Consider the following 55361-nt stretch of genomic DNA (forward strand, 5'->3'; position numbering starts at 1 on the left):
ACGCCAACAGGCAACGATCAGGAAACAAAAGGTGTTTCAGGAAGATTCTCGGAGCGAACGTGGAAGGCCAGGGCGGGACTTGTTCACGAAAGGCGCGCCGGTGCGCCAGGCTCCTCCGCCGTGAGTAGCCCATCGGTATTCATGCAATCTTCAGCCGGCAGGATCAATTGCAAACAATTGATTCTTGGTGAATCGGACAGACAAAGGAAAAGGCCCGCGGGCACCGAAGTGCCGGCGGGCCATGCGTGCGCAGGCGACGCGATCAGCGGTTGTAGGCGGTCTCGCCGTGCGAGGTGATGTCCAGGCCCTCGCGCTCTTCCTCTTCCGTGACGCGCAGGCCGACCGTGTACTGCGCGATCTTGTAGGCGATGAAGGCCACGACGCCGGACCACACGATGGTGAACAGCACGCTCTTGACCTGGATCCAGACCTGCGCGCCCATCGAGAAGGCGGCCGGGTCGGCCCCGCCGGTGCCGCCCAGGCCGGGCGCGGCGAACACGCCGGTGAGGATGGCGCCGACGATGCCGCCCACGCCGTGCACGCCGAACACGTCGAACGCGTCGTCGGCGCCGAGCATGCGCTTGAGGCCGCCCACGCCCCACAGGCAGACGAAGCCAGCGACCGCGCCCAGCACGATGGAGCCCATCGGCCCGACGAAGCCGGCCGCCGGGGTGACGGCCACCAGGCCGGCCACGGCGCCGGAGGCGGCGCCCAGCATCGATGCCTTGCCCTTGTGCAGCGCCTCGCCCAGGCACCAGGCCAGGGTGGCGGCGGCGGTGGCGAGCACGGTGTTGACGAAGGCCAGGCCGGCGGAGGCGTTGGCCGCGCCGGCGGAACCGGCGTTGAAGCCGAACCAGCCCACCCACAGCAGCGAGGCGCCGACCATCGTGAGCGTGAGCGAGTGCGGGGTGAAGGCTTCCTTGCCGAAGCCCAGGCGCTTGCCGATCACGTAGGCGCCCACCAGGCCGGCGACGCCGGCGTTGATGTGCACCACGGTGCCGCCGGCGAAGTCCAGCGCACCGTCCTGGCCGAGCAGGCCGCCGCCCCACACGATGTGGGCCATCGGCACGTAGCTGAAGGTGAACCAGATCACCGAGAACACCAGCACGCCGGCGAACTTGGCGCGCTCGGCGAAGGCGCCCACGATCAGCGCCACAGTGATGGCGGCGAAGGTGCCCTGGAAGGCCAGGAACACGTATTCGGGGATGGTGGCGAGCGCGCCGAAGGTCTCCTGCGTCACGCCGCTGAGGAAGACTTTCTCGAACGTGCCGATGAAGCTGCCGTCGCCGGTGAAGGCGAGGCTGTAGCCGTACAGGGCCCACAGCACGCTGATGAGCGAGAAGATGACGAACACCTGCATCAGCACGCTCAGCATGTTCTTGCTGCGGCCCAGGCCGCCGTAGAACAGGGCGAGGCCGGGGATCGTCATCAGGATGACCAGCAGGGTGGAGGTCAGCATCCAGGCGGTGTCGCCGGAGTCGACCTTGTTGGGCGCCGGCGCGGCCTCGGGGGCGGCGGCGGGCGCTGCGGCGGCAGGCGCCGCGGCGGGTGCCTCGGCGGCGGGAGCGGCGGGCGCCTGGGCCTGTGCGATGCCGGGCACGCCGGCGACGAGCACGCTCAGCCCGAGCGCGAGGGAAACGAGCAGTTTTTTCATTTGGTTTGTTCTCTTTCGGTGCCTGGCCGTGCTCAGAGTGCGTCGCGCCCGGTCTCTCCCGTGCGGATGCGAACGACCTGTTCGACGTCGTAGACGAAGATCTTTCCGTCGCCGATCTTCCCGGTGCGGGCGGCGCTCTCGACCGCCTCGATCACGCGCTCCACCAGCTCGTCGGCGATGGCCGCCTCGATCTTGACCTTGGGCAGGAAGTCGACGACGTACTCCGCGCCGCGGTACAGCTCGGTGTGGCCCTTCTGGCGGCCGAAGCCCTTGACCTCGGTGACGGTGATGCCCTGCACGCCGATGGCCGAGAGCGCCTCGCGCACCTCGTCGAGCTTGAAGGGCTTGATGATGGCTGTGATCAGCTTCATGGTGACTTCTCCTTAGGAGTGGATGGGCCGGCGCGGCTCGCGCCGCAGCCGGGCGCTCGCGCGATCAGAAGGTCTTGCTCAGCGTGACGATGAAGCGGGCCTTGTTGACCGACTGCTGGCCGCCGCCGTAGATGAAGGAGCCGTCGCCGAGCAGGTCGATGCCGTCCCAGGTGGTCAGCATGTAGTTGCTCTTCTTGTTGGCGCCCTGCACCGAGCCGGTGAGCGACAGGCCGCCGCCGAAGTCGTAGGTGGCGCCCACGTTGTAGTCCACGTAGTTGCGGTAGCCGGCGGCGCGGATGTCGCTGCTCATGCGCGTGTAGCCGATGGCGGCCTTGAGCGTCAGGCTGGGGATGATTTCCTTGCTGTAGGCGATGTTCAGGTAGCCGGTGCCGCGGCCCTTGGGGCGCTTGGTGAAGCTCAGCGGGTCCCAGGCGTCGTAGCCGGCATAGCCGAAGTAGTCCTTCGAGACGGTGTGCGAGTACTTCACGGTGAGCGAGCCGAAGACGTCGTCCGACCAGGTGCCGCCGCCGTAGATCTCGGTCGTGTTGCCGACGTGGTTGCCCGGGTAGATGTAGGTGATCACGCCCACGTCCCAGTCGATCGGGCCGGCCTTGAACTTGTAGCCGCCGTACAGGTCGCTCTCGATGCTGTTGCCCGAAAGCCAGTTGACGCTGGAGTTCCAGTTGCCCACGTAGAAGCCGCTCTCGTGCGCGTAGTCGAAGCCGCCCTGCAGGGCCGGCTTGATGCCGCGGGTCTTGTAGTAGCCGTTGTGGCCGATCTGATCCTGGTCCTGGCCTCGGAACTTGTAGTTCGAGGTCAGCGACACGTTGGCGCTGATCGGCGAGGCAGGCGCGGCCTCCTCGGCCAGCACGGTGCCGGGCGCGGCCAGCGCGGCGGTCAGGGCCACCAGCGTCACGGTGGCGGCATGGCGATGCATCATCAGGGGTTCTCCTCGCAGTCGGAACAAATGAAGGAATGGATCTGGTGCTCCCTGCACGATGCGAGCCAAAGCAGGGAGCGTGCCAAAGGCCCGGATCGCCCGGCGCGCGGGGAGGACAGAATCGCGGGGCGCCCGCATGGAGTCATGAGGGCGCCATGAAGAACAGCGCGCACCGGCCCTTGCGGCCGGATGCGCGCACCAAATCAGGGAGAGCGATCGGGATGAGTCTGTCTTTGGTGCAAAGCCGCGCCCTGGTGGGTCTTCGCGCGGAGCCGGTCACCGTCGAGGTGCATCTGGCCAACGGCCTGCCGAGCTTCACGCTGGTCGGGCTGGCCGACGTGGAGGTGAAGGAGGCGCGCGAGCGGGTGCGCTCGGCGCTGCAGAACGCGGGGCTGGCCTTCCCGCACGACCGCCGGATCACCGTCAACCTGGCGCCGGCCGACCTGCCCAAGGACTCCGGCCGCTTCGACCTGCCGATCGCGCTGGGCATCCTGGCCGCCAGCGGGCAGGTCGACCCGGCCCGGCTGGCGGGCCACGAGTTCGCCGGCGAGCTGTCGCTCTCGGGCGAGCTGCGCCCCGTGCGCGGCGCGCTGGCGATGGCGCTGGCCCTGCGCACCGGCGGCGTGGACACCCGGCTGGTGCTGCCGATGGACAGCGCCCGCGAGGCGGCGCTGGTGCCCGGCACGCAGGTCTGCGGCGCGGGCCACCTGCTCGACGTGGTGCAGGCCTTCCTGCCGGCCGACGCCGGGGCGCCGGCCGCGCAGGCGGCCGGCCTGGTGCGCGTGGCCGCTGCGCCGGCAGCCGCGGCGCCGCCCGGCCCCGACCTGGCCGACGTCAAGGGCCAGGCCGCCGCCCGGCGCGCCGTGGAGATCGCCGCCGCGGGCGGCCACAGCCTGCTGATGGTCGGCCCGCCGGGTGCCGGCAAGTCGATGCTGGCCCAGCGCTTCGCCGGGCTGCTGCCCGGCATGGCGGTGGACGAGGCGCTGGAGACGGCAGCGATCCACAGCCTGGCCGGGCGGCTGGACCCGGCGCGCATCTTCCAGCGGCCGCTGAGATCGCCGCACCACGGCGCCAGCGCGGTGGCGCTGGTGGGCGGCGGCTCGCCGCCGCGGCCGGGCGAGATCTCGCTGGCGCACCACGGCGTGCTCTTCCTCGACGAGCTGCCCGAGTTCCCGCGCGCCGCGCTGGAGGCGCTGCGCGAGCCGCTGGAGACGGGCCGCATCCACATCGCGCGGGCGGCGCGGCAGGCCGAATTCCCGGCGCGCTTCCAGCTCGTGGCGGCGATGAACCCCTGCCCCTGCGGCTTGCGCGGCGCGCGCGGGCGGCCCTGCCGCTGCACGCCGGACCAGGTGGCGCGCTACCAGGGGCGCCTGTCCGGCCCGCTGCTGGACCGCATCGACCTGCACATCGAGGTGCCGGCCGTGCCGCCGGAAGAACTGCTCTCGGCACCGCCCGGCGAAGGCAGCGCGGCGGTGCGCGAGCGCGTGGCCGCGGCCCGCGGCCGGGCGCTGGCGCGCCAGGGCCTGCCCAACCACGCGCTCGCCGGCCGCGCGCTCGACGCGCATGCGCAGGCCGAGCCGGACGCCCTGGCCTTCCTGCAGTCGGCCGCCGCGCGCCTGGGCTGGAGCGCCCGCGCCACGCACCGCGCGCTGCGGGTGGCGCGCACCATCGCAGACTTGGCGGGTGCGGACGGGATCGGCAAGGCGCACGTGGCCGAGGCGATGCAGTACCGGCGCACGCTGGCGTCCGACGCCTGATGACGAATTGCGTTTGATCGACGGGAACCGTTCAGGCTGAGCTTGGCCTGTCCTGAGCCTGTCGAAGGACCGACGCCCGGGACGGCACTTCGACAGGCTCAGTGCGAACGGTTGTTCGGAAGGAGTCCGTTTGCTGCCGCGCCCGAAGGCCGGCCTCAATCGCGAGTCAGGTGCCCCGCCTGCCTGAACTCGCTCGGGCTCATGCCCGTGTGCTCACGGAACAGGCGCGAGAAGTGCGACAGGTTGCCGAAGCCGCAGGACAGCGCGATCTCGGTGATCGAGCGCGCGTCGCCCGCACCCTGGCGCAGTTGCCGGATGCAGGCCTGCAGGCGCTGCTGCTGGATGTAGCTGGCCAGCGTCAGGTCGCCGTGCGCGAAGGCGTTGTGCAGGTGGCGCTTGCTGCAGTTGAGCGCGCGGGCGATGTGGTCGATGGACAGCTGCGGGTCGGCCAGGTGGCGCGCCACGTGGTCGCGGATGCGGTCCTGCAGCGCGGTCTTCTGCGTGGCCGCGGTCTCGTGCCCGGCCAGCTCCAGCAGCGACAGGCGCACCAGTTGCATGATCAGTTCGCCGGCGCCGCGGGCGGCGGTCTCGCTCATCGCGGGCAGCTCGCGGTAGGTGTGGCGCATGGTCTCCAGCGCCACGCGCGAGATGCCGGCCGAGCCGCCGACGCGGCGCGCCATCAGCGGCGCCAGGTGCACGCCGCGCTCGGCCATCTGCGCCTTCGGCAGCATCACGATCAGGTGCTCCGTGTGCTCCGGGTTGTCGATCTCGTAGCCCTCGGTGGTGTCGTAGATGATCCAGCCGCCCTCGCGCGCGCTGCCGGCGCGGCCCGGCTGGTGCACCGTGGCGCTGCCCTGCCAGGGCGCGACGATCTTGAGGTAGGCCGCCTCGTCGCGGCGCGCCATCTGCGGCGTGCGCAGCACGCGGTGGCGGCCGCCCTCCAGCCGGGTGAGGATCACGTCGCCGGCGCGCGAGGCCGACAGGTGGCCGTCGAAATCGGTGTCGCCGTACAGGTCGGAATCGAGCCCGCCGAAGTGGCGCCACACCCACTCGCGCCACTGCGGCGCGCGCTCGCGCGGGGCCACGGCATCGGTGCTCAGCAGCAGGGACGGGGTCACGGCGCGCTCCGTTGAGGGAAGGGGTGCGCGGGATTATGGGCAGCGCCCGCCGCGCCGGGCCGGCGACCGCGGGGAAACCCCGAGGCCGGTGCGCGCTGGCGCAAGCGGACAGTGCGCGCCCTGCACAGCGGCCGGTGCGGCGCCTTCCTACGATGCGGCGCAGGACAAGCGCAAGGAGACACGCCATGGCCGCAGACCGACTCACCCCTCCCACCCGCCGCCGCTGGATGCAGGGCACCGCCGCCGTGCTGGGCAGCGCGGCCTTCGCGCCGGCGCTGCGCGCGCAGACCGCGTCCGGCGGCCCCGTGCGCATCGGCTACGCGATGTCGCGCACCGGCCCCTGGACGCCCGGCGCCCAGGTGAGCCAGGAGCCCAACTACCTGCTGTGGGCCGAGCAGGTGAACGCCGCCGGCGGGCTGGACGTCAAGGGCGTGAAGCGCCCGGTCGAGCTGGTCAGCTCCGACGACCGCAGCGACATCGAGACCTGCGTGCGCAGCTACCAGAAGCTGATGGGCAGCGACAAGGTGGACCTGATCCTGCCGCCCTGGGGCAGCAACGCCAACTTCGCGATCGCGCCGCTGGCGCAGCGCTTCGGCTACCCGATGCTGGCGCCCACCGCGCTGTCGCGCAAGCTGATCGACATGAACCTCTCGTACTTCTTCTCGCTGCTGCAGCAGCCCGACCGCATGATGGGCGCGCTGGTGGACATGCTGGCCGCCAACGGCGCGAAGAGCGTGGCCATCGTCTACATGGACGACCTGTTCGGCCTGGAGAACTTCGCGGCGCTGAACAACGCGCTGAAGAGGACGTCCATCCAGGTGGTGGAGCGCAAGAGCTATCCGCTGGGCGTGAAGGACCTCTCGCCCGTGCTGCGCGGCATCAAGGACCAGAACCCGGACGCCTTCATCGGCATCACCTACCCGCCCGACACCATCCTGGCGAGCAAGCAGGCCAAGGAGATCGGCTTCAACCCGAAGTTCTTCTACGCCTCGGTGGGCACGGCCTTCCAGCTCTACCGCAACGTCATCACCGCGCCGGGCGCGGAAGGCGTGCTGGGCATGGGCTCGTGGAACGCGAAGACCAGCCCGGGCGCCAAGGCCTACTTCGACGCGCACACCAAGCGCTTCGAGGGCAAGGAGCCCGACCGCTGGGCCAGCGGCCACTGCTGGGCGGGGCTGGAGATCCTGCAGGCCGCGGTGGCGAAGGTCGGGCTCGACCGCAAGGCGATCCGCGAATACGTCGCGGGCACCACGCACAAGACCATCATCGGCGACGTCCGATTCACCGGCAGCGAGAACACGGCCACGCCGGGCACGGTGGGCCAGTGGCAGAACGGCGAGTTCGAGGTCGTGTGGCCCGCCTCGGTGGCGACGGCGAAGCTCGTCCCCGCCAAGCCGGCCTGGAAGTAGGCGCGACGTGTCCGCCACGGCCTGGTTCGAGCTGATCGCCAGCGGGCTGATCACCGGCGGCATCTATGCGCTGGTGGGCCTGGGCCTGAACCTGCAGTATGGCCTGATGCGCATCCTGAACATCGCGCACGGCGAGTTCCTGATGCTGGGCGCCTACGTCACGTGGATGGGGGCCACGCTGCTGGGCTGGCCGCCGCTGGCGATGCTGCCGGCGGTGTTCGTGCTGCTGCTGGGGCTGGGGCTGGTGATCCACCGCCTCACCTTCCGCAAGCTGGCGGCCGACGCACCGAACGTGGACGTGTTCGAGGCGCGCGGCCTGATGGTCGCCTTCGGCCTGATGTTCCTGGTGCAGAACCTCGCCTCCTGGGCCTGGGGCGGCGACCTGCGCGGCTACGACTACCTGACGCAGCCGGTGCACGTCGGCGGCACGCAGTTCGCGGCCAACAAGCTGCTGGTGTTCGGCCTGGCGCTGCTGTTCTCGCTGGCGCTGATGGCGCTGCTGCGCTTCACGCTGCTGGGCAAGGGCGTGCGCGCGCTGATGCAGTCGCCCATCGGCGCGCAGCTGGTGGGCATCGACACCAGGCGCCTGCACCCGCTGATGTTCGGCGTCGGCCTGGGCCTGTCGGGCGTGGCGGGCTGCCTGCTGTCGATGGCCTACACCATCACGCCGGCGATGGGCGAGCCCTACACGGTGACGGCGCTGATCGTCATCACGCTCGGCGGCTTCGGCAGCATGGGCGGCACGCTGGCCGGCGGGCTGCTGCTGGGCGTGATCGAGGCGCTGGGCATGCACTTCACCAATCCTTCGCTCAAGTCGCTGCTCTCGTACGGCGTGTTCATCGCCGTATTGCTGTGGCGGCCCAACGGCCTGTTCTCGAGACGATGAAGCGCGACGCGATCCTTCTGGCGCTGCTCGCCGCCGGCGCCGCGCTGCTGCCGGCCCTGGTGGGCGAGTTCGCGCTCTCGCTGGCGATGGCCTGCCTGATGTACGTGGCGCTGGCGTCGAGCTGGAGCGTGTTCTGCGGCAGCACGCGCTACCTGTCGCTGGCGACCTCGGCCTTCTTCGGCATCGGCGCCTACGCCAGCGCGCTGACGCTGGAGCAGCTGCCCTGGCCGCTGGTCATCATGCTCGGCGCCGCCGTCGCCGCGGCCGTCGCGCTGGTCATGGGCGCCGCGGTGCTGCACCTGCGCGGCACGTACTTCGCGGTGCTGACCTTCGGCATGACGGAGCTGATCCGCCACGCCGTCACCTACTTCGAGAAGCAGGTCACCGGCACCGTCGGCCGCGTGCTCGCGGTGGTGCCCGACGACCGCACGGTCTACTTCACGCTGCTGGCGATCGCGGCGGGCGCCGTGGCCACCGCGATGGCCGTGCGGCGCAGCCGCTTCGGCCTGGCGCTGGCGGGCATCGGCGCCGACGAGCAGCGCGCGCAGACGCTGGGCGTGCCGACGCGCTGGGTGAAGACGCTCGGCTTCGCCCTCACCGCCGCCTTCGCCGGCGCGGCGGGCGCGGCGATGGCGGTGCGCTGGACCTACATCGACCCGGTGACGGTGTTCAACCCCTTCATCGGCTTCCAGACCGTGCTGATCGCGCTGATCGGCGGCGCCGCCACGCTGTGGGGCCCGGTCGCGGCCGCCGTGATGTTCAGCGTGCTGGCCGAGACGCTGCGGCTGCAGTTGCCGCAGGCCTACATGATGGCGCTGGGGCTGCTGCTGATCCTGTCGGTGATGTACCTGCCCGACGGCCTGGGCAGCCTGCGCCGCGAGACGCTGCGCGGCTGGTTCGCGGCGCGCGGAGGCCGCGATGGCTGAGCGCCTGCTGGACGCCCGCGAGGTGACGGTGCGCTTCGGCGGCCTGACCGCCGTGGACGCGGTGAGCGCCACTTTCGACACTGGCGAGCTGGTCGGCATCATCGGCCCCAACGGCGCCGGCAAGACCACCTTCTTCAACGCGATCTCGGGCGTGATCGCGCCGACCGCCGGCGCGCTGCGGATGGACGGGCGCGACCTGGCCGGCCAGGGCCCGCACCGCTTCGCCGCGCAGGGCGTGGCGCGCACCTTCCAGACGCCGCGGGTGTTCGCCGCCATGCGCGTGCGCGACAACGTGGACTTCGGCCTGCAGTTCGCCGGCCGGCACCGCGCCGCCGCGGCGCCGGCGCTCGCCGATGCCGGCACCATCCTCGCGCTGATCGGCCTGGAACGCCATGCCGCGCTGCCGGCGGCCGCGATCACACCCGCGCAGCAGCGGCTGCTGGAGATCGGCATGGCGCTGGCCACCCGTCCGCGCCTGCTGCTGCTGGACGAGGTGGCCGCCGGCCTGACCGAGGCCGAGGTGGAGGCGATGGCGCGGCTGATCGGCCGCCTGCGCGGCGAGCTGGGCCTGGCGGTGGTGTGGATCGAGCATGCCGTGGCCACGCTGCTGCGCCACGTCGAGCGCGTGCTGGTGCTGCACCAGGGCCGCAAGATCGCCGACGGCACGCCGGCCGAAGTGGTGCGCAACCCCGAAGTGATCGACGCCTACCTGGGTGACGAGGTGCTGGCATGACGGCTCGCCTGCGCATCGAAGGGCTGGGCGCCGGCTACGGCGGCTTCGGCGTGCTGCGTTCGATCGACCTCGCCGTCGGCCCCGGCCTGACCGTGATCCTCGGCCCCAACGGCGCCGGCAAGACCACGCTGCTCAAGGCCCTGGCCGGCCTGATCCCGCGCACCGGCACCGTGCTGCTCGACGACACGCTGCTGCCGGTGAAGCAGCCCGGCGTGGCGGTGCGCCGCGGCATGGCGCTGGTGGCCGAGGGGCGGCAGCTCTTCCCGCAGATGACGGTGACCGAGAACCTGGAGCTGGGCGGCTGGCTGGCCGGCAAGGCCGAGCGCGCCGCGCGGCTGCGCCAGGCTTTCGAGGACTTCCCGCGCCTGGCCGAGCGCGCCCACCAGCTCGCCGGCACCATGAGCGGCGGCGAGCAGCAGATGGTGGCCGTGGCCCGCGCCCTGATGAGCGGCCCGCGCCTGCTGATGCTGGACGAGCCCTCGCTCGGCCTGGCGCCGCGCATGGTGGACGAGCTGCTCGCCATCGCCCGGCGCATCGCCGACGCCGGCACCACCGTGCTGCTGGTGGAGCAGAACGTGCGCAAGGCGCTGGCCGTGGCCGACCACGCGCATGTGCTGGAGCGCGGCGCGCTGGTCGCCGGCGGCCCGGCCGCCGAACTGGCGCGCTCCGACGTCATCCGCCAGGCCTACCTCGGCACCGCCGCCGCAGCCCCTTGAAGGAGAACCCGTCCCCATGTCCGACCTGTCCATGCTCATCAACGGCCTCGCCGCCGACGCCGAAAACGGCGCCACCTTCGAGCGGCGCAACCCGCTGGACGGCAGCCCGGCCTCGCGCGCGCCCGCGGCCACGCCGGCCGATGCGCTGCGTGCCGTCGACGCCGCGGCCGAGGCCTTCAAGACCTGGCGCCACACCGGCCCCAACGAACGCCGCGCCCTGCTGCTCAAGGCAGCCGATGCGCTGGAGGCCAAGGCGCCCGAGTTCGTCGCCGCGCTGCCGCGCGAGACCGGCGCCACCGCGCTGTGGGCCGGCTTCAACGTGCACCTGGCGGCCGGCATGCTGCGCGAGGCGGCGGCGCTGACCACGCAGGTGGCCGGCGAGGTGATCCCCTCCGACGTGCCCGGCACCCTGGCGATGGGCCTGCGCCAGCCGGCCGGCGTGGTGCTGGGCATCGCGCCGTGGAACGCGCCGGTCATCCTCGGCGTGCGCGCCCTCGCCACGCCGCTGGCCTGCGGCAACACGGTCGTGTTCAAGGGCTCGGAGCTGTGCCCGCACACGCACCGGCTGATCGCGCAGGCCTTCGTCGACGCGGGTTTCCCGGCCGGGGTGGTGAACTACGTGACCAACGCGCCGGCGGATGCCGAGGCCGTGGTCAACGCCATGATCGCGCACCCCGCGGTGCGCCGCGTCAACTTCACCGGCTCCACGCGCGTGGGCAGGCTCATCGCGGTGCAGTGCGCGCTGCACCTCAAGCCGGTGGTGCTGGAGCTGGGCGGCAAGGCGCCCCTGCTGGTGCTGGACGACGCCGACCTCGACGCCGCGGTGGATGCCGCCGCCTTCGGCTGCTTCATGAACTCGGGCCAGATCTGCATGAGCACCGAGCGGCTGGTGGTCGATGCCGCGGTCGCCGATGCTTTCGTGCAGAAGTTCGCCGCCAAGGCCGCCGCCCTGCCCCTGGGCGACCCGCGCGGGCCCGACCCGGTGGTGCTGGGCAGTGTGGTCGGCATGAGCACGGTGGAGCACTGCAATGCGCTGATCGACGACGCGCTCGCCAAGGGCGCCACGCTGCTGTGCGGCGGCCGGGCCGACAGCACGCTGATGCCCGCCACGCTGCTGGACCACGTCACGCCGGCCATGCGCATCTACGCCGAGGAGACCTTCGGCCCGGTGAAGGCCATCGTGCGCGTCGACGGCGTGGAAGAAGCCGTCGCCTGCGCCAACGACAACCCCTACGGCCTCTCGGCCGCGGTGTTCGGCCGCGACGCGGCGCGGGCCCTGCAGGTGGCGCAGCGCATCGAGTCCGGCATCTGCCACGTCAACGGGCCGACGGTGCACGACGAGGCGCAGATGCCCTTCGGCGGCGTCAAGGGCAGCGGCTGGGGCCGCTTCGGCGGCAAGGCCGGCATCTCGGAGTTCACCGACCTGCGCTGGGTGACGGTGCAGGCGGGCGAGCGGCACTACCCGTTCTGACGCGCCCGCGCCGGGTTGCGTAAGCTCGGGGGATGCCCCCTGCCGCCCCCGCCTACGACCGCCGCCTCGTCGCCTGGCTGTCGGTGGGGCAGCTCATCAGTTGGGGCAGCGTGTTCTACGGCTTCGGCGTGCTGCTGGAGCCGGTGGAGCAATCGCTCGGCCTGACGCGCGCCGAATCCTCGCTGGCCTTCAGCCTGGCGCTGCTGATGGAGGGCGTGATGGCCTGGCCGGTGGGCCGCTGGATCGACCGCGGCCACGAGCGCGCGGTGATGACCGGCGGCTCGCTGCTGCTGGCCGCCGGCCTGCTGCTGCACAGCGTGGTGGCGACGCGCTGGGGCTTCTACGCGGCCTGGACGCTGCTGGGCTGCGGCCTGGCGGGCACGCTCTACAACCCGGCCTTCGCGGCGGTGACGCGGCGCTTCCCGCTGGACTTCCGGCGCGCCATCATCACGCTGACCTTCCTGGGCGGGCTGGCCAGCACGGTGTTCATCCCGCTGGTGGCCTGGGGCATCGGGCATGCGGGCTGGCGCGGCACGCTGGTCGGCCTGGCCGCGCTGCACCTGGCGGTGTGCGCGCCGCTGCACTGGCACTGGCTGCGCGGCGCGCCGCGCGCGGCCCTGGCGGCACCGGCGGCCGGCGCGGGCCGCGCCGCCGACCCGGGCTTCAGGGCCCACCTGCGCAGCGCGCCCTTCCTGCTCATCGGCGTGTTCGTGGTGCTGATGATGGCCGTGACCGCCGCGCTGCCGCCGCACATGGTGAGCCTGCTGCGCGGCGCCGGCCTGTCGGAGGCCTGGGCCATCGCGATGCCGGCCAGCATCGGCGCGATGCAGGTGCTGGGCCGCGCGCTGCTGTACTTCTTCGAGCACCGCTTCGACCTGCACCTGGCGAACCGGCTGATCCCCTGCCTGATCCCGATCGGCCTGGCCGCCCTGCTGGCCGCCGGCGGCCACGTCGGCCTGGCGCTGCTGTTCGTCGCCTTCTACGGCATGGGCAACGGCATGCTCACCATCGTCAAGGGCACCGCCATCGCGCAGTACGTGAGCCGCGCGCACGTGGCGACGCTGAACGGCGCGCTCGGCCTGCCGACCGCCGTGGCGCGCGCCCTGGCGCCCTGGCTGCTGGGCGTGCTGTGGCAGCCGCAGGCCGGCTACACGGCGGGGCTGTGGGTCCTGCTGGCGGGAAGCGTGGTGGCGGTGCTGGCGCTGGCCGCTGCGCAGCGGATGAGCCGACAGAAGGCGTCCTAGCGCGAGAACGCGAACATCACGCTGAACATCACCATCGCGGCGATGAAGGTGAGCAGCCGCACGACCCAGGGCATCACCAGCCAGGCGCCGAGGACGGTGGCCAGCTTGCCGAGCAGGCCGCCGGTGATCACCGGCTCGCTGGTGCGCGCACCGGGCGGCGGCGCGCCGCACTGCGGGCAGGCCTTCGCCAGCGTGGACACCTGGTGGCCGCATTCAGGACAGGCGACGAGTGCCATGCACACCTCCATTCATGATGTCTTGCCGGGCGTGGAAGGCAGCGCCTCGATCACGATCTCCACGCGCCGGTTGCGCTGGCGCCCCTCGGGGTCGTCGCTGCCGTCCGGGCGGACGTTGGGCGCGACGGGCTCGCGCTCGCCCAGGCCCTGCGCGCTGATGCGCTCGCGCCCCGCCGACCGGGCCAGCGCCGCCGCCACCGCCTCGGCGCGCCGGATCGACAGCGCCTCGTTGTAGGCGTCCGAGCCCTTGGCGTCGGTGTGGCCGCGCACCCGCACCGGCGCGGTGGGGTAGCTGTGCAGCAGCTCCGCGGCGCGCGCCAGCGAGGGCTGTGCGTCGGGGCGCAGGTCGGCCTTGTCGAAGTCGAACAGCACGTCGGCCGGCAGGTCGATCACGATGGACTGCCGCTCGTCCTGGCGTGCCTGCAGCTCGCCGAGCAGCGCCTGCGTGCGCTCCAGCCGCTCGGGCGGCACCTCGGCCGTGCGGAACACGGTGGAAGGCCCGCCGGCCGGGCCGAACTGCGTCTGCGGGCCGCCGGTGGACAGCTGCGTGCCGCTGCCGGCCCGCTCCCAGCGCGTCTGCGGCGCGTCCTCGACGCGGACGAAGCGGCTGTCGGCATCCTTCAGGCTCTGCGCCACGCGCCGTACCGTGTAGCCGTGCGCCGCCGCGGCCAGCAGCGCCGCCGCCGACACGCCGGCCGCCAGCCGGGCGAGGAAGGTGGCCATGCCGGGTCGGTTCACAGCCTGCTCAGGAGCCTCCGGCCGGCTTCAGCGGCAGCGCGATGGCCAGGCCCGGCCCCGCGGTGCTGTCGGGCGGCATACCGTCGTTGATCACCAGGCGCAGCTGCGTCTCCGAAGGCGGCACGCTGCCCAGGAACACCAGGCGCCCCTGCATCGTGTCGCCCGACATGATGCGCAGGTAGCGGTTGTCCGGCGGGCGCTTGAGCATCAGCCGGTTGCCCGCGGAGTCGGCGAGGTAGGTCTCGCTCTCGGCGAGGTTGGTGAAGTTGGTGCGCCGGTTCTCGAAGGAGGCGCTGATGTCCAGGATGGTGGCGTCCTCGCCCATCTCGACGGACTTGACGCGCACCGTCAGGCCCGCGCTGGCGGTGCCCTGCACGCTCATCGGCACCTGGCGCGGCGCGGCCGGTGCTGCCGCGGGCGCCGGAGCGGCGACCACGGGCGGCGGCGCGGCAGGCGCAGGCGCCCCGGCGGCGGGGGCCGGCGCGGGAGGAGCGGCCGCCGGGGCCGGCGGCTGCGCGCTCTCGCCGCAGGCGGCCAGCGCCAGCGCGCAGGCGGCCAGCACGGCGGCGCTTCGCACGGATCGTTCCTCGCTCATTGGATGGTGATGCTGTTGACGTTGGCGCCCGCCGGCCGCTGGCCCTTCTTGTCGGCGCAATCCTTGCCGTCGACGTGCACGTCGCGCACGTTGCGGCCCTGCACGATGATGGTGCGGCCCTTCAGGCTCTGGCCGTCGATGTTGACGCTGTTCACGTTCGCCACGCCGTCGGTGCAGCCGGTCTGCACGCTGCGCACGCTGTTGCCGGTGACCTCGATGCGGTTGGTGCCGCCGCCGGGGTTGTCGATGACCGTGGTGGTGGTGTCGCCCTGGCCGCCACCGCTGCCGGCGGCCATCGCGGCCACGGGCGCCAGGCCGCATGCCGCCAGCAGGCACAGCGGCCACAGGCGGTGCATCGGCCGCGGATGCTTCATCGGGAAGTCGAACATGGCTGTGGCCTCACTCTCTCACTGCGGGGTTCGGGGAAGCTGCGCCGCCCCTCCACTGCCGGGCAGGCCGGGCGGCGGCGCCGGCACGGGGCGCGGCGGCTGGTCGGAAGGCGCAGCGGCCTCCTGCTGCGCCTGCGCCGCGCCCAGGCCGGGCAGGCGGCTGGTCAGCGGCGTGCTCGCCTGCGGCGGCGGCGCGGCGGGTGCGCCGGCCGCGGCCTCGGCGCCCGGCGCCGTCGAGCGGCGCAGGTTCTGCTCCAGCTCGCCGGCGAAGCGGTCGGCCAGGGCGCGCTCTTCCTGCGCCATGTGGCTGCCCAGCGAGGCGATGGTCTCGGAGGCCTGCTTCGCCTCGGTGCTGCCGGGGATGGCCAGCCGCTGCGCCAGCCGGGCGTAGCCCAGCGCCTTCACGTTGTCGTTGGGCGCGCCCTGGCCCGAGCGGTACATGTCGCTCAGGCGCTGCATCGCGCGCGGGTCGCCGCGCACCGCCGCCAGCAGGTACCAGCGGTAGGCCTGCCCGATGTCGGAAATGCCGGTGCGGTTGCTCTGGTAGGCGTCGCCCAGCAGCGTCAGCAGGTTGGGGTTGTTGGTGCGCAGCGCGTCTTCCTTGAGGCGCGCCAGCTCGTTGGCGTACAGCGGCCCCTGGCAGCCGGGCTGCGCCACGCCGCGCTCCAGCGCCTGCCGGCACGACTCGACGTAGCGCGCGCCGGTGTCGGCGCTGGGCGAAGCGGTGGCGCCGGCGGGGCCCACGGGCGCGGCGGCGGTCGAGCGCGCCGCGGCCGACGAGGCGGTGCCGGCGGCCGAGGTCTGCGCCAGGGCCGCGGGCGCCGCCGCGAGCCAGGCGGCGGCCCACAGCGCCCCGCTCAGGGCGGCAGCGGCGGCATGCAAGCGCGGCAGGCGCATCTCAACCACCCGTCGTTCCTGCCGGCGCCGCCGGCGGCTCGGTGGCCGGCATCGCGGCCGGCGCCGCGACGATGGGCGGCGTGCCCGGCACCGGCACGCCGAAGAACAGCGGCTCGAAGGCCTGCCAGGTGGTCACGTCCACCGTCTCGCCCAGTTGCGGGAAGCGCTGCGAATAGACCGCACGGATCGCCTCGCGCGTCGGGTCGTCCAGCTTCTGCGTCACGGTGACCTGCTGGCCGTACTTCTGCAGCATCACCTGCACCAGGCCGATCTTCAGCTCGGGCGACAGCCGCTCGAAGGCGGCGCGCATGTTCTCCAGCACCACCGGGTCCTGCCCGCCGGCGGGAATGCAGCGCCAGTAGGGCGTGTTGGTGGCCTTGCCCATCAGCTCCAGCACGCTCAGGTCGACCAGCGTGCGGATGGCCGAGTGCCGGCCCTGCAGGTACTTGCCCTCCAGCTTGAAGCCGAAGGAGTCGCCGTAGAAGCCGAGGCTGGCGTTGTCCTCGGTGCTCAGGTTCAGCACGCGGATGACGTTGGCCGACTGCACGCGCGGCACCATCTGCTGCGTGCTGAAGCTCACCAGGTTCAGGTCCAGCGCGAGCGAGGACAGGATGGCGGTGCGCTTGAAGTCGGCGCCGATGTTGGTCTCGCCCTTGCCGTTGCCGAACTCGACGCTGGCCGAGTTGGAACGCCCCGCGCCGGACAGCGCGCGGTCGAACTCGGTGAGCGCGCCGGTGATGAGGAAGTCCGGCATCGTCACCCCGAAGCGCGCGCCCAGCTGCGCCTGCGAGATCAGGTAGTCCGGGTGGTAGGGCACGTAGACCACGCGCGCGCCGATGCGGTTGACGGCGGTGCGCACCATCTCCGTGATGTCGCCCGGGATCTCGGCGCCCACCAGCGGGTGCGACAGGTTGGTCGCGTCGGCGATGTTGCGGGTCTGGATGTAGACCACCGGATCGCCGTCCTTGTAGATGTCGAGCATGTGGCCGAAGCAGCCCAGCGCGTTGGCGTAGGCGCTGAGGTTGGCCGAGGGCAGCTCCTTGGCCGCCTCGCGCTCGGCCATGAGCTTGTTGGCGTCGCTGATCGCGTTGTCGGTGGTCGCGCAGCCGGCGAGCACGAGCAGCGACAGGCAGAGCGTCCCGAGGCGAAGGCGGGTCCTTGTGCGGGGTGTCATTCGATGCGAGGAAGTGTTGTCGTTGTTCGTTGCCGCGCGGCCGGCCGGTGCGGCGCGCGGGCTGCGGCCGCCCTCAGCGGCCGTTGTTCAGCACGGTGATGTTCTCGACGCCCTGCCCGTCCACGTACAGCGTCACGTTGCCGTTGACGTTGCCCTGGATGGACGGGCTGGCCACGCGGACCGTGCCGTCGGCGCCCTGGGTCACGTTGCTGTAGTCGGTGCGGATCACCAGGTTGGTCTGGTTCGACGGCAGCTTGAGCGTGCCGTCGGGCTGCACCAGCGCGGCCTGCTCGACGATCTTGTCCTTGGCGATGGCGCGCGCGACGCTGGCGCGGGCGGACACCGCCGGCGTCACGCCGTCGACGAGCTTGACGCCGCCGTCGCGCAGGTCGCGGTAGGCCGAGAGCGACTCGTTGTAGTTGACCAGCTGCGCGCTGGCGCAGCAGGCGGCCGACGCTGCGGCGGCGGCCATGGCGATGCGAGCAAGGGTGCGCATGCGGTTCTCCTTCCCGGCCCCGGCGCCGGTCACATGTTCAGCACCGTCACGGCCGGGCCGACGGTGACGGAGCGGTTGATGACGCCGGTGGACGGTGCCGTGACCGTGTAGCCGACGTTGGCGGCCCAGGGCGTGTTGCCGGTGACGCCGGCCGCGCCGGCCATCACGCCGCCGGTGGTGCGGACGGTGCCGGTGGTCATGCCCACGCCCGCCGTCGACTGGTTGCCCACGATGGTGACGACGCCGGCGATGGCGCCGCGGTTGATGACCGAGTTGGACACGCCGCCGGCCATGGCCGTTCCCCGGTTGCCCGCGATCACCACGGCGCCGGTCATCACGCCGCGGTTGACCAGCGAGTTGACCGTGCCGCCCTGCACCGCCGTGCCCTGGTTGCCTGCGATGGTCACGCTGCCGGTCATCAGCCCGCGGTTGTCCACGCTGTTGACGGTGCCGCCGCCGTTGGTGGTGCCGCGGTTGCCGACGATCGCGATGTTGCTGGCGACGATGTTGCCGGTGCGGCTGTTGCGCACGCTGTTGACCGTGCCGCCGCGGGCCGTGCCGCTGTTGCCGGCGATCACGATGTTGCTGCCGCCGATGCGGCCCTCGTTGTGCACCGAGTTGGCCACGCCGCCGCTGTCGGCGCTGCCCTGGTTGCCCAGGATGGTGATCTGCCCGCCGGCGATGGTGCCGCCGTTGACCACGCTGTTGATCGTGCCGCCGCCGCGCGCGCTGCCGCGGTTGCCGACGATGGCGATGCGGCTGCCGCCGATCGAGCCGCCGTTGTCCACCCCGTTGGCCGTGCCCTTGCCCGACACGCTGCCCTGGTTGCCGGTGATGGCGATCTGCGAGCCGGCGATGTGGCCGCTCTTGCGGTTGCGCACGCTTGCCGCGGCGGCATCGCCGTCGTCGGCCTGCGCGCCGCTGCGGTTGGCCGCGATCGAGAGCTGCGAGCCGTCGATGCGCCCCTCGTCGAGCACGCTGTTGGCCAGCGCCGTCTTGCCGTCGCGGGTGCGCACCTCGTCCGCGCTGTTGCCGGCGATGGTGGCGTGCACGCCCTGCGCCGAGCCGTCGTTGTCGACCATGAAGCTGTTGGCCAGCGCCACGCCCTTCTCGGCCGTGACGCGCAAGGCCGTGTTGCCCATCAGTTGCAGGCTGCCGGCGCGCAGCGCACCCATCACCTGCACCGCGTTGGCGCTGGCGTAGCCCACGCCGCGGTCGATGACGGCGTGGCCGGCGAAGGTGCCTTCCTTGCCTTCGCTGGTCACGTTCTCGGCGCGGTTGTCCGACAGCGTGATGGGCGTGCCCTGCACCTCGCCCCGCCCGTTGATGGCCAGGGCGTTGGCGTTGACGCGGCCGCCGTCGGCGTTGAGCGACTGCGCCGTGTTCTCGCGGATGGCGACCGGCGAGCCCGAGAGCCGCACGCCGTTCTCGCCCTCGAGGTAGACGCCGTTGGCCACCAGGATGCCGTTCTTGGCCGAGCCGATGCCGGCCACCTGGCCGTACACGCCGCCGGTACGCACGTCGTCGGCCCGGTTGCCGCTGAGGGTGATGGGGCTGCCGCTGATGCCCGCATCGCGGTAGGCGCCCAGCGCGTTGACCAGCGCCGTGCCGCCGATGGCCGCGACCTGCGTGGCGCGGTTGTCGCTGACGTTCAGCGGCGAGCCGCTGTCGACGCGGCTGTTCTCGTACAGCACCACCGCGTTGGTCGCGGCGCGGGCGACGCTCTCTTCGCTGAAGGCCTTGCCGGGGCCGGCCATCGAGCTGGCGCCGGTGGACACCTGCGAGGCGGTGTTGCCCGCCACGCGCGTGGCGGCCGACAGCGTCGAGCCCGCCCCTTCGCCGCGTTCCACGCTCACGCTGTTGGCGACCAGCCTGCCGCCCTGCGCCGACAGGTCGGTGGCGGTGTTGTCGGCGAGCGAGACCGAGGAGGCGTCTACCGTGGAGCCGAACACGCCGAGGCTGTTGGCCAGCGCCATCGCGTTCTGCTTCGACGAGAACAGCAGCCCGCCGGCGGCGCTGCCCTCGAAGCCGTTCGACTGGACGTTGCGCGCGGTGTTGCCGGTGATGGAGATGCGCCCGTTGCGCATCGTGGCGCTGCTCAGCAACGCGCTGTTCGCCGCCGCCAGGCCGCCGGAGCCGCGCACGCCGTGCGCCTCGTTGTCGCTCAGCGTGGCGGGCGTGCCCTCCAGCGTGGAGCGCGCATCCAGCACCAGGCTGTTGGCCAGCGAGCGGCCGTTGCGCTCGAACTGGCCGACGGCGCCGCCGACCAGGCTGGCGCTGCCGCCGGAGGTGCTGACGTCGCTCGCCACGTTGCGCGAGAGCGTGGCGTTGCTGTTGCGCGCGGTCGAGTCCTGCAGCCAGATGCTGTTGGCGGCCGCGGCGCCGCCCACGGCGTGCACCCGCTGCGCGCGGTTGTCGGCGAGCGTGTGGCGCGCGCCGCTCGCCACCTCGCTGCCCTGGATCGAGACGCTGTTGGCCAGTGCCGCCGCGCTGGCCTTCACGTCCGCCAGCGCGCCCATCAGCAGCGAGCCCTCGCCGCCATTGGCCGTCACGTCCTGCGCGCGGTTGCCGGTGAAGCGGGCGCGGTACTGCTGCAGCCCGCCGCCCTGCACGTCACCCACGTTGAGGCTGTTGGCCAGCGCGGTGCCGCCGAGCGACTGCAGGCCGTCGGCCTCGTTGCGCTGGTGATCGACGCGCGCGCCCTGCAGGCGGCTGTTGGACAGCAGCACCGCGTTGGCGGCGGAGGTGCCCGTGAGGTCCGCCTGGGCCAGCACGCCCGCGCCGAGCGCGCCGGAGCCGCCGCCGGAGCGCACGTTGCGCCCGGTGTTGTCGGTCTGCGCGATGCGGCTGTCCTCCACCGTGCTGCGCGAGGCGGTGACCGCATTGGCCAGCGCCGATCCGCCGATGGACTGCAGGCCCTGCGCCGTGTTGCGCGTGCTGAGGAATTCGAGCTGCCGCAGGTCGGTCTGGTCGGCCAGCAAGCTGTTGCCCGAGGCCCGGCCCGGCAGCTGCGCCGAGACGATCGCGCCCGCGGCCAGCGAACCCTGGCCGCCGTAGGCGTCGATGTCGCGCGCCGTGTTGTCGGTGATGCGGATGCGGCTGGAAGAGAGTTCGCGCCGGCCGTCGCCGCCCGAGATCAGGGCGCTGTTGGCGCTGGCCACGCCGCCGACGGCGTTGACGAAGCCCTGGACCTGGTTGTTCAGCACGTCGACGCGCGTGCTGTCGATGTTCAGTGCGGACAGGCCGATGGTGTTGGCCTGCGCCGTGGAGACGACGGACAGCGAGCCCGCCATGCCGGCCAGCGCCGACACCTTGCCGCCCGAGGCGGTGATGCGCGCCGGCGCGCGGTTGCCGGCCGAGGTGGCGCGCGTGTCGCCCTTGACGTCGCTGCCGGGGCTGCTCTTGCCCCAGTCCGGACCGTGCAGCACGATCTCCTGGGCCACCGACGTGACGGTCGTCGCCGAGGCGAAGCCGATCACGATCAGCGACGCCAGCGTCTTTTTCCTGAGTTCCATGGGCAGCAAGGCGATCTCCCGCGCGTCGGTGTCTGGGTTCGACCCCGGTGCGCCCGCGGCGCACCGGGAGGAAGCGCTGCCGCGGCCGGCCCGGCGGGCCCCGCGGCGGTCATCGGGCTTACTCGATGTTGACGCTGTTCACGTTGGCGACGGCGCCGCCCGAGGTGATGATGTTGTCGGCCGTGTTGTCGGTCAGGGTGATGCGGCTGTTCTTCACCGTCGAGCCCTTGATGTTCACGCTGTTCACGTTGGCCAGGGCGCTGGCCTCGATGTTCACGCCCTTGGCTGCCACCGAGCCGGAGCCGCCGCTGGTGATGACGTTGCTGGCCTTGTTGCCCGACAGCGTGATGCGGGTGTTTTCCACCGTCGAGCCCATCGAGCCCTTGCCGATGCCGGGGATGGCGACGGTCTGGGCGAAGACCGAGGCGCTGAAGGTGGCGACGAACGCGACGGCGCCGGCTGCGATGAGTTTCTTCATGTGTTCACTCCTTGAGGGATGCGAGGAAAGGGATTGAGAAACGCAGTCCGGTGCGGACCACGGGACGCAATCTAGCCAGCCCTCATGACAGTTCGCCACCAAGATGTAAACCGGTGTTCGATAGACATTCACTTACATCTTGCTGTCGTCAACACCGAATCGCGTGACGAAAGTCACTTCGGTTTTCATGGTGGGTGAGCGGCCACCCTCACGCGCGGCCTCCTCATCCGGTGGGACGAGTCGCCAGAAAACCAATACTTAAGTATCTTTTTTGCGCACACATGCGGCCCGAATCCGGGCTTTTTGCCGGTTCGATCCTGACTATCTCTGTCAACCGCCGGCGGACCCGATGCAACGAAAGTCCGCGCTCAGGAGTTCCTTTTTGAAAACAAAATCCAACAATTAAGACAGTTCGCGTGTGCGCCATGCAGGACGCGTCCGACAGGATTCGGCCTCTCGCCGGCCGACACTCGGGGCCGTTCCGACTGTCCCGTCCGCATCCCATGCCTTGTTTTCGCTTCCCGTCTCTCCCCCATTTCCGCTTCCCCCGCCGCCTGGCCGCCGTCGCATCGACGGGCGCCGCGCTGCTGCTGGCCGCCTGCGGTGCGGACATCCGCTTTCCCGACGACGCAGACATCGCCAAGGCCCTGTCCGCCGACTTCGCGCAGGACGCGGACAACGCCCGGGCGCGCGAGCTGGTGCGCACGCTGGGCGGCGAGACGGGCGCGCTGGACTACCGCATCCGGCAGGTGATCTGGCGCCAGGGCGCCTTCGAGGCCCGCTACGAGGTGAACCTGAAGATGGGCCAGGCCGGCAGCGCCAGCCTGCAGCAGCTCTACGCCACCATGGTCCCGAAGGACGAGGCGGCCAAGCTGCCGCAGCAGACGCTGCCGGCCTACGAGGAGTGGCTGAAGCAGCATGCGGCCACGCTGGAGAAGAGCGACGCGCAGCAGGCCGCGGCCCTGCGCGCCAGCCTGGACAACCTGGGCAAGTGCTACCGCGACGCCAAGGCCGGCGACAGCGTCGCGCTGATGACCGGGCTGGCCGCGCTGATCTCGCCGGCGCGCGACGGCTGGTTCGCGGAGCGGCTGCAGTCGCCCGCCGTGCGGCTGCACTGCCTGCCGCTGTAGGGTCGGTTCAGCCCAGCAGCCCGCGCCCGGCCAGGTTGCGCATCAGCGCGCCGATGCCGAACGCCCAGCGCGGCGCCTGGTCGGCGTGCACCACGCGGTTGACCAGCGCGCCCAGCTCCGGCGCCGAGATGGCGACGCGGTCGCCCACCACGTGGGTGAAGCCCTGGCCGGGGCCGTGGCGGTCCTGCGTGGGCGCGAACATGGTGCCCAGGAAGAGCATGAAGCCGTCGGGGTAGGCGTGGTGCGGGCCGATGGCCTGCGCCACCAGGTCGAGCGGGTCGCGGCTGATCTTCGCCAGCGAGCTGCTGCCCTCGAGCACGAAGCCTTCCGGCCCCTCGACCTTCAGGCCCACGGTGATGCGGCGCACCGCGTCGATGCCGAAGTGCGCGTCGAACAGGCGGATGAAGGGCCCGATGGCGCAGGAGGCATTGTTGTCCTTGGCCTTGCCCAGCAGCAGCGCGCTGCGGCCTTCCACGTCGCGCAGGTTCACGTCGTTGCCGAGCGCCGCGCCTTTGACGCGGCCACGGCTGTCCACGGCCAGCACGACCTCGGGCTCCGGGTTGTTCCAGGCCGACACGGGATGGATGCCGACGTCGGCGCCGGTGCCCACCGCGGCCAGCACCGGGGCCTTGGTGAAAATCTCGGCGTCGGGGCCGATGCCCACTTCCAGGTACTGCGACCAGGCGCCCTGCGCGATCAGCAGTTCCTTGACCTGCGCGGCCTGCGCCGAGCCGGGCACGATGCCGGCCAGGTTGTCGCCCAGCACGCCGGCCAGGCCCGCACGGATGGCCTCGGCCCGGGAGGCGTCGCCGCGCGCCTGCTCCTCGATCACGCGCTCCAGCAGGCTGGCGACGAAGGTGACGCCGCTGGCCTTGACGGCCTGCAGGTCGCACGGCGCCAGCAGCCAGGGGCGGGAAGCGTCCTGTGCGGCGGCCTCGCTGTTGCGCAGCGCGTCGGCCAGGCCGGCGATGCGCGGCGCCGTGCCGTCGTCCAGCGCGCGGCGCACCGCGTCGGCGGGCGCTTCGGCCTCCAGCAGCTCGCTCGCGGTGGGCGCGAGGCGCGAGAGGTCGTGCAGCGCGTCGCCGCGCACGGCGACCGGCACCGGCCCCACGCCGGGCTGCCACAGGCGCCCGACCAGCATCGCGCGGGCGGCGTCCTGCGGCAGGTGGGCGGCGGGGTCGGTGAAGGCGGGGGCGGCGGGCATGCGGTGTCTCCTTGTTGGATGAAAAGCGCGATGTGGGAGTGTCGCTAGAACACCGACAGCCCGGTACGCGCGGCGAACATCTCCAGTGCCTTCATGCCCAGCAGCGAGTTACCCGTCGCGTCGAGCGCGGGCGACCACACGGCCAGCGTCAGCCGGTCGGGCACCACGGCGACGATGCCGCCGCCCACGCCGCTCTTGCAGGGCAGGCCGATGCGGAAGGCGAAGTCGCCCGCCGCGTCGTAGGTGCCGCAGGTGAGCATCAGCGCGTTGATGCGGCGCGCCTGGCGCTCTGTCACCACGTTCTCGCCGACGTCGAAGGGATGCACGCCGTCGCGGCACAGGTAGCCGGCGGCGCGGGCGAGCTGCAGGCAGCTCATCGACAGCGCGCACTGGTGGAAGTACAGGTCCAGCACGGCGCCCACGTCGTGGTCGAGCTTGCCGAAGCTCTTCATGAAGTTGGCCAGCGCGACGTTGCGGAAACCCGTGGACGCTTCCGAGGCCGCGACCTCGCGGTCGAAGTCCACCGGCTCGCCGGCCAGGTGGCTCATGAAGCCGGCCAGCGAGCCCTTCGCGTCGCCGCCGTAGAGGCTCACGATGCGGTCGGCCACGGCGATGGCGCCGGCATTGATGAAGGGGTTGCGCGGCTTGCCGTGCTCGCTCTCGAGCTGCACCAGCGAGTTGAACGGGTTGCCCGAGGGCTCGCGGCCGATGCGCTCCCACAGCGCCGCCTCGGGCAGGTGGCGCATCGCCAGCGTCAGCGTGAAGAGCTTGGAGATGCTCTGGATCGAGAAGGGCGTACGGCCGTCGCCGGCGGCCGCCTCCTCGCCCTCGCGGGTGCGCAGCGCGATGCCGAAGCGCCGCGCGTCGACCCGTGCCAGCGCGGGGATGTAGCGGGCCACCTCGCCCTCGCGGCCCGCCTCGGGCGCCAGGGCTTCGGCGATGTCGTCGAGCACGGTCTGGAAGTTCATGCGGCGGCCTCCCGATTCGCGGCCACCCGCCGGTTCACCAGCACGATGCCCAGCGCCACGCCGGCCAGCGCCACGGCCAGCCGCAGCGTCAGCGGCTCGCCCAGCAGCGCCACGCCGAACACCAGCGCGAACAGCGGCGTGAGGAAGGTGAAGGAGGAGATGCGCGTGGCCGGGTAGTGGCGCAGCATCCAGACCCAGGCCAGGTAGCTGGCGAAGGCGCCGACCAGGGTCTGCAGCGCGATGGAGAACCAGGCGTAGGCGGAATAGTCCAGGCGCCACGCCTCGCCGCGCGCGACGGACGCGAAGGGAACGAGCACCGCCGTGACCGCCAGTTGGTAGAACAGCGTCTTCTCGGCGCTGGCCGTGGCCAGCCGGCTGGCGCGGATCACCAGCGTCGTCAGCCCCCACAGCACGCCGGCCGCCAGGGCCAGGGCATCGCCGTAGAGCTGCCCTTCCACCGGGTGGCCGAAGCTTTCGCTGAACGCGAGGAACACGGCCGCGAAGGCCACCGCCAGGCCGGCCCACTGCACGCCGCGCAGCCGCTCGACGGGCACCAGCCGCGGCAGCAGCAGCGCCACCCAGAACGGCGAGCTGTAGAGGAACACCGTCAGCCGCGAGGCGGTGGTGTGCTGCAGGCCCAGGTAGATGCACACGAACTCGCCGGTGAACAGCAGCCCGGCCAGCAGGCCGCCGGGCAGCGTGCCGTCGCGCTCGAACAGCGGCACGCCGCGCCACAGGCACCACAGCCACAGCAGCAGCGTCGCGCCGCCCATGCGCAGCGCGGCCTGCCACATGGGCGGCACCTCGCCGACGGTGGTCTTGATAAGGATCTGCTGCAGGCCCCAGAAGGCGCAGCAGGCCACGAGCAGGGTGACGGCGCGGCCGTCGAGATGGTCTTTGCGGTCGGTCATGCGGACGCGGGGCGCGGGCCCCGCCGGTCGTTGTTCTTCGGCGTTGTCGTCGTGGCGTGCCGGCCGTGCTCAGGGCGCGGCCACCGGATAGGGCGGGCGGCCGCGCGTGCCGGGCATGAGGTCGGTCACCACCTTCTCCACCTCGGGCAGGCCGCGGGCGGCGCGCTCCAGGCGACGTGCGAGGGTACGCGAAGGCACGCAACCTTGCAGGTAGACCCAGCGCCGCTGCACCGTCACCCACACGCTGGCGCGCCGCACGCCGGGCACGGCCGCCAGCGCCGGCCGCACCGCCTCGGCGATGCGGCGGTCGTAGGCATAGGCGTTGGGCTCGGCGCAGCGGCCTGCCAGCCAGCAGCTTGTGCCGCGCTCCAGGCGCGAGTGCATCTGCTCGCGGCGCTCGGCCTCGGTGTAGACGGGACCCTCGGGCACGGGGCAGGCGGGCAGGCCGCGGCTGAGCTGGAAGAAGGGATCGTCGAACCAGTTCCGCTTCGGCTCGCCGGCCGCCTGCGCGGCGCCCGCGCCCAGCGCGGCGGCCAGCAGCATGGCGGCGAGGCGGACAGGCATGCGGCCATCGTAGCCGCCGGGCGGCCTCAGCGCCCTGCGGCAGGCGCGTGCTGCGCGCGGTGCGCGTCCGACACCGGGTGCACCCGTTGGAGGGGGGCGCGCGCCACGTCGCGGCGCGCCACCCCGGCCACCTCGCGCATCAGCGCGCGGGCGTCCCAGTCCACCGGCCAGCCCTGCCACAGGCGCAGCGCGCCGTTCACGAACACGGCGTCGATCTGGTCGCGGTTCGCCAGCCGCACCAGTTCCCAGCCCAGGTCCCAACTCGGCAGCAACTCGGGCACGTCCAGGTCCACGAGCAGGAAGTCGGCGGCGAGCCCGGCATCGATGCGGCCGGTGAGCGCGCCCAGGCCGGCCGCCTCGGCGCCGCGGTGGGTGCCGTGGTCCAGCCAGGTCCAGCCGGCGCCGCAGGAGGAGTCGCCGTTGGACAGGCCATGCGTCAGGCGCTGCGTGGTCTCGGCCGCGTCCATCAGGCGGAAGGCGTCGGCGCGCGTGCCGTCGGTGCCCAGGCCGAAGGGCACGCCCAGAAGCTGCAGCATGCCGGCGTCGAGCACCGCATTGCCCTTCCACGCGCTGGCGACGGGGTTGTAGGCGACGGCGGCGCCGCTGCCCTGCAGCAGGCCCAGTTCGCGGTGGGTGAGCAGCGTGGCGTGCGCCAGCAGGGCGCTGTCGTTGAGGGCGCCGACGGCGTGCAGCAGCTCCAGCGGGCGCAGGCCGCGCGCCACCAGCGAGCGCTCCACGGCGGCCAGGTGCTCGTTGACGTGGGTCTGGAAGCGGCGGCCGGCCTCCTTCGCCAGCGCCGCGACGTCGTGCAGCATGCGGTCGCTCGCCGCCTCGGGGATGGAGATGGCGAGCGAGGGGTGCACGAGCGGGTCGTGCTCGAAGTCGCGCAGGAAGGCCGCGGCGCGGTCGAGGATGCGCCGCACGCCGGCCTCGCCTTCGGTGTTGCCGGCGTCGTTGCAGATCAGCCCCAGCACGCAGCGGATGCCCGCCTCGCGCGCCGCCTGCGCCACGCCGCCCAGCCCCTCCTCGGAGCGCGTGCCGGCGTCGACCACGGTGGTGAAGCCGCCGCGCAGCGACTCCAGCGCCGCCAGCTTGGCCGAGAGGTACGCGGCGCGCTCGTCCAGCACGCCTTCCATCGGCACCCAGATGCGCTTGAAGATCTCCGAGGGCTCGCCGAAGGCCAGCGCCTTGCCGAAGCTCTGCGTGAGGTGCGTGTGGGTGTCGACCAGGCCCGGCATCAGCAGGTGCTGCGGCAGCTCGAGCAGCGGCGCGCCTGGGCAGGCCGCCCGCAGCTCGGCGGCGGGCGCGACCTGCGCGAAGCGTCCGTCCTGCACCGCCACGGCCCAGCCTTCGTGCACGCCGTCGGGACGCAGCAGGCGGCCAGGGGCGATCAGCAGCGGGGCACCCGCGGCGGGCTGGAGTCGTTCGGGGGTCAGCATGGGAAGAAGTCCTCGCAATGTCTCGTGTTCAGCGCGCCAGGAGCAGCCAGACGAACCAGGCGCCGGTGACCAGCAGCAGCACGGCCACGCCGCGCTGCAGCCGGTGCACCGGCAGCCGCCGCGCCGCGCGCTGCCCCGCCAGCGAGCCGGCCAGCAGCAGCACGCCGCACAGCGCGGCCAGCGTCCAGTCGAGCCGCCCGGCCAGCGCGTGCACCGCGCCGGACGACAGCGCGACGGGCAACTGCACCGCCTGCGCCGCCACCACCGAGAACAGCAGCGGCTGGCGCAGCAGCATCAGCGCCGGCAGCAGCAGCACCGGCCCGCCGGTGCCGGTGAGCGCCGAGCCCACGCCCACCGCCAGCCCCAGCGCCGCCAGCGCGGCCGGGCCCAGCGTGACGTCGCCCGGGGCGGCGTGCTGCGGCGCCGCGCGCAGCCCGCGCCAGCCGGCCAGCAGCACCAGCGCCGTCACGCCGGTCATCAGCGCCTTGGCCGGCAGCCAGCGCACCAGCCATGCGCCCACCACCGCGCCAGCCAGCGCCCCCGCCAGCACCGGCCAGCAGCGCAGGGCCAGCGACGGCTGGCGCCGCAGCGGCCCCAGCGCCACCAGCGCGGGCAGCAGGAAGGCCAGCGACGAGGCCGCGATCGCCTGCGGCGCCGGCACCTGCCCCAGCGTGGTGAGCACCGGCACCACCAGCACCCCGCCGATGCCCGTGGCACCGATCAGCGCGCCGGCCAGCAGCACGACGGGCGCGATGATCCAGGCGTGGGCGAGCAGTGTCACGAAAGGGGCGCTCCTTATTCCGCCTTGATGTTGGCCTTGGTCACCACGTCCTGCACGGTGCGGCGCTCCTTCGCCAGATAGTCGCCGAAGGCCGGGCCGGCGAGCACCAGCGGACGCACCGCGATCTCGGCGAGGCGGCGCACCACGTCCGGGTCCTTCATCGTCGTTTCCACCGCCTGCGCGAGCTTCGCGGCCTGCGGCGCCGGCACGCCGGCGGGCGCCAGGATACCCAGCCACGAATCGACCTCCAGGTCCTTCAGCGCCGGCGTCTCGGCCAGCGCCGGCACCTTGGGCGCGATGGCGGCGCGCGCCTTCGAGGTCACGCCCAGGCCCCGGACCTTGCCGTCCTGGATGAAGGGCAGTGCCAGCGACAGCGGCAGCACCGCCAGGTCGAGCTGGCCGCCGGCCACGTCGGTCAGCACCTGCGGGCCGGACTTGTAGGGCACGTGGACGATGTCGATGCCGGCACGCTGCTTGATCAGCTCGGCCGTCACGTGCAGCGAGGTGCCCACGCCGTCGGTACCGAAGTTCAGCGTGCCGGGGTGGGCCCTGGCGTACTCGATGAGCCCCGACGCGTCGGCCGCCGGCAGGTTGGCGCGGCCGACCAGCACGAAGGGCGAGACGCCCACCGTGGCGATGGGCGTGAAGTCCTTGAAGGTGTCGTAGCGCACCGCGGAGGGGTTGACCAGCGGCGCCACGTTCAGCGGGCTGGCGACCGCGAACAGCAGCGTCAGCCCGTCGGGCGCGGAGCGCGCCGCCTTCTGCGTGCCGATGGTGCCGGCCGCGCCGGCCACGTTCTCGATCAGCACCGGCTGGCCCAGCACCTCGCCGAGCTTCGTGTTGACCAGGCGCGCCGTCGCATCGACGCCGCCGCCGGCAGCGAACGGCACAATCAGCGTGATCGGCTTGCCCTGCGCGAACGCAGCGCCCGGCAGCGCGGCGGCCAGGCAGCCGGCGAGTGCGGCGCCCAGCAGTGCGCGGCGGGCAGGGGCGGAAGAAGAGGCGGGAGCGGTGCAGGTCGGCATGGTCGTTTCCTCGATCGGTTGTGAAGACGGACGGACGAAAGAAAGCACCCTGGAGGTGCCAGAATCTACTTGTTATGACAAGTTATAACAAGCCATGCAAACAGCATGCCAACCAGGAAAGGGCCCGCCATGGCTGACATTCCGCAGCCGCTGCACGCCCGCCTGCGCGACACCCTGAAGGCCGCCATCCTCGACGGGCGTCTGGCGCCGGGCGCCAAGCTGCCTTCCGAGTCCGAGCTGCAGGCCGCGCACGGCGTCAGCCGCATCACGGTGCGGCAGGCGCTGGGCACGCTGCAGGCCGAGGGGCTGATCGTCAAGCTGCACGGAAAGGGGGCGTTCGTCTCGCACCCGAAGGCGGCACAGAGCCTGAAGCGCCTGCAGGGCCTGCAGGAGGCCATGGCCGGCGACGCCCATGCCGTGAGCAACCGGCGCCTGGCCTGGCGCGAGATCCGCGCGCCGGCCGAGGTGGCGCGCAAGCTGGGCCTGCCGGTCGGCAGCGCCGTGTACCACCTGCAGACGCTGCGCTACCTGAACCGCGAGCCGCTGTCGGTCAATCACTCCTGGCTGCTCGCCGCCCTGGGCGCGCGCCTCGCGCGGGTGGACTTCGCGCAGCGCGACCTGATCGACGTCTTCGAGCACGAAGGCGGGCTGGCCATCGGCCGGGCCGACCTGGAGATCGGCGCCGGCACCGCCCGGGCGGCCGACGCGAAGCTGCTGCGCATCGCCGCCGGCGCGCCCGTGCTGGAGGTGGAACGGATCGTGCACGACGCGGCCGCCACGCCGGTGCAGGTGGAGCACGCCGTCTACCGCGCCGATGCCTTCCGCTACCGGCTGAGCCTGCAACGTTGAACGAGCGAACGAACCATGACGACCCCCCTGCCCCTGATCGACATCGCCGACCTGGCCTCGCCCGACCCCGCCGCGCGGCGGCGCGTGGCGGCCGAGGTGGGCGCCGCCTGCCGCGGCATCGGCTTCTTCGCCGTCACCGGCCACGGCGTGCCGCAGGCCGTGGTGGACGGCGCCTTCGCCGCCAGCCGCCGCTTCTTCGCGCAGCCGGCGGCCGACAAGGCGGCGCTGGCGTATGCCTCGCTCAGCCACAACCGCGGCTACGTGGGCATGGGCGTGGAGGCGCTGGACGAGACGCAGGGCGGCGACCGCAAGGAAGCCTTCAACCTCATCTGGACCGACGAGGCCACGCGCCCGCCCAACGCCTGGCCGTCCGGGCTGCCCGGCTGGCGCGAGGCGGTGCAGGCGTACTTCGACGCGGTGTACGCAGCCGCCTGCCGGCTGCACGCGGCCTTCGCGATCGACCTCGGCCTGCCGGAGGACTTCTTCGCCGACAAGATCGACCGGCCACTGGCCACGCTGCGGCTGCTGCACTACCCCGCCGGCGGCGGTGCGCCGGAAGGCGTGGGCGCCGGCGCGCACACCGACTACGGCAACGTCACGCTGCTGGCCACCGACGGCGTGTCGGGCCTGCAGGTGCAGGGCCGCTCGCGCGACGAGTGGATCGACGTGCCGCCGCTGCCCGGCGCCTTCGTCTGCAACATCGGCGACTGCCTGATGCGCTGGACCCACGACGTGTACCTCTCGACGCCGCACCGCGTGCTGCGGCCGGCGGCCGAGCGCTACTCGATCGCCTTCTTCCTCGATCCGAACCCGGATGCGGTGGTCAGCGCGATTCCCTCGTGCGTCCCGGCCGGCGCGCAGCCGCGCTACGCGCCGATCACGGCCCAGGCGTACCTGCAGTCGCGCTTCGACGCGACCTACGGCAAGGGCTGATCAGAGCGGGTGCTCGGTATAGAAGCGGCCGCCGTGGAACAGCAGCGGCGGCACGCCCGGGCGATGGGTGCAGCGCTCCACCTCGCCGACGAAGATGACGTGGTCGCCCTCCTCGTAGCGGCTGCGGTTGAAGCACTCGAAGACCGCGACGCAGCCCTCGAGCACCGGCGCGCCGCCCAGGCCCTCGTGCCAGGCCACGCCCTCCCAGCGGTCCACGCCGCGGGTGGCGAAGCGCTCGGCCAGCGCCTTCTGCTCGGCCGCGAGGATGTTGATGGCGTAGTGCGAGCCGGTGGCGAGGTGCGGCATCGAGCCGGCCGCGCGCGCCAGGCTCCACAGCACCAGCGGCGGCGTGAGCGACACCGAATTGAAGGAGTTGGCCGTCAGCCCCACGCGCCGGCCGCTGGCGGTGCGCGCCGTCACGATGGTCACGCCCGTGGCGAACATGCCCAGCGCCGCGCGGAACTCGTCCGGGGAGAAGGTGGGCGGCTGGGCTTGGGTGGGAAGGATCACGGAGAAAGCGGGAAGGCGCCCGTCATTCTGACCGATGGGCCTTCGCCCTGCCGCCGCCCCGGACTCAGCCGAAGAAGGCGTAGCTGACCGCGATGGCCGCCACCACCCCCGCGAACTCCGCCAGCAGCGCGCAGCCCACCGCGTGCCGCGCACGCTGGATGCCCACCGCGCCGAAGTACACGGCCAGCACGTAGAAGGTGGTCTCGGTGCTGCCCTGGATGGTCGCGGCGGCCAGCGCCGGGAAGCTGTCCACGCCGTGGCTGTTCATGGTCTCGATCAGCATCGCCCGCGCCGCGCTGCCCGAGAAGGGCTTGACCAGCGCGGTGGGCAGCGCATCGACGAAGCGCGCGTCCCAGCCCGTCTGCCCGACCAGCCAGCGGATGCCATCGAGCGCCGCGTCCAGCGCGCCCGAGGCGCGCAGCACGCCGATGGCGCACAGCATCGCCACCAGGTAGGGCAGCAGGTTCTTCGCCACGTCGAAGCCCTCCTTCGCGCCCTCGACGAAGGCCTCGTACACCGGCACGCGGCGGATCGCGCCGGCCACCAGGAAGGCGATGACGATGGAGAACAGCACCAGGCTGCCCAGCAGCGACGACAACGCCGCCAGCGCCGCCGCCGACAGCGAGGCCAGCAGCCACATGAAGGCCCCCAGCGCCCCGGCCGCCGGCAGCAGCCAGGCGAGCACCACCGGGTCCCACAGCTTCAGGCGCTGCACCGCCGCCACCGTCAGCAGCGCCACCAGCGTCGAGACCGAGGTGGCGATCAGGATCGGCAGGAACACCAGCGTCGGGTCGGCCGCGCCCTGCTGCGCGCGGTACATGAAGATGCTCACCGGCAGCAGCGTGAGCGAGGAGGCGTTGAGCACCAGGAACAGGACCTGCGCGTTCGTCGCCTCCTCCGGCCTCGGGTTCAGCGACTGCAGCTCGCGCATCGCCTTCAGGCCGATCGGCGTGGCCGCGTTGTCCAGCCCCAGCGCGTTGGCCGCGAAGTTCATGGTGATGAGCCCCAGCGCCGGATGCCCGCGCGGCACGCCCGGCATCAGCCGCGCGAACAGCGGCCCCAGCAGCCGCGCCAGCGCCGCCACCAGCCCGGCCCGCTCGGCGATGCGCAGCAGGCCCAGCCACAGCGTCAGCGTGCCGAACAGCAGCAGCATCACCTCGACCGACAGTTTGGCCATGGCGAACAGCGCCTCGACCATCGCGCCGAAGGCCGCGCTGTCGCCGCCGAGCAGCCAGCGGCCGAAGCCGGTCAGCGCGGCGATCAGGAAGAAGGACAGCCACAGGGCGTTGAGCACGGCGTTCGGCTTTCGGTGGGTTGCAAGGCGGCCCAAACCGGTGGCATCCATGCAAAGGCAAGCAGAATCAGTACTTTATCTGAGGGCATGATGGGCTCGGGCTACAAGCACTTCCTGACATGCCTGCATCTCAATCCAGGACCCCATGGGCATCATCGTCACCGCAAAACAAACCATCCGCGTTGGCAATTCCAGCCACGTCCAAGGCAACGCTCCTGAAGGCAGCTATTCGGCGGTCTTCGAGGATGACGGTGACACAGGCTATTTCTACGCCCTCGACTATGGCCCGGGTGGCCAGCCTATCCAAAACGCTCTTCATATCTACAACGTCGCCAGCATCAGCGATAAGAATCTTCCTTCAGAGGTGAAGATAGGCTGGTCAGTAGATAGCGAGAAGGTCGTTCTTCTTATCAATGGCTATCCGCACGCCGTGTTTGACTTTGCTTCCAAGCGGGGCTACTGCCGCACCGGATTCCCGGCTCCTGCGCTCAACTCCGGTTGGATAGGACATGGGTGGACGGATGACGCTCTTGAACTGTTCGCAGAAGAGTCCTGACAATTCATTCGAGTCGACGCCACTCCGCAGCACGGCTTAATTCAATATGCTATCCCTCTCAAAGGATTTTCATGATCTTTCAGCGCAGTCTGACTTTGCTACCAGTGGCATTCATTCTTGCGTCATGTGCTTCTGTTCAGATCCAGGATGAATTTGGGACATCTGCTGAGGTCAAACCCGATTCTTACGCGCGGTACAAAGACAGGTTGGGCGTTGTTTTACTTGATGCTCGGTGGGGCAGACAGTGGAAATGCGGAAAATATGAAAACGCTCAACTAGTCAGTTTTTCCTTTGACAAACTCCCGCTTTCACCAAACAAGCCGGATGAGGCGCCATCTGACCTTACGATTGGCACAACGAGCCACCTCGCTGCCAGCCAGAAATTTGAAAGCTACGCTCTGCTTATCCCACCGGGCGAGTATGCACTCAGCAATTTCAAAATCAAGTTGGCTCGATCTGTTTCAAGCATAGATTACTGGGTCGCCAACCGCTCCCATCTCATCAAAGACGGCAAACCGCTCGGAGGAAAATTTGTTGTTGCGCCAGGCGAGGTTGTTTATGTAGGAAATTTCGCGCTGGATTGCTATGAGAACCCTACCTTATGGCGTTACTACGCAAACGGACGGGACGGATTTAGACAGCAACTATCGGACTATCAATCCAAGTATCCGTTTCTTGATTTGGCCAACGTGAAGTTTCGTCTTTTTGAAACGACCACGATCGGCCGGTCCTACGCTCTGCCTTGATTGCTGGAACCGCCCAGTCATTGCACCGAATCAAGCGCGGCACTGGCGGCGGCGATGCCTGACATTTCTTTGCACGGGGCGCTTCTCTCGAGGCGCGCAACAGCGTCGCGCCCAGTCGAGCGACCCGCCACGGCGTGCAGGCTTCATTTGACTTGAATGAGCAACTCCGGCCGGAAGCCCTCCTGCTCGCCCTTGCTGCGATAGCCCATCGGGTTGGCGACGACGCGGCAGCCGTCCTTCACGTAGTCGAAGGCGCAGTGCAAGTGGCCGTGCAGCCACAGGTCGGCCTGCGGCAGCAGCTCGTCCAGCGCGTTGCAGAAGCCGGCGGTGCCGGGCGTGAGGCCGTAGCGCGGGTCGGCGCTGGCCAGCGTGGGGGCGAAGTGGGTGACGGCGACGGTGGTGCCGTCGAAGGGCACGGCCAGCGCCTCGCGCAGCCAGGCCTGGCACAACAGCGCCTGTTCGCGCACCTGCTCGGCCAGGAAGGGCTGCCCGCCGCGCGTGGTGCGCATGGTCTCCAGGTAGAAGTTGGCGGCACGGAAGGCCTTGCCGCGCTTCTTCAGCGCCAGTTCCAGCGGATCCCCGGGCTCGACCAGCGCGTCGAAGTCGGCCCACAGCGTGGTGCCGACGAAGCGCACACCCTGATGCACGACGACCTCGCGCTCCAGCCAGGTCATGCCGAGCGATTCGCACAGATCGCGGAGGCGCAGGTGCAGTTCGTCGAAGTCGCCGTTGTCGTACTCGTGGTTGCCGGGCAGGAAGAACACCGGCGTCGGCCAGCCGTGGCGAGGCGAGAAGCGGGTGAGGCCGAAGTCCGGCTCGGTCAGCTTCGAGCCCTCCTGGTAGGAGCCGATGTCGCCTGCGAGCAACAGAAGGTCGGCGCCCGGTGCCGGCACCGCCTGGAACCCGGGGTAGTTTTCGAGGTGCAGGTCCGACAGGAGCTGGAGCTTCATGGTCGGGGCAGTCTAAGGCGGCCGGCAGGGAGCCGCCGGCGCGTGCGGAACCGCACGGCCCATGTCCCGCCGGCGCGCTGCCCATGCACGTTCCGCATGGATTGGGGGCTGTAAAAACTAGGGATAACCCTTAATCTATGGTCCATCGATAACGACGGCGTGGCCTGGGTGCCATGCAAGATCATGTTCAGTCTGCTTTCGCTGATGTTCCGTTTCCCGCGCACCCTGGCCGGTGCCGCCCCCGCCAACCCGGCGGCGGCCCTGCTCGAAAGCGCCGAATCGCGCGCGGGCCTGGACCCGTACCACGCGCACGAGCTGCGCGAAGCCGCGGCCGCCTGGCTGCGCGTCGTGCGCTGAATCGCGCCGGACGAGTTTCCCTTTTCGTTCAATCCCGCCCGGTCCCGTCTGCGGGATCGAGTGAGCGCGCGAAGGCGTCGCCCGCCACGCGCAGCAGCATGCGGCGCAGCCACACATGCGCCGGCGCGCCGTGCAGCCGCCGGTGCCATAGCGCATCCACGTGCACTTGCGGCACAGTGAGCGGCAACTCACGGACGATCAGGTCGGTGCTCATGCCCGGCGTGTCGACGAAGTGCCGGGGCAGCACGGTCAGCAGGTCCGAGGTCGCCACCACCCGCCCGGCGGTGAAGAACTGGTTGGCGGTGAGCACGATGAGCCGCTGGCGCCCGATGGCGGCCAGCGCCTCGTCGACGAAGCCCCAGGGCCGCCCGGAGAAGCTCACCAGCAGGTGGCGCGCGGCGCAGTAGTCGTCCAGCGTCAGCGGCCCGTCGGCCAGCGGGTGGCCGCGCCGCATCACGCACACGTAGCTTCCCACGTACATCCGGTGGGTCTCGAAGGCCACCGCCTCGCCGGCCTGGGCGCGGGCGGTCAGGTCGGTCATCACCGCCGGGAAGTAGCCCACCGCCAGGTCCACCTCCTCTTCCGCCAACAGGCGCCGCGGGTCGCGGGTGGTCAGCGGCACCACGCGCAGCGACACGCCCGGCGCCTCGCCGGCCAGCAGCCGCGCCGCGCCCGGCAGCAGCTCGGCGGCGGTGGCGTCGGCCATCGCCAGGGTGAAGGCGTTGTCGGCCAGCGCCGGCTCGAAGGCGGCCGGCACCAGCGAGTGCTCCAGCTGGCGCAGCGCGTCGCGCACCACCGGCCACAGCGCGGTCGCCCGGGGCGTGGGCTCGACGCCGGCGCCGGCGCGGCGCACCAGTTCGTCGCCCAGCGCCTCGCGCAGGCGCCGCAGGGCGTTGCTCACGGCCGGCTGGGTGATCGACAGGTTGCGCGCCGCGCGCGTCAGGCTGCGCTCGGCCATCACCTCGTCGAACACCCGTAGCAGGTTCAGGTCGAGCGTGCGGAAGTTGACATCCATAACCAGAATAAATGAACTACATCATGAATATAAATTTGGAAAACACTAGGGTAAACACTAATATCTGGTCATCGCGTTTCCACACTGTCCTACTGGAGGGCACCATGACTTCTTATTTCGTCTCCGTCGATCAACCGCTCCAACACCCCGGCGTCGAGCGCGCCGAGAAGGTCATCGCCTATGTCGGCGAGGCCCGCCGCAAGACCAGCGGCACCCGTGCCCTGGCCGCCGCCCTGCTGGCGGCGCTGGTGGCTGCCCTGGTCGCCGTGGCCGACACCTTCGTGTCGAACTGGGCCGACGGCAGCCTGCTGGCCGGCTGGATGGTCCTGTGGGCCGTGGGCTTCCTGGCCCTGGCGCTGTTCGCCAGCGCTGCCGGCTCGGCCGCCGCCCGCGTGGTCGGCGGCTGGCGTGCGCTGGAGCGCCGCGCCGCGGCCGCCCGTGCCGACGCGCAGTTCCTGGCCGCCGCCCGGCGCGACCCGCGCGTGATGAACGACCTGCAGGCCGCCATCACCCGCGCCCAGCCGGCGGACGACCTGGCCGCGCCGGCAGCCCCGGCCCAGCCGGCGGCCCGCATCGAGGCGGCGCCCATGCCGACGCTCTACGAGGCGATGCAGCGCCTGAACAGCGGCCGCTACTACTGATCGGTACCGCGCCCCATGAAAAAAGCCGCCCATCCGGGCGGCTTTTTCTTTGCCTGCGCGCCGGATCAGGCGGCGAGCCGCTGCTCGATGGCGGCCTTGGTGGCGGGCAGCTCGCTGGGCAGGCGATGCGCCAGCTGCTCGAACAGCTCGGCGTGCAGCTTCAGCTCGGCCTGCCAGGCGGCCTTGTCGATGCTGGTCACCTTGTCGAACTGGGTGCGGGTGAAGTCCAGGCCGGTCCAGTTCAGGTCCTCGTAGCGCGGGCTCACGCCGAACACGTGCTCGGCGCCCTGGCCCTGCCCCTCGACGCGGTCGATCATCCACTTGAGCACACGCATGTTCTCGCCGTAGCCGGGCCAGACGAACTTGCCGTCCTCGCCCTTGCGGAACCAGTTGGTGGTGTAGATCTTCGGCAGCTTCGCGCCCGCGGCCTGGAGCTTGTCGCCCAGCGTGAGCCAGTGCTGGAAGTAGTCGCTCATGTTGTAGCCCATGAAGGGCAGCATGGCGAAGGGGTCGCGCCGCACCACGCCCTGCGCGCCGGCGGCGGCGGCGGTGGTCTCGCTGCCCATGGTGGCGGCCATGTACACGCCCTCGATCCAGTTGCGCGCCTCGGTCACCAGCGGCACGGTGGTGGAGCGGCGGCCGCCGAAGATGAAGGCGTCGATCTTCACGCCCTTGGGGTCGTCCCAGGCATCGTCCAGCGCCGGGTTGTTGGTGGCGGCCACGGTGAAGCGGGCGTTGGGGTGCGCGGCCTTGGCGCCGGTCTCGCGGGCGATCTGCGGCGTCCAGTCCTTGCCCTGCCAGTCGGTCAGGTGCGCGGGCAGTTCCTTGCCGGGGGCGTCGGCCTCCATGCCTTCCCACCACACGTCGCCATCGTCGGTCAGCGCGACGTTGGTGAAGATGACGTCCTTGTCCAGGCTCGCCATGCAGTTGGGGTTGGTCTTGTAGTTGGTGCCGGGCGCGACGCCGAAATAGCCGGCCTCGGGGTTGATGGCGCGCAGCGTGCCGTCGGGCTGCGGCTTGATCCAGGCGATGTCGTCGCCGATGGTGGTGACCTTCCAGCCCTCGAAGCCCTTGGGCGGCACCAGCATCGAGAAGTTGGTCTTGCCGCAGGCGCTGGGGAAGGCGGCGGCCACGTGGTACTTGCGGCCCTCGGGATTGGTCACGCCCAGGATGAGCATGTGCTCGGCCAGCCAGCCCTCGTCGCGGCCCATGTTGGAGGCGATGCGCAGCGCGAAGCACTTCTTGCCCAGCAGGGCATTGCCGCCGTAGCCGGAGCCGTAGCTCCAGATCTCGCGCGTCTCGGGGTAGTGGACGATGTACTTGGTCTTGTTGCAGGGCCAGGCGACGTCCTTCTGGCCGGGCTCCAGCGGCGCGCCGACGGTGTGCACGCAGGGCACGAACTCGCCCTCGGCGCCCAGTACGTCGTACACGGCCTTGCCCATGCGGGTCATGATCTTCATGTTGACCGCGACGTACGGGCTGTCGGACAGCTCGACGCCGATGTGGGCGATGGGCGAGCCCAGCGGGCCCATGCTGAAGGGCACCACGTACATGGTGCGGCCCTTCATGCAGCCGTCGAACAGCGGCTGCAGGGTGGCGCGCATCTCGGCCGGGGCCATCCAGTTGTTGGTGGGGCCGGCGTCTTCCTTCTTCGCGGAGCAGATGAAGGTGCGGTCTTCCACACGGGCGACGTCGCTCGGGTCGGACCAGGCGAGGTAGGAGTTGGGGCGCTTGGCGGGGTTGAGCCGGCGGAAGGTGCCGGCGTCGACCAGTTGCTGGCAGAGCCGGTCGTATTCCTCCTGGCTGCCGTCGCACCACTCGATGCGCTCGGGCTTGCACAGGGCGGCCATCTCGGCCACCCAGGCGATCAGCTTGGGGTTCTTGACGTCAACGGGCGCCTGGACGGCCAGCCCCTTCACGGCTGCGTTCATCGAAATCTCCTGGAGATGAAAAATACGTCGTCTTTTCGAACGACGCTCACGCCGCGCCGGACGGGCGGGCAAGCGCCGTTGGAGAAAACGTCTTCAGCTCGGAGAAATGGCCGGGGGCGGGGCCGATGAAGCGCCCCGCCGGTGTCCGTCAGGCCAGATAGACGGCGATCGACGCCAGCAGCAGCATCATCACGGCGCCGACCAGGGGCAGCACGATGGGGATCAACGGCACGACGGCCTCGACGGCGTCCTGCTCGACCTGGGCGTCATGGCCCGGCTCGACGGGGGTGGGGTGGGACATCTTCCTGAACCTCGGTTCTTCTCGAAACTGCATCAATTTTACAAGCCGGGGTCCGGCGGACCCTGTCAGCGTTTTTCCCCTGCCTCGAATCCCGCATGGTGCAACGCATCGATCACCGTCGCGAGGTGCTCGCGGCCGCGGGTCTGGAGCACCAGTTCGATGTCGACGTTCTGCGCCGCCTGCAGGGTGAAGGCGCGCTGGTGGTGCACCTCGTCGATGTTGGCGCCCGCTTCGGCCACGGTGGCCGTGATGCGGGCCAGCGAGCCCGGCACGTCGCGCGCGCTGACCTGCAGGCGCGCCAGCCGGCCGGCGCGCACCATGCCGCGCTCGATGATCGCGGCCAGCAGCAGCGGGTCGATGTTGCCGCCCGAGAGCACCAGGCCGACCTTCCGGCCCCGGAAGCGCTCGGGATGCCGGATCAGCGCCGCCAGCCCGGCCGCGCCGGCGCCTTCCACCAGCGTCTTCTCGATCTCCAGCAGCATCAGCACCGCCTGCTCGATGTCGCCCTCGTCGACCAGCACGAGGTCGTCCACCAGCCGGGTGATGAGTTCGCGCGTGCGCTCGCCAGGCGCACCCACGGCGATGCCCTCGGCGATGGTGCTGGTGCCGCCCTCGTGGTGCGTGCCCTTGACGGCATTGACCATGGCCGGGAAGCGCGCCGTCTGCACGCCGACGATCTCGATGCCCGGCTTGCGCGCGCGCGCCGCCACCGCCATGCCAGCGATCAGCCCGCCGCCGCCGACCGAGACCACCAGCGTTTCGAGGTCAGGCACCTCGTCGAGCATCTCCAGCGCCACGGTGCCCTGGCCGGCGATGATGTCGTCGTCGTCGTAGGGATGGACGAAGGCCAGTCCCTCGCGCGCCGCCAGTTCGTCGGCGTGGGCGCGCGCCGCCTCCAGCGAGTCGCCGTGCAGCACCACGCGCGCGCCGAAGCCGCGCGTGCGCTCGATCTTCACGCCCGGCGTGAAGCGCGGCATGACGATGGTGGCGGGGATGCCCAGGCGCTGCGCGTGGTAGGCCACGCCCTGCGCATGGTTGCCGGCCGACATGGCGATCACGCCCTGCCCGGCGCCGGCCTGCGCCACCTGGGCCATCTTGTTGCAGGCGCCGCGCTCCTTGAAGGAGGCGGTGAACTGCAGGTTCTCGAACTTCAGGAACACCTGCGCGCCGACGATCTGCGAGAGCGTGCGCGACTCCACGCAGGGCGTACGCAGCACCTGCCCTTCGAGCCGCCGGGCAGCGCGTTCAACGTCGTCGATGTCCACCATGCGCGACATTGTGAGGCTTGCGACACACTCAGGGTTATTCCTCTGGTCCCGGCTTCCACAAGCCTATGGGTTGCGCTATGGTGGCGCACGGCTGGTCCCCACGGCCGCACAGTTTCCTGGAGGGTTCCGAATGGGCAAACGTTCCGGTGTCGATGGTCTCAGCGCACTGTCCCGCGGGCAGGCCCTGCCCTCGCCCGGTCTGCGCGAGGCGCCCGTGCTGGAACTGATGTGCTCGCACTTCGTGCTGACGCTGGCGGCCAAGCAGGGCCCCAAGTTCAACGTGCGGCGCGACCTGAACGGCCTGCTCTCGCTCACCGGACGCCACATGGTCTGGCCGGGCTCGGTGCTGGAACGGCTGCGCGAGTTCCTGGTGCGCCGCTGTGCCGGCAACGAGGTGTGGAAGGGCGTCGAGTCGCTGGACAACCGCACACTGCTGGAGCGCCACGGCGTGTGGCGCGGGCCCTACGAGGAAGGCACGATCTTCTTCTACCTGGACGAGTACGCGAAGGACCAGCCCAAGGACCTGCTGCTGGTGCTCTCGGTCACGCGCGACTGGCTGACGCAGATGCTGCGCAAGCAGAGCACGCTGGTCGAGAAGAACATCGACGCGCTGGCGGGCCTGCTGCAACTGAACAAGGCCGAGCGCGCACTGCTGCTGTACGGCACGCTGGCGCGCTACCAGCGCGACCTGCGCTCGCTGCTGGTGGAGTTCAAGGTCAACAACGCACCCGAGGCGTACGCCGCCATCGCCGAGGTGGCGGGCGTGAGCGCCAGCGAGGTGGGCGAGGCGCTGCGCGCCGGCTCGCGGCTGGAGCGCATCGGGCTGGTCGAGAACCTGATCTCCGAGCACAACATCACCGACCTGGCCGACCTGATGAAGGTCAGCGAGAAGCTGCCGCCGGTGCTGATGCGCGAGTACCGCGACGAGAGCGAGCTGATGGCGGTGTTCACGCGGCCGTCGAGCAAGAGCGCGCTGACCGAGCAGGACTTCGCCTTCGTCGCCGACGATGCGCAGATGCTGGTGACGCTGCTGCGCGCCGCCGTGGCGCGCAAGGAGCCGGGCGTGAACGTGCTGCTCTACGGCCCGCCCGGCACCGGCAAGACCGAGCTGGCCAAGGTGGTGGCGCAGGCCGCCGGGCTGGAGCTGTACGAGGTGGAGTACGCCGACCGCGACGGCAACTCGCTGTCGGGGCGCGACCGCTACCGCTCGCTGCAGATCGCGCAGGTCTTCCTCAAGGGCAGCGCGCAGGCGGCGCTGCTGTTCGACGAGGTGGAGGACGTGTTCCCGCCGATCAGCACCGAGGCGGCGCAGTTCATGGCGCGCGCCGAGCAGATCGCGGCGCCCTCGGGCGGCATGTCGGGCAGCGTGAGCGGCAAGGCCTGGGTCAACCAGATCCTCGAATCCAACCCGGTCCCCACGCTGTGGGTGACCAACCGCATCGAGCAGATCGACCCGGCCTTCCGCCGTCGCTTCGCCTACCACCTGGAGCTGAAGTCGCCGCCGCCCGGCGCGCGCGAGCAGATCGTGCGCAAGGCGCTGGAAGGCGTGCCCGTCACGGAGGCCTTCGCCGCGCAACTGGCCGAGCGCAAGGGCCTGACGCCGGCGCAGATCCGCACCGCGGTGCGCTTCGCCGGGCTGGCCGGCGGCGAGGGCGCCTCGGCCGAGTCGCTGATCGAGCGCCAGCTGCGCAACGCCGACCTGGCGCTGGGCAACACGGCCGGCCGCACGCGCGGCGAGCGGCTGCAGGTCACGACCTGGGACCTGGACATGCTGCACGTCGAGACGCGCTTCCCGATCCCGCGCATCGTCGAGGCGCTGAAGGCGCGCGGCCACGGCACGCTGTGCTTCTACGGCGCGCCCGGCACCGGCAAGACGGCGCTGGCCGAGCACATCGCGCGCGCCATCGGCCGGCCGCTGATCATCAAGCAGGCCAGCGACCTGATGAGCAAGTACGTCGGCGAGACCGAGCAGGCGATGGCCGCGATGTTCCGCGAGGCCGAGGCCGAGCAGGCCGTGCTGCTGCTGGACGAGGCCGACTCCTTCCTGCAGGACCGGCGCGGCGCGCAGCGCACCTACGAGGTCACCGAGGTCAACGAGATGCTGCAGGGCATGGAGCGCTACCGCGGCGTGTTCGTCTGCACCACCAACCTGATGGAACGGCTGGACCAGGCCGCGCTGCGCCGCTTCACCTTCAAGATCAGGTTCATGCCGCTCACGGCCGAACAGCGCGAGCGCATGTTCGTCACCGAGGCGCTGGGCGGCGACGCGACTGCCCTCACGCCGGCGCTGCGCGCGCGGCTGGCGCGGCTGGACCAGCTCGCGCCCGGCGACTTCGCGGCGGTGAAGCGGCAGGCCGACATCCTGGCGGCGGACTTCTCGGCCGACGAGTTCATCGAGCAACTCGAATCGGAGCACCGCATCAAGCCCGAGGTGCGCGAGGCGCGCGGCATGGGCTTCGTGCATTGAACTGAACCACCCCGTTTGGGCTTCCTCACTGCGTGTGGAAGCCCCATCCCCCTCAAGGGGCGCACCCAGCGGTCCGGCCACAAGCCGGTCCCGCGGGTGCACTGGCATGGCCTGCTCCGCGGCCGCTTGATGTGGTGTCCGCGATGCCGTTTACGGATGACCGATACCGGGCGTATGCGCGTCCGGGGCCGCCATGCCTGCCATCGCCACCACCGGCTTGGCCCAGTCGGGCACGCGCTGCAGGGCGGCGACGTCGTCCATCGCCGGCCAGGCCAGCCGCCCGCGCTCGATCACGGCCACGCGCAGCGGGTCGGGCACGGGCTGGCCCGGCGCCACGGTGATGCTGTTGTCGTAGAGCTGCGCCCGGGCCAGGTGCGGCAGCAGGGCGATCAGGTTGGCCACCGCGGCGGGCCAGCGCTCGCGGATCTTGGCCTCGGGGATGTCGTGGCCGCCCCGGGCCACGCGGGCCCGGACGCGCGCGATGTGCAGTTCGGGCGAGGCCAGGCCGCAGAACCACACCAGGATGTCGTGCGTGCGCGAGGCGGCGAGCAGCCGCGCCGGCACGCTGTGGCCGGCCAGGGTGGTTTCGAAGGCGTGGCTGCGGCCCTGCGCAACGGCCTCGTCCAGCCGCCGCATGCCTTCCTGCCAGGCGGCGGCATTGGCCGCCGTCGGATCCATGGGGGTGAGGGCGCGCAGTTCGCGGGCGAAGCTGTCAGGGTTGAACCACGCCAGGCCGGCGCGCGTGAGCAGGTGGCCGCCGATCGAGCTCTTGCCGGCGCCGTTGACGCCGGCCAGCACGTAGATGACGGGACGGCCGCTCAACGGCTCAGTGGGTGTCGCCGGCCCGCACCTGTCCGTTCAGCGCGGCGGGCTGTCCGAACACGTCGCGCAGGCGCTCGCCCGCGTCGGCGGCCACCAGTGCCGCCAGGCGCTCGTCGAAGCGGCGACGCAGGGTGTCGAGCGCATCGTCCGGCTGCGCCTGGGCCGCCTGCGCGGCCTGCATCAGGCGCTGGTATTCGTCGGTGGACAGGATCACGGCCTCGGGCTGGTCGTGGTTGGTGACCAGGACCCTGCCTTCGCGGCCGACGGTGCGCATCACGCCGCGCCAGCCGAGCTTTTTCACGTCGGACGCCGGGGTCCGGGTCAGTTGCGCGAATCGGCTGTCCAGTTGTCGCAGTGCATGGGCCACGAGAGCACTCCTGTGGGAAAGAACGAGGTTATTTTACCCATTTAGGCCATTTTGGGCGCACACCTCCAGCACCTGCGCGCCGTACTTCTCCAGCTTGCTGGCGCCGATGCCGCTGATGCCCTGCAGGTCGCCCAGCGAAGCCGGCGCGCGCTGCGCGATGGCGGCGAGCGTGGCGTCGTGGAAGATGACGTAGGCCGGCAGGTTGTTCGCCTTGGCGACCTCGGCGCGCCAGGTCTTCAGCGCGGCGAAGCGGGCCTGGCCGGCGGCGTCCAGCGGCGCCGCGGCGGCGGCCACCGCAGGCGCCTTGCCCTCGCCGCGGCTGCGCCGGCTGCGGGTGGAGGGCGTGGGCGCCGAGATGGATTCGCGCAGGCGCACCGGCACCTCGCCCTTGAGCACGGCGCGCGAGCCGTCGGTGAGCTGCAGGGTGTTGAACTTCTCCGCGTTCACCGCGATGGCGCCGATGGCGATGAGCTGGCGCAGCACGCCGCGCAGTTGCGGCTCGCTGAACTCGGCGCCGAGGCCGAAGGTGCTGACGCGCTCGTGGCCGAACTGCTTGACCTTCTCCGTGGCCTTGCCGCGCAGGATGTCCATGATGTGCCCGGCGCCGAAGCTGATGCCGCTTTGCTGCTGCACGCGGTAGACGGTGGACAGCAGCTTGCGCGCCGCGTCCGTGCCGTCCCACACCGCCGGCGGCATCAGGCAGTTGTCGCAGTTGCCGCAGGGCTGGCTCTCTTCGCCGAAATAGCGCAGCAGCCGCACGCGCCGGCAGTCGGTGGCCTCGGCCAGCGCCAGCAGCGCGTCGAGCTTGCCGCGCATGACCTGCTTGAACTCCTCGGGCCCGGGGCTCTCGTCGATCATGCGGCGCTGGTTCACCACGTCCTGCAGGCCGTAGGCCATCCACGCCTCGGCGGGCAGGCCGTCGCGGCCGGCGCGGCCGGTCTCCTGGTAGTAGCCCTCGATGTTCTTGGGCATGTCCAGGTGGGCGACGAAGCGCACGTCGGGCTTGTCGATGCCCATGCCGAAGGCGATGGTCGCCACCATCACGACGGCCTCCTCGCGCAGGAAGCGGTCCTGGTGGCGCTGGCGCACGGCGGCGTCCAGGCCGGCGTGGTAGGGCAGCGCGTCGATGCCGGCCTCCACCAATGCCTGCGCCACTTCCTCCACCCGCTTGCGCGACTGACAGTAGACGACGCCGGCCTCGCCCGCGTGCTCGCGCTCGATGAAGCGCAGCAACTGCGTGGTGGCGTCCTTCTTCTCGACGATGCCGTAGCGGATGTTGGGCCGGTCGAAGCTGCTGACGAACTGCCCGGCCTCCTGCAGCTGCAGCCGCTCGACGATGTCGGCGCGCGTCAGCGCATCGGCGGTGGCCGTGAGCGCGATGCGCGGCACCTGCGGGTAGCGCTCGTGCAGCAGCGCGAGCTGGCGGTACTCGGGGCGGAAGTCGTGGCCCCACTGGCTCACGCAGTGCGCCTCGTCGATGGCGAACAGCGCGAGCTGCCCGCGCGCGGCCAGGCCGTCGAGCAGTTCGAGAAAGCGCGGCGTGGTCACCCGCTCGGGCGCGGCGTACAGCAGCGTGATATCGGCGCGCGCCAGGCGGCCCTCGATCTCCTGCGTCTCGCGCCAGTCGAGCGTGGAGTTGAGGAAGGCGGCATCGACGCCCGCCTCGTGCAGCGCGCCGACCTGGTCGTGCATCAGCGCGATCAGCGGCGAGACCACCACCGTCACGCCCCTGCCCGCCCGATGCCTCGCGATCGCGGGAATCTGGTAGCACAGCGACTTGCCGCCGCCGGTGGGCATCAGCACCAGCGCGTCGCCGCCGGCGGTGACGTGATGCACGATGTCCCGCTGCGCGCCGCGGAACTGCGCATAGCCGAAGACGTCCTGGAGGATCTGCTCCGGCGTGGCGGCAAGGGTTTCGGACGGCTGGGCTGACAAGGCTTCGGTGCTTTTTGTGGCGGCGTGAACGGCCCGCGCACCTCCCCAGCACGCGGGCCGCCATTGTCTCCGAAGCGGTCGCGGCGCGGTCTCCCCGGCAGCGTGAACGAAGCGGAGGCACGGATCTCGCTTTCATCGCCGATCGTCGCCAGGCACCCTTGTCTAGACAGCTTTCGGTGCACGGAACCGCTTTCTCGCACCAGGGCGGGGCAAGCCGGTCTCTTGATTCAGTCTGTCTTCTCGGGTTAACCTGTATATACAGGTTCACGGCGGCGACTAAAACTCGGCGCGTTGCTGGAATCCGGTCCTTCGGCGTCCAGCCGGCCGAACCCCTTTGAAACGCAACAGGAGAACCTTGATGGTCAAGTCGGTGGGAAAAATCGCTTCGCTGATCGCAGCAGTTGCATGGGCCGCAGGCATGGCGGCGAGTGCCAATGCGCAGGAAACCAAGATCGCCCTCGGCATGTCGGGCTGGACCGGCTTCGCGCCGCTCACGCTCGCGGACAAGGCGGGCATCTTCAAGAAGAACGGCCTCGACGTCGAACTGCGCATGATTCCGCAGAAGGACCGCCACCTCGCGCTGGCCTCGCCGTGCGCAACGACGTGAAGAGCTTCGCCGACCTCAAGGGCAAGGCGATCGGCGTGAGCGCGCCCGGCACCGCGCCGTACTTCGGCCTCGCGTGGATGCTCAACAAGAACGGCATGAGCATGAAGGACGTGAAGCTGGTCTCGCTCGAGCCGCAGCCCGCCGCGCAGGCCTTCGTCTCGGGCCAGAACGACGCCGCCATGACCTACGAGCCGTATCTGTCGACCGTGCGCGCCAACCCGGCCGCCGGCAAGATCCTCGCGACCACGCTGGACTACCCGATGGTGATGGACACCGTCGGCTGCGCGCCGAAGTGGCTCAAGGCCAATCCGAAGGCGGCGAAGGCGCTGGCCGACTCGTACTTCGAGGCGGTGGAAATGATCAAGGCCGACCCCGCCAAGTCCCACGAGATCATGGGCACGGCCGTGAAGCAGTCGGGCGAGCAGTTCGCGAAGTCGGCGGCCTACCTGCGCTGGTCCGACAAGGCCGCCAACCAGCAGTTCTTCGCGAAGGACCTCGTGCCTTTCATGAAGGACGCGCAGGCGATCCTGCTCGAGGCCGGCGTGATCCGCAAGGTGCCCGAAGACCTCAACGCCACCTTCGACACCAGCTTCATCAAGTGATGAACGGCACCACCATGAGCGCCACGCCCGCCATGAACTCATCCGAGCCGGTGATCGCCGCCGGGCCCGCCGCTGTTGCCGCGGCGCCCCGCCGGCGCCGCGCCTTCGTTCCGCTGGAGCCCGTCGGCGCACAGGCGCGCTGGATGCTCGGCCTGGGCTTCTTCGTGGTCTTCGTGGTCGTGTGGGGCTTCTTCACGCTCGGCGGCTTCGTGTCGCCGACCTTCCTCGCCAGCCCGGTCACGATGGTCAAGGAAGGCATCAGCCTCTTCACCGAGTTCAACTTCCTGCACGACATCGGGATGACGGTGTGGCGCGTCTTCGGCGGCTTCGTGCTCGCCGCGGTCGTCGCCGTGCCGCTGGGCATCGCGATGGGCACCTGGAAGGGCGTCGAGGCCTTCTTCGAGCCCTTCGTCTCGTTCTGCCGCTACCTGCCGGCGTCGGCCTTCATCCCGCTGCTCATCCTCTGGGCCGGCATCGGCGAGGCGCAGAAGCTGCTGGTGATCTTCATCGGCTCGGTGTTCCAGATCACGCTGATGGTCGCCGTGACCGTCGGCAGCGCGCGCCGCGACCTGGTCGAGGCGGCCTGCACGCTGGGCGCCAGGAGCAGCGGCATCGTGATGCGCGTGCTGATCCCAGGCGCCGCGCCGGGCATCGCCGAGACGCTGCGGCTGGTGCTCGGCTGGGCCTGGACCTACGTGATCGTCGCGGAGCTGATCGGCTCGTCCTCGGGCATCGGCCACATGATCACCGACAGCCAGGCACTGCTGAACACCGGGCAGATCATCTTCGGGATCATCGTCATCGGCGTGATCGGGCTCGTCTCCGACTTCGCCTTCAAGGCCGTCAACCGCCGCCTGTTCGCATGGAGCACGATCTGATGAACCAGCTTTCCATCCGCGGCGTCTCGCGCACCTTCACCGGCGCGCGCGGCCAGAAGACGCAGGCGCTGCTGCCGATCGATTTCGAAGTGCGCGAGAACGACTTCGTCACCATCCTCGGCCCCTCGGGCTGCGGAAAATCCACGCTGCTGCGCATCGTCGCGGGCCTGGACTACCCGACCGAGGGCCGCGTGCTGCTCGACGGCCAGCCCATCGAGGGGCCGGGCGCGGACCGCGGCGTGGTGTTCCAGAGCTACACGCTCTTCCCGTGGCTCACCGTCGCGCAGAACATCCGCTTCGGCCTGCGCGAGCGCGGCATGCCCGAGACCGAGCAGAAGGAGCGCAGCGACTTCTTCATCGCCAAGGTGGGCCTGCGCGGCTTCGAGAACCATTTCCCCAAGCAGCTCTCGGGCGGCATGCAGCAGCGCACCGCGATCGCGCGGGCGCTCGCCAACGACCCCAAGATGCTGCTGCTCGACGAACCCTTCGGCGCCCTGGACAACCAGACGCGCGTGCTGATGCAGGAACTGCTGCTCGGCATCTGGGAATCGGCGCGCAAGACGGTCCTGTTCGTGACGCACGACATCGACGAGGCCATCTTCATGGCCAACCGCGTGGCGGTGTTCAGCGCGCGTCCGGGCCGCATCAAGGCCGAGATCCCGGTGGACTTCCCGCATCCGCGCCACTACACGATCAAGACCTCGCCCGAGTTCATGGACATCAAGGCCCGCCTCACCGAAGAGATCCGCGCCGAATCCATGGCCGCCGCCGAGCACTGAGCCCCTCTTCACATCCGAAAGAACCATGAGCGCCACCCCCCTTCGCAAGACCGCCGAGGCACGCACGACGGCCCCTGCCGCGAACTCGGCCATGCCTGCGATGGCGCTCTACGAGCAGATCAAGGCGTTCATCACCCACAAGATCCGGGACGGCTCATGGGTCGCGGGGCACCGCCTGCCGTCGGAAAGCGAGTTGGTCGCGCAGTTCGGCGTGGCGCGCATGACGGTCAATCGCGCGCTGCGCGATCTGGTGGAGCAGGGCCGCATCGTGCGCGTGGCCGGCGTCGGCAGCTTCGTGGCCGAGGACAAGCCGCAGTCCACCCTGCTGCAGATCGCCAACATCGCCAGCGAGATCCGCGCGCGCGGCCACGACTACCGCTGCGAATTTCTGGTGGCCGAACGCATCGCGGCCTCGCCCGACGTCGCGGCGTGGCTCGACCTGCGGCCGGGCGAATCGGCCTTCCACACCGTGTGCCTGCACCTCGAGAACGACGTGCCGGTGCAACTGGAAGACCGCTACGTCAACCCGCGCGTGGTGCCCGACTTCCTGGAGCAGGACTTCTCGACCATCCCGCCCAGCGAATACCTCGTGCGCAACGTGCCCTTCGACCAGATCGAGCATGTGGTCGACGCCGTGCTGCCGACGGCCGAGCAGGCCGAACGCCTCGACATGCCGCCGACCGACCCCTGCCTGCTGCTCACGCGCCGCACCTGGACGCGCACCGTGCCGGTGACGATGGTGCGCTGCCTGCACCCCGCCTCGCGCTACCGGCTCGGCAGCCGGTTCCGCGCCGACGGCAAGCCCAGCATCGGCTGACGCCCGCGACGCCCGCCAGCCGTCTCTTGACGCCCCTACTTGTATAGACAGGATCTTCATGGCCAACGCTTTTTCCACCCACGCGCCCATCGTGCTGATGCCGGGCGACGTCGACCTCGCGACGCTGCGCCGCGTGCATGCCGGCGGCGTCCAGCTCGCGCTCGACCCCGCGGCGCGCGCAGGGCTCGCCGCCGCGCAGGCCACGGTCCGCCGGATCGTCGAGGCCGGCGCCGTGGTCTACGGCATCAACACCGGCTTCGGCAAGCTGGCGCAGACCATCATCCCGGCCGAACGCCTCGCCGAGTTGCAGCGCAACCTGGTGCTGTCGCACAGCGCCGGCACCGGCGAGCCGCTCGACGCCGGCGTGGTGCGCCTGGTGCTCGCGACCAAGGCCGTGAGCCTGGCGCGCGGCCACTCGGGCGTACGGCCCGAGATCGTCGATGCGCTGCTGGCGCTCGGCAATGCGGGCCTGCTGCCGCGCATCCCGTCGAAGGGCTCGGTCGGCGCCTCGGGCGACCTCGCGCCGCTGGCGCACCTGGCCTGCGTGCTGATCGGCGAAGGCGAAGTCACCACGCCGCAGGGCGAAGTGATCGGCGGCGCCGAAGCGCTCGGGCGCATCGGCTTCGCGCCCTTCGTGCTCGGCCCCAAGGAAGGGCTCGCGCTGCTCAACGGCACGCAGGTGTCGACCGCGCTCGCGCTCGCGGGCCTCTTCGGCGCCGAGGACGTGTTCGCCGCCGCTCTGATGGCCGGCGCCCTCTCGCTGGAGGCGATCCAGGGCTCGATCAAGCCCTTCGACGCCCGCATCCATGCCGCGCGCGGCCAGCCCGGCCAGATCGCCGTCGCCGCCGCCATGCGCGCGCTGCTCGAAGGCAGCCGGATCGTGGACTCGCACGCCGACTGCGGCCGCGTGCAGGACCCGTACTCCATCCGCTGCGTGCCGCAGGTGATGGGCGCCTGCCTCGACAACCTTGCGCATGCGGCGCGCGTGCTGCGCACCGAGGCCAATGCCGCGTCGGACAACCCGCTGGTGTTCGACAACGGCGACGTGATCTCGGGCGGCAACTTCCACGCCGAGCCGGTGGCCTTCGCGGCCGACATCATCGCGCTGGCGGTGAGCGAGATCGGCGCGATCTCCGAGCGCCGCATGGCGCTGCTGCTCGACAGCGGCCTGTCGGGCCTGCCGCCCTTCCTCGTGCGCGACGGCGGCGTCAACTCCGGCTTCATGATCGCGCAGGTCACGGCCGCGGCGCTCGCGTCGGAGAACAAGTCGCTCGCGCATCCGGCCAGCGTCGACAGCCTGCCCACCTCCGCCAACCAGGAGGACCACGTCTCGATGGCGACCTTCGCCGGCCGCCGCCTCGCGGACATGGTGCAGAACACCGCCGTGGTGGTCGGCATCGAGGCGATGGCCGCCGCGCAGGGCATCGAACTCAAGCGCGGCCCGAAGTCGTCTGCGCTGCTCGAGACCGAGTTCGCCGCCATCCGCGAGCGCGTCGCCTTCATCGACCAGGACCGCTTCCTCGCGCCCTCCATCGAAGCCATGCGCGCCTGGGCGCGCCGCAGCGAATGGCCCGAGGCCGTGCGCTCGATGCTCCCCAGCCGCGCCTGATCCCACGCACCCGCTCCGTCACACGAAAGGACACCGCCATGAACGCTTCCGACAAGCTGCTCGCCGCCGCCAAGGCCGATCCCCGCTACGACCCGGACCGCGTGATCCGCGCGCCGCGCGGCAGCACGCTCAGCTGCAAGAGCTGGCTCACCGAGGCGCCGCTGCGCATGCTGCAGAACAACCTCGACCCCGAGGTGGCGGAGAACCCGCAGAGCCTGGTGGTCTACGGCGGCATCGGCCGCGCCGCGCGCGACTGGGCCTGCTTCGACCAGATCCTCGCCACGCTCAGGGAATTGAACGACGACGAGACGCTGCTGATCCAGTCGGGCAAGCCGGTGGGCGTGTTCAGGACGCACGCCGATGCGCCGCGCGTGCTGCTCGCCAACTCCAACCTGGTGCCGAAGTGGGCCAACTGGGAGCACTTCAACGAGCTCGACCGCAAGGGCCTCTTCATGTACGGCCAGATGACGGCAGGAAGCTGGATCTACATCGGCAGCCAGGGCATCGTGCAAGGCACCTTCGAGACCTTCGTCGAGGCAGGGCGCCAGCACTACGGCGGCGACCTCTCGGGCAGGTGGATCCTCACCGCCGGCCTCGGCGGCATGGGCGGCGCGCAGCCGCTGGCCGCCACACTTGCGGGCGCGGTGTCGCTCAACATCGAGTGCCAGCAGTCGAGCATCGACTTCCGCCTGCGCACGCGCTACGTCGACAAGCAGGCCAGGGACATCGACGACGCGATCGAACTCATCAAGCACCACACCGCGAAGAAGGAAGCCGTCTCCATCGCGCTGCTCGGCAACGCGGCCGAGATCCTGCCCGAGCTCGTCAGGCGCGCCAAGGCCGGCGGCATCAGGCCCGACCTCGTGACGGACCAGACCTCGGCGCACGACCTCATCAACGGCTACCTGCCGATGGGCTGGACCGTGGCGCAATGGAAGGCCGCCCAGCAGGACGCGGGCGAGCACGCGCGCCTGACGCAGGCCGCCGCCAGGTCGTGCGCGGTGCACGTGCAGGCCATGCTCGACTTCCAGGCCATGGGCATCCCGACGGTGGACTACGGCAACAACATCCGCCAGGTCGCGTTCGACGAGGGCGTGAAGAACGCCTTCGACTTCCCGGGCTTCGTGCCGGCCTACATCCGGCCGTTGTTCTGCGAAGGCAAGGGGCCGTTCCGCTGGGTGGCGCTCTCGGGCGATCCGGAAGACATCTACAAGACCGACGCCAAGATCAAGGAGCTGTTCCCCGAGAACAGGCACACGCACCGCTGGCTGGACATGGCGCGCGAGCGCATCGCCTTCCAGGGCCTGCCGGCGCGCATCTGCTGGCTGGGCCTGGGCGAGCGCCACAAGGCGGGCCTGGCGTTCAACGAGATGGTGAAGAGCGGCGAACTCAAGGGCCCGATCGTCATCGGCCGCGACCACCTCGACACCGGCTCGGTGGCGAGCCCCAACCGCGAGACCGAGGCGATGAAGGACGGCACCGATGCGGTGAGCGACTGGCCGCTGCTCAACGCGCTGCTCAACACCGCGGGCGGCGCCACCTGGGTCAGCCTGCACCACGGCGGCGGCGTCGGCATGGGCTATTCGCAGCACTCCGGCGTGGTGATCGTCTGCGACGGCACCGACGCGGCGGCCAGGCGCATCGAGCGCGTGCTGTTCAACGACCCGGCGACCGGCGTGATGCGCCATGCCGATGCCGGCTACGACATCGCGGTCGCGACGGCGAAGAAGCAGGGCCTGAACCTGCCGATGGTCAAGTAGGCGATCCGGGCACACACCATGCGCATGGCCCCGCTTCCCTCGGCCGACGGCGTCTGGGACCGCCTGCGGCTGGCCCCGGGCGCGCTCGCGGATGGCGATGACATCGCAGGCGAAGCCGCCCTGGTCGTCGCCGAAGGCGCGATCCGCTGGATCGGCGAAAGCGCCCGCCTGCCCGCCGCCTTCGCCGGCCTGCCGCGCTTCGACGGCGGCGGCGCGCTCGTCACGCCGGGCCTGGTCGACTGCCACACGCACCTGGTCTACGGCGGCCAGCGCGCCAACGAGTTCGCGATGCGCCTCGCGGGCGCCACCTACGAGGAGGTCGCGCAGGCCGGCGGCGGCATCGTCTCGTCGGTGCGCGCCACGCGCGACGCCGACGAGGACACGCTCTACGCGCAGTCTGCCGCGCGCCTCGAACAGCTTCTGGCCGACGGCGTCTGCGCCATCGAAATCAAGTCCGGCTACGGCCTCGCGCTCGAACACGAGCGCAAGCAGCTGCGCGTCGCGCGCCGGCTCGGCAGGGACTACGGCGTCACGGTGCGCACCAGCTTCCTCGGCGCGCACGCGCTGCCGCCCGAATACGCGGGCCGCAGCGGCGACTACATCGACCGCGTGTGCCGCGAGATGATGCCGGCGCTCGCTGCCGAAGGCCTCGTCGATGCGGTGGACGTGTTCTGCGAGCGCATCGCCTTCTCGCTGGAGGAGACGGAGCGCGTGTTCAAGGCCGCGCAGGCGCTGGGCCTGCCGGTCAAGCTGCACGCGGAACAGCTCTCCGACATGGGCGGCGCCGCGCTCGCGGCGCGCTACGGCGCGCTGTCGTGCGACCACATCGAGCATCTCTCGGCCGAGGGCATCGCCGCGATGCGCGAGGCCGGCACCGTCGCCGTGCTGCTGCCCGGCGCCTACTACACGCTGCGCGACACGCACCTGCCGCCCATCGAGGCACTGCGCGCCGCCGGCGTGCCGATGGCGGTCTCTACCGACCACAACCCCGGCACCTCGCCCGCGCTGAGCCTGCTGCTGATGGCCAACATGGCCTGCACGCTGTTCCGGCTGACCGTGCCGGAAGCGCTGGCCGGCATCACGCGCCACGCGGCGCGCGCGCTGGGCCTGCAGGACACGCATGGCGCGCTCGGCGTCGGCCGGCCCGCCGACTTCGTGCTCTGGCTCGTGCGCGACGCGGCCGAGCTGGCCTACTGGTTCGGCCAGCAGCCGCGGCGCACCATCGTCCGGCAAGGGCGCATCGCGTCCGGGCCGCTGGAGAAGCCAATTGCCTGATCCCGTCTCCCCGTCGGCCGGCAGCCTGTTCGCCTCGGATGCCCTGCTGCCCGCCGGCTGGGCGCGCGACGTCCTGATCGAATGGGATGCGGCCGGCCGGCTCACGGCCGTGACGCCCGGCAGCCAACCAGCAAGCGGCACGCCGCGTGCCGCGGGGCCGGTGCTGCCCGGCATGCCGAACCTGCATTCGCACGCCTTCCAGCGCGCCTTCGGCGGGCTCACCGAATTCCGCGGCGCGGCGCAGGACAGCTTCTGGAGCTGGCGCACGCTGATGTACCGCTTCGCTTCGAGGATCTCGCCCGGGCAGCTCGAAGCGATCGCGACCTG

53 protein-coding genes and 1 pseudogene (1 of these 54 running past the window's edge) are annotated in these 55361 nt (G+C 71.1%); 24 read left to right on the forward strand and 30 right to left on the reverse strand.

Translation table 11 applies throughout. The features are described 5' to 3' along the window. Positions 1–262 precede the first annotated feature (262 nt). The 3 genes from Q392_RS29095 to Q392_RS29105 all read right to left on the reverse strand — a co-directional run bounded on the left by Q392_RS29095 (position 263) and on the right by Q392_RS29105 (position 2965). Entirely contained in the window at positions 263–1654 is a 1392-nt protein-coding gene (locus tag Q392_RS29095; RefSeq protein WP_038217557.1) for an ammonium transporter, read from the reverse strand. Positions 1655–1686: 32 nt separating this feature from the next. After that, positions 1687–2025, reverse strand: a complete 339-nt coding sequence (glnK, locus tag Q392_RS29100) for a P-II family nitrogen regulator (RefSeq protein ID WP_038217560.1) — start codon at positions 2023–2025, stop codon at positions 1687–1689. A 64-nt stretch (positions 2026–2089) separates the two neighbouring features. Further along, positions 2090–2965: a TorF family putative porin gene (locus Q392_RS29105; protein WP_038217562.1), complete on the reverse strand. Its 876-nt coding sequence runs from the start codon at positions 2963–2965 to the stop codon at positions 2090–2092. A gap of 221 nt (positions 2966–3186) precedes the next feature. Between Q392_RS29105 and Q392_RS29110 the strand changes: the two genes are divergently transcribed. Next, positions 3187–4722 (forward strand): YifB family Mg chelatase-like AAA ATPase, encoded by a 1536-nt coding sequence (locus Q392_RS29110; RefSeq protein WP_038217565.1) that lies wholly within the window; start codon positions 3187–3189, stop codon positions 4720–4722. Between the two features lie 155 nt (positions 4723–4877). Here Q392_RS29110 and Q392_RS29115 read toward each other — a convergent pair whose 3' ends face one another. Beyond that, positions 4878–5840, reverse strand: a complete 963-nt coding sequence (locus tag Q392_RS29115) for a helix-turn-helix domain-containing protein (protein WP_038217568.1) — start codon at positions 5838–5840, stop codon at positions 4878–4880. A 185-nt stretch (positions 5841–6025) separates the two neighbouring features. Here Q392_RS29115 and Q392_RS29120 point away from each other — a divergent pair, with 185 nt between their 5' ends. The 7 genes from Q392_RS29120 to Q392_RS29150 are packed head-to-tail and all read left to right on the forward strand — an operon-like array spanning position 6026 to position 13225. Beyond that, positions 6026–7249 (forward strand): amino acid ABC transporter substrate-binding protein, encoded by a 1224-nt coding sequence (locus tag Q392_RS29120; RefSeq protein ID WP_038217571.1) that lies wholly within the window; start codon positions 6026–6028, stop codon positions 7247–7249. Between the two features lie 7 nt (positions 7250–7256). Beyond that, on the forward strand, positions 7257–8135 hold the full coding sequence (locus tag Q392_RS29125; protein WP_038217573.1) for a branched-chain amino acid ABC transporter permease: 879 nt from the start codon (positions 7257–7259) through the stop codon (positions 8133–8135). Further along, positions 8132–9061 (forward strand): branched-chain amino acid ABC transporter permease, encoded by a 930-nt coding sequence (locus Q392_RS29130; RefSeq protein WP_038217576.1) that lies wholly within the window; start codon positions 8132–8134, stop codon positions 9059–9061. Before Q392_RS29125 ends, Q392_RS29130 begins: the two co-directional genes overlap by 4 nt. Next, positions 9054–9794, forward strand: a complete 741-nt coding sequence (locus tag Q392_RS29135; RefSeq protein ID WP_038217579.1) for an ABC transporter ATP-binding protein — start codon at positions 9054–9056, stop codon at positions 9792–9794. The genes Q392_RS29130 and Q392_RS29135 overlap by 8 nt, the downstream gene beginning before the upstream one ends. Then, positions 9791–10510, forward strand: coding sequence for an ABC transporter ATP-binding protein (locus tag Q392_RS29140; RefSeq protein ID WP_038217582.1), 720 nt, complete (start codon positions 9791–9793; stop codon positions 10508–10510). The genes Q392_RS29135 and Q392_RS29140 overlap by 4 nt, the downstream gene beginning before the upstream one ends. 16 nt (positions 10511–10526) lie before the next feature. Then, the gene (locus tag Q392_RS29145) at positions 10527–11981 is read left to right on the forward strand and encodes an aldehyde dehydrogenase (RefSeq protein WP_038217585.1); all 1455 of its coding nucleotides are present in this window, start codon (positions 10527–10529) and stop codon (positions 11979–11981) included. Between the two features lie 32 nt (positions 11982–12013). Further along, the gene (locus tag Q392_RS29150) at positions 12014–13225 is read left to right on the forward strand and encodes an MFS transporter (RefSeq protein ID WP_038217586.1); all 1212 of its coding nucleotides are present in this window, start codon (positions 12014–12016) and stop codon (positions 13223–13225) included. Here Q392_RS29150 and Q392_RS29155 read toward each other — a convergent pair. The 9 genes from Q392_RS29155 to Q392_RS29195 form a co-directional block, all read right to left on the reverse strand. Beyond that, a complete protein-coding gene (locus Q392_RS29155; RefSeq protein ID WP_038218051.1) occupies positions 13222–13461 on the reverse strand; it encodes a zinc ribbon domain-containing protein in 240 nt (79 codons plus the stop codon). The genes Q392_RS29150 and Q392_RS29155 overlap by 4 nt on opposite strands. A 12-nt stretch (positions 13462–13473) precedes the next feature. Beyond that, on the reverse strand, positions 13474–14184 hold the full coding sequence (locus Q392_RS29160) for an OmpA family protein (protein ID WP_051954076.1): 711 nt from the start codon (positions 14182–14184) through the stop codon (positions 13474–13476). A gap of 22 nt (positions 14185–14206) precedes the next feature. Beyond that, positions 14207–14776: a hypothetical protein gene (locus tag Q392_RS29165; protein WP_038217588.1), complete on the reverse strand. Its 570-nt coding sequence runs from the start codon at positions 14774–14776 to the stop codon at positions 14207–14209. 14 nt (positions 14777–14790) lie between these two features. Continuing rightward, positions 14791–15183: a hypothetical protein gene (locus tag Q392_RS29170; RefSeq protein WP_038217591.1), complete on the reverse strand. Its 393-nt coding sequence runs from the start codon at positions 15181–15183 to the stop codon at positions 14791–14793. An 18-nt stretch (positions 15184–15201) separates the two neighbouring features. After that, positions 15202–16080: an SEL1-like repeat protein gene (locus Q392_RS29175; protein ID WP_038217594.1), complete on the reverse strand. Its 879-nt coding sequence runs from the start codon at positions 16078–16080 to the stop codon at positions 15202–15204. A gap of 1 nt (position 16081) precedes the next feature. After that, positions 16082–17254 carry a hypothetical protein gene (locus Q392_RS29180; RefSeq protein WP_051954078.1) on the reverse strand — a complete coding sequence of 391 codons (1173 nt, stop codon included), beginning with the start codon at positions 17252–17254 and terminating at the stop codon, positions 16082–16084. Between the two features lie 73 nt (positions 17255–17327). Continuing rightward, the gene (locus Q392_RS29185; RefSeq protein ID WP_051954079.1) at positions 17328–17750 is read right to left on the reverse strand and encodes a hypothetical protein; all 423 of its coding nucleotides are present in this window, start codon (positions 17748–17750) and stop codon (positions 17328–17330) included. Positions 17751–17779: 29 nt separating this feature from the next. Continuing rightward, complete coding sequence (locus Q392_RS29190) at positions 17780–21265, reverse strand: beta strand repeat-containing protein (RefSeq protein WP_051954080.1); 3486 nt, start codon at positions 21263–21265, stop codon at positions 17780–17782. Positions 21266–21383: 118 nt separating this feature from the next. After that, positions 21384–21743 (reverse strand): hypothetical protein, encoded by a 360-nt coding sequence (locus tag Q392_RS29195; protein WP_038217597.1) that lies wholly within the window; start codon positions 21741–21743, stop codon positions 21384–21386. A 503-nt stretch (positions 21744–22246) separates the two neighbouring features. On the opposite strand from Q392_RS29195, the gene Q392_RS29200 reads away from it, so the two are divergent. Beyond that, on the forward strand, positions 22247–22873 hold the full coding sequence (locus Q392_RS29200) for a hypothetical protein (RefSeq protein ID WP_051954081.1): 627 nt from the start codon (positions 22247–22249) through the stop codon (positions 22871–22873). A 7-nt stretch (positions 22874–22880) separates the two neighbouring features. On the opposite strand, the gene Q392_RS29205 is transcribed toward Q392_RS29200, so the two are convergent. The 7 genes from Q392_RS29205 to Q392_RS29235 all read right to left on the reverse strand — a co-directional run bounded on the left by Q392_RS29205 (position 22881) and on the right by Q392_RS29235 (position 29765). Next, positions 22881–24077, reverse strand: a complete 1197-nt coding sequence (locus Q392_RS29205) for a fumarylacetoacetate hydrolase family protein (protein ID WP_038217600.1) — start codon at positions 24075–24077, stop codon at positions 22881–22883. Between the two features lie 44 nt (positions 24078–24121). Beyond that, positions 24122–25045, reverse strand: coding sequence for a glutaminase (locus Q392_RS29210; RefSeq protein ID WP_038217603.1), 924 nt, complete (start codon positions 25043–25045; stop codon positions 24122–24124). Then, entirely contained in the window at positions 25042–25956 is a 915-nt protein-coding gene (locus tag Q392_RS29215) for a DMT family transporter (RefSeq protein WP_038217618.1), read from the reverse strand. The genes Q392_RS29210 and Q392_RS29215 overlap by 4 nt, the downstream gene beginning before the upstream one ends. Positions 25957–26025: 69 nt before the next feature. Then, on the reverse strand, positions 26026–26520 hold the full coding sequence (locus Q392_RS29220) for a BON domain-containing protein (protein WP_038217621.1): 495 nt from the start codon (positions 26518–26520) through the stop codon (positions 26026–26028). A gap of 26 nt (positions 26521–26546) precedes the next feature. Further along, the gene (locus Q392_RS29225; RefSeq protein WP_038217624.1) at positions 26547–27959 is read right to left on the reverse strand and encodes an amidohydrolase family protein; all 1413 of its coding nucleotides are present in this window, start codon (positions 27957–27959) and stop codon (positions 26547–26549) included. Between the two features lie 28 nt (positions 27960–27987). After that, positions 27988–28740, reverse strand: coding sequence for a sulfite exporter TauE/SafE family protein (locus Q392_RS29230; RefSeq protein WP_038217626.1), 753 nt, complete (start codon positions 28738–28740; stop codon positions 27988–27990). Positions 28741–28754: 14 nt separating this feature from the next. Continuing rightward, positions 28755–29765, reverse strand: a complete 1011-nt coding sequence (locus tag Q392_RS29235; RefSeq protein WP_084217482.1) for a Bug family tripartite tricarboxylate transporter substrate binding protein — start codon at positions 29763–29765, stop codon at positions 28755–28757. A 129-nt stretch (positions 29766–29894) separates the two neighbouring features. On the opposite strand from Q392_RS29235, the gene Q392_RS29240 reads away from it, so the two are divergent. Then, a complete protein-coding gene (locus tag Q392_RS29240) occupies positions 29895–30614 on the forward strand; it encodes a GntR family transcriptional regulator (RefSeq protein WP_169748367.1) in 720 nt (239 codons plus the stop codon). Positions 30615–30629: 15 nt separating this feature from the next. Then, positions 30630–31547 carry an isopenicillin N synthase family dioxygenase gene (locus Q392_RS29245; RefSeq protein WP_038217630.1) on the forward strand — a complete coding sequence of 306 codons (918 nt, stop codon included), beginning with the start codon at positions 30630–30632 and terminating at the stop codon, positions 31545–31547. On the opposite strand, the gene Q392_RS29250 is transcribed toward Q392_RS29245, so the two are convergent. Together Q392_RS29250 and Q392_RS29255 are read right to left on the reverse strand one after the other, a co-directional pair. After that, complete coding sequence (locus Q392_RS29250) at positions 31548–32057, reverse strand: flavin reductase family protein (protein WP_038217632.1); 510 nt, start codon at positions 32055–32057, stop codon at positions 31548–31550. Between the two features lie 64 nt (positions 32058–32121). Then, positions 32122–33351: a nucleoside recognition domain-containing protein gene (locus tag Q392_RS29255; RefSeq protein WP_038217634.1), complete on the reverse strand. Its 1230-nt coding sequence runs from the start codon at positions 33349–33351 to the stop codon at positions 32122–32124. A 145-nt stretch (positions 33352–33496) separates the two neighbouring features. On the opposite strand from Q392_RS29255, the gene Q392_RS32500 reads away from it, so the two are divergent. Both Q392_RS32500 and Q392_RS33260 read left to right on the forward strand, forming a co-directional pair. Further along, entirely contained in the window at positions 33497–33907 is a 411-nt protein-coding gene (locus Q392_RS32500) for a DUF2251 domain-containing protein (protein ID WP_084217483.1), read from the forward strand. A 71-nt stretch (positions 33908–33978) separates the two neighbouring features. Beyond that, positions 33979–34653: a hypothetical protein gene (locus tag Q392_RS33260; RefSeq protein WP_157008427.1), complete on the forward strand. Its 675-nt coding sequence runs from the start codon at positions 33979–33981 to the stop codon at positions 34651–34653. Positions 34654–34796: 143 nt separating this feature from the next. Here the strand turns inward: Q392_RS33260 and Q392_RS29265 are convergent, their stop codons facing one another. After that, complete coding sequence (locus Q392_RS29265) at positions 34797–35603, reverse strand: metallophosphoesterase (RefSeq protein WP_038217641.1); 807 nt, start codon at positions 35601–35603, stop codon at positions 34797–34799. Between the two features lie 183 nt (positions 35604–35786). Here Q392_RS29265 and Q392_RS33575 point away from each other — a divergent pair, with 183 nt between their 5' ends. Beyond that, positions 35787–35960, forward strand: coding sequence for a hypothetical protein (locus tag Q392_RS33575; protein ID WP_169748368.1), 174 nt, complete (start codon positions 35787–35789; stop codon positions 35958–35960). A 28-nt stretch (positions 35961–35988) separates the two neighbouring features. Here Q392_RS33575 and Q392_RS29270 read toward each other — a convergent pair whose 3' ends face one another. Beyond that, the gene (locus tag Q392_RS29270; RefSeq protein WP_038217644.1) at positions 35989–36975 is read right to left on the reverse strand and encodes a LysR family transcriptional regulator; all 987 of its coding nucleotides are present in this window, start codon (positions 36973–36975) and stop codon (positions 35989–35991) included. A 104-nt stretch (positions 36976–37079) separates the two neighbouring features. Here Q392_RS29270 and Q392_RS29275 point away from each other — a divergent pair, with 104 nt between their 5' ends. Continuing rightward, positions 37080–37616: a hypothetical protein gene (locus Q392_RS29275; protein WP_038217647.1), complete on the forward strand. Its 537-nt coding sequence runs from the start codon at positions 37080–37082 to the stop codon at positions 37614–37616. 65 nt (positions 37617–37681) lie between these two features. Here the strand turns inward: Q392_RS29275 and Q392_RS29280 are convergent, their stop codons facing one another. The 3 genes from Q392_RS29280 to Q392_RS29285 form a co-directional block, all read right to left on the reverse strand. Further along, the gene (locus Q392_RS29280) at positions 37682–39547 is read right to left on the reverse strand and encodes a phosphoenolpyruvate carboxykinase (GTP) (protein ID WP_038217650.1); all 1866 of its coding nucleotides are present in this window, start codon (positions 39545–39547) and stop codon (positions 37682–37684) included. Positions 39548–39695: 148 nt separating this feature from the next. Further along, positions 39696–39848, reverse strand: a complete 153-nt coding sequence (locus Q392_RS33580) for a hypothetical protein (protein ID WP_169748369.1) — start codon at positions 39846–39848, stop codon at positions 39696–39698. Positions 39849–39913: 65 nt separating this feature from the next. Further along, entirely contained in the window at positions 39914–41116 is a 1203-nt protein-coding gene (locus Q392_RS29285; protein ID WP_169748370.1) for a threonine ammonia-lyase, read from the reverse strand. A 130-nt stretch (positions 41117–41246) separates the two neighbouring features. Here Q392_RS29285 and Q392_RS29290 point away from each other — a divergent pair, with 130 nt between their 5' ends. Continuing rightward, a complete protein-coding gene (locus Q392_RS29290; protein ID WP_038217664.1) occupies positions 41247–43583 on the forward strand; it encodes an ATP-binding protein in 2337 nt (778 codons plus the stop codon). A 150-nt stretch (positions 43584–43733) separates the two neighbouring features. Here the strand turns inward: Q392_RS29290 and Q392_RS29295 are convergent, their stop codons facing one another. Genes Q392_RS29295 through recQ form a run of 3 tightly spaced genes read right to left on the reverse strand, consistent with a single transcriptional unit; the run spans position 43734 to position 46707 of the window. Continuing rightward, positions 43734–44405, reverse strand: coding sequence for an ATPase (locus Q392_RS29295; protein ID WP_038217667.1), 672 nt, complete (start codon positions 44403–44405; stop codon positions 43734–43736). Positions 44406–44409: 4 nt separating this feature from the next. Next, positions 44410–44772 carry a type II toxin-antitoxin system Phd/YefM family antitoxin gene (locus Q392_RS29300; RefSeq protein WP_051954082.1) on the reverse strand — a complete coding sequence of 121 codons (363 nt, stop codon included), beginning with the start codon at positions 44770–44772 and terminating at the stop codon, positions 44410–44412. Positions 44773–44805: 33 nt separating this feature from the next. Next, the gene (recQ, locus tag Q392_RS29305) at positions 44806–46707 is read right to left on the reverse strand and encodes a DNA helicase RecQ (RefSeq protein WP_169748371.1); all 1902 of its coding nucleotides are present in this window, start codon (positions 46705–46707) and stop codon (positions 44806–44808) included. 358 nt (positions 46708–47065) lie between these two features. Between recQ and Q392_RS29310 the strand changes: the two are divergent. The 8 genes and pseudogenes from Q392_RS29310 to Q392_RS29345 form a co-directional block, all read left to right on the forward strand. Next, positions 47066–47916: pseudogene (locus Q392_RS29310) on the forward strand (ABC transporter substrate-binding protein). A gap of 14 nt (positions 47917–47930) precedes the next feature. Next, positions 47931–48794, forward strand: coding sequence for an ABC transporter permease (locus Q392_RS29315; RefSeq protein ID WP_038218077.1), 864 nt, complete (start codon positions 47931–47933; stop codon positions 48792–48794). Beyond that, a complete protein-coding gene (locus Q392_RS29320) occupies positions 48794–49573 on the forward strand; it encodes an ABC transporter ATP-binding protein (protein ID WP_038217670.1) in 780 nt (259 codons plus the stop codon). The genes Q392_RS29315 and Q392_RS29320 overlap by 1 nt, the downstream gene beginning before the upstream one ends. 91 nt (positions 49574–49664) lie before the next feature. After that, entirely contained in the window at positions 49665–50390 is a 726-nt protein-coding gene (gene hutC, locus Q392_RS29325) for a histidine utilization transcriptional repressor HutC (RefSeq protein WP_038218085.1), read from the forward strand. Between the two features lie 58 nt (positions 50391–50448). Continuing rightward, the gene (gene hutH, locus Q392_RS29330; protein ID WP_038217673.1) at positions 50449–51999 is read left to right on the forward strand and encodes a histidine ammonia-lyase; all 1551 of its coding nucleotides are present in this window, start codon (positions 50449–50451) and stop codon (positions 51997–51999) included. Positions 52000–52037: 38 nt separating this feature from the next. Continuing rightward, positions 52038–53759 carry a urocanate hydratase gene (gene hutU, locus Q392_RS29335; protein WP_038217676.1) on the forward strand — a complete coding sequence of 574 codons (1722 nt, stop codon included), beginning with the start codon at positions 52038–52040 and terminating at the stop codon, positions 53757–53759. A gap of 18 nt (positions 53760–53777) precedes the next feature. Further along, positions 53778–55034 carry an imidazolonepropionase gene (hutI, locus tag Q392_RS29340; RefSeq protein ID WP_051954083.1) on the forward strand — a complete coding sequence of 419 codons (1257 nt, stop codon included), beginning with the start codon at positions 53778–53780 and terminating at the stop codon, positions 55032–55034. After that, a protein-coding gene (locus Q392_RS29345) for a formimidoylglutamate deiminase (RefSeq protein WP_038217681.1) crosses the window boundary here: on the forward strand, positions 55027–55361 show its start. 1072 nt of this gene lie beyond the right edge of the window; 335 of the gene's 1407 nt are visible here — the first part of the coding sequence; the start codon lies at positions 55027–55029; the stop codon falls past the right edge of the window. Before hutI ends, Q392_RS29345 begins: the two co-directional genes overlap by 8 nt.

Origin of the sequence: Xenophilus azovorans DSM 13620 (genome assembly GCF_000745855.1) — a bacterium.
Classification (GTDB): domain Bacteria; phylum Pseudomonadota; class Gammaproteobacteria; order Burkholderiales; family Burkholderiaceae_C; genus Xenophilus; species Xenophilus azovorans.

What these genes read in the sequence shown, in the direction of transcription:
- Q392_RS29095 (WP_038217557.1), bottom strand. Translation starts at nt 1,654, where the DNA reads ATGAAAAAACTGCTCGTTTCCCTCGCGCTCGGGCTGAGCGTGCTCGTC.
- glnK (WP_038217560.1), bottom strand. Translation starts at nt 2,025, where the DNA reads ATGAAGCTGATCACAGCCATCATCAAGCCCTTCAAGCTCGACGAGGTG.
- Q392_RS29105 (WP_038217562.1), bottom strand. Translation starts at nt 2,965, where the DNA reads ATGATGCATCGCCATGCCGCCACCGTGACGCTGGTGGCCCTGACCGCC.
- Q392_RS29110 (WP_038217565.1), top strand. Translation starts at nt 3,187, where the DNA reads ATGAGTCTGTCTTTGGTGCAAAGCCGCGCCCTGGTGGGTCTTCGCGCG.
- Q392_RS29120 (WP_038217571.1), top strand. Translation starts at nt 6,026, where the DNA reads ATGGCCGCAGACCGACTCACCCCTCCCACCCGCCGCCGCTGGATGCAG.
- Q392_RS29130 (WP_038217576.1), top strand. Translation starts at nt 8,132, where the DNA reads ATGAAGCGCGACGCGATCCTTCTGGCGCTGCTCGCCGCCGGCGCCGCG.
- Q392_RS29135 (WP_038217579.1), top strand. Translation starts at nt 9,054, where the DNA reads ATGGCTGAGCGCCTGCTGGACGCCCGCGAGGTGACGGTGCGCTTCGGC.
- Q392_RS29140 (WP_038217582.1), top strand. Translation starts at nt 9,791, where the DNA reads ATGACGGCTCGCCTGCGCATCGAAGGGCTGGGCGCCGGCTACGGCGGC.
- Q392_RS29145 (WP_038217585.1), top strand. Translation starts at nt 10,527, where the DNA reads ATGTCCGACCTGTCCATGCTCATCAACGGCCTCGCCGCCGACGCCGAA.
- Q392_RS29150 (WP_038217586.1), top strand. Translation starts at nt 12,014, where the DNA reads ATGCCCCCTGCCGCCCCCGCCTACGACCGCCGCCTCGTCGCCTGGCTG.
- Q392_RS29155 (WP_038218051.1), bottom strand. Translation starts at nt 13,461, where the DNA reads ATGGCACTCGTCGCCTGTCCTGAATGCGGCCACCAGGTGTCCACGCTG.
- Q392_RS29160 (WP_051954076.1), bottom strand. Translation starts at nt 14,184, where the DNA reads ATGGCCACCTTCCTCGCCCGGCTGGCGGCCGGCGTGTCGGCGGCGGCG.
- Q392_RS29170 (WP_038217591.1), bottom strand. Translation starts at nt 15,183, where the DNA reads ATGTTCGACTTCCCGATGAAGCATCCGCGGCCGATGCACCGCCTGTGG.
- Q392_RS29175 (WP_038217594.1), bottom strand. Translation starts at nt 16,080, where the DNA reads ATGCGCCTGCCGCGCTTGCATGCCGCCGCTGCCGCCCTGAGCGGGGCG.
- Q392_RS29180 (WP_051954078.1), bottom strand. Translation starts at nt 17,254, where the DNA reads ATGACACCCCGCACAAGGACCCGCCTTCGCCTCGGGACGCTCTGCCTG.
- Q392_RS29185 (WP_051954079.1), bottom strand. Translation starts at nt 17,750, where the DNA reads ATGCGCACCCTTGCTCGCATCGCCATGGCCGCCGCCGCAGCGTCGGCC.
- Q392_RS29190 (WP_051954080.1), bottom strand. Translation starts at nt 21,265, where the DNA reads ATGGAACTCAGGAAAAAGACGCTGGCGTCGCTGATCGTGATCGGCTTC.
- Q392_RS29195 (WP_038217597.1), bottom strand. Translation starts at nt 21,743, where the DNA reads ATGAAGAAACTCATCGCAGCCGGCGCCGTCGCGTTCGTCGCCACCTTC.
- Q392_RS29200 (WP_051954081.1), top strand. Translation starts at nt 22,247, where the DNA reads ATGCCTTGTTTTCGCTTCCCGTCTCTCCCCCATTTCCGCTTCCCCCGC.
- Q392_RS29205 (WP_038217600.1), bottom strand. Translation starts at nt 24,077, where the DNA reads ATGCCCGCCGCCCCCGCCTTCACCGACCCCGCCGCCCACCTGCCGCAG.
- Q392_RS29210 (WP_038217603.1), bottom strand. Translation starts at nt 25,045, where the DNA reads ATGAACTTCCAGACCGTGCTCGACGACATCGCCGAAGCCCTGGCGCCC.
- Q392_RS29215 (WP_038217618.1), bottom strand. Translation starts at nt 25,956, where the DNA reads ATGACCGACCGCAAAGACCATCTCGACGGCCGCGCCGTCACCCTGCTC.
- Q392_RS29220 (WP_038217621.1), bottom strand. Translation starts at nt 26,520, where the DNA reads ATGCCTGTCCGCCTCGCCGCCATGCTGCTGGCCGCCGCGCTGGGCGCG.
- Q392_RS29225 (WP_038217624.1), bottom strand. Translation starts at nt 27,959, where the DNA reads ATGCTGACCCCCGAACGACTCCAGCCCGCCGCGGGTGCCCCGCTGCTG.
- Q392_RS29235 (WP_084217482.1), bottom strand. Translation starts at nt 29,765, where the DNA reads ATGCCGACCTGCACCGCTCCCGCCTCTTCTTCCGCCCCTGCCCGCCGC.
- Q392_RS29240 (WP_169748367.1), top strand. Translation starts at nt 29,895, where the DNA reads ATGGCTGACATTCCGCAGCCGCTGCACGCCCGCCTGCGCGACACCCTG.
- Q392_RS29245 (WP_038217630.1), top strand. Translation starts at nt 30,630, where the DNA reads ATGACGACCCCCCTGCCCCTGATCGACATCGCCGACCTGGCCTCGCCC.
- Q392_RS32500 (WP_084217483.1), top strand. Translation starts at nt 33,497, where the DNA reads ATGGGCATCATCGTCACCGCAAAACAAACCATCCGCGTTGGCAATTCC.
- Q392_RS33260 (WP_157008427.1), top strand. Translation starts at nt 33,979, where the DNA reads ATGATCTTTCAGCGCAGTCTGACTTTGCTACCAGTGGCATTCATTCTT.
- Q392_RS29265 (WP_038217641.1), bottom strand. Translation starts at nt 35,603, where the DNA reads ATGAAGCTCCAGCTCCTGTCGGACCTGCACCTCGAAAACTACCCCGGG.
- Q392_RS33575 (WP_169748368.1), top strand. Translation starts at nt 35,787, where the DNA reads ATGTTCAGTCTGCTTTCGCTGATGTTCCGTTTCCCGCGCACCCTGGCC.
- Q392_RS29270 (WP_038217644.1), bottom strand. Translation starts at nt 36,975, where the DNA reads ATGGATGTCAACTTCCGCACGCTCGACCTGAACCTGCTACGGGTGTTC.
- Q392_RS29275 (WP_038217647.1), top strand. Translation starts at nt 37,080, where the DNA reads ATGACTTCTTATTTCGTCTCCGTCGATCAACCGCTCCAACACCCCGGC.
- Q392_RS29280 (WP_038217650.1), bottom strand. Translation starts at nt 39,547, where the DNA reads ATGAACGCAGCCGTGAAGGGGCTGGCCGTCCAGGCGCCCGTTGACGTC.
- Q392_RS33580 (WP_169748369.1), bottom strand. Translation starts at nt 39,848, where the DNA reads ATGTCCCACCCCACCCCCGTCGAGCCGGGCCATGACGCCCAGGTCGAG.
- Q392_RS29285 (WP_169748370.1), bottom strand. Translation starts at nt 41,116, where the DNA reads ATGGTGGACATCGACGACGTTGAACGCGCTGCCCGGCGGCTCGAAGGG.
- Q392_RS29290 (WP_038217664.1), top strand. Translation starts at nt 41,247, where the DNA reads ATGGGCAAACGTTCCGGTGTCGATGGTCTCAGCGCACTGTCCCGCGGG.
- Q392_RS29315 (WP_038218077.1), top strand. Translation starts at nt 47,931, where the DNA reads ATGAGCGCCACGCCCGCCATGAACTCATCCGAGCCGGTGATCGCCGCC.
- Q392_RS29320 (WP_038217670.1), top strand. Translation starts at nt 48,794, where the DNA reads ATGAACCAGCTTTCCATCCGCGGCGTCTCGCGCACCTTCACCGGCGCG.
- hutC (WP_038218085.1), top strand. Translation starts at nt 49,665, where the DNA reads ATGCCTGCGATGGCGCTCTACGAGCAGATCAAGGCGTTCATCACCCAC.
- hutH (WP_038217673.1), top strand. Translation starts at nt 50,449, where the DNA reads ATGGCCAACGCTTTTTCCACCCACGCGCCCATCGTGCTGATGCCGGGC.
- hutU (WP_038217676.1), top strand. Translation starts at nt 52,038, where the DNA reads ATGAACGCTTCCGACAAGCTGCTCGCCGCCGCCAAGGCCGATCCCCGC.
- hutI (WP_051954083.1), top strand. Translation starts at nt 53,778, where the DNA reads ATGCGCATGGCCCCGCTTCCCTCGGCCGACGGCGTCTGGGACCGCCTG.